Origin of the sequence: Actinomadura sp. NPDC048955 (assembly GCF_040649435.1) — a bacterium.
GTDB classification, from domain to species: domain Bacteria; phylum Actinomycetota; class Actinomycetes; order Streptosporangiales; family Streptosporangiaceae; genus Spirillospora; species Spirillospora luteofluorescens.
In genome coordinates this window covers 1-55,980 of record NZ_JBEZJI010000047.1, presented here as the reverse complement: position 1 = coordinate 55,980, position 55,980 = coordinate 1, and the positions used below count along the sequence as shown (strand labels likewise).

At 73.9% G+C, this 55,980-nt stretch carries 53 protein-coding genes (1 of these 53 only partly in view); 32 read left to right on the top strand and 21 right to left on the bottom strand.

The features are described from left to right. On the bottom strand, positions 1-546 hold the 5' portion of the coding sequence (locus tag AB0C84_RS33195) for a LysE family translocator (protein WP_361074173.1). It extends 102 nt beyond the left edge of the window; the window shows 546 of its 648 coding nt (coding positions 1-546); its start codon is at positions 544-546; its stop codon lies off the left edge, out of view. A gap of 1,048 nt (positions 547-1,594) precedes the next feature. Here AB0C84_RS33195 and AB0C84_RS33190 point away from each other — a divergent pair. The 6 genes from AB0C84_RS33190 to AB0C84_RS33165 all read left to right on the top strand — a co-directional run bounded on the left by AB0C84_RS33190 (position 1,595) and on the right by AB0C84_RS33165 (position 7,858). Further along, on the top strand, positions 1,595-2,611 hold the full coding sequence (locus tag AB0C84_RS33190; protein WP_361074171.1) for an AAA family ATPase: 1,017 nt from the start codon (positions 1,595-1,597) through the stop codon (positions 2,609-2,611). After that, on the top strand, positions 2,608-3,618 hold the full coding sequence (locus AB0C84_RS33185; protein WP_258939830.1) for a DUF58 domain-containing protein: 1,011 nt from the start codon (positions 2,608-2,610) through the stop codon (positions 3,616-3,618). Before AB0C84_RS33190 ends, AB0C84_RS33185 begins: the two co-directional genes overlap by 4 nt. Next, positions 3,615-4,562, top strand: coding sequence for a VWA domain-containing protein (locus AB0C84_RS33180; RefSeq protein ID WP_361074169.1), 948 nt, complete (start codon positions 3,615-3,617; stop codon positions 4,560-4,562). The genes AB0C84_RS33185 and AB0C84_RS33180 overlap by 4 nt, the downstream gene beginning before the upstream one ends. A 47-nt stretch (positions 4,563-4,609) precedes the next feature. Then, a complete protein-coding gene (locus AB0C84_RS33175; protein ID WP_361074167.1) occupies positions 4,610-5,224 on the top strand; it encodes a methyltransferase in 615 nt (204 codons plus the stop codon). After that, positions 5,221-5,772 carry a TrmH family RNA methyltransferase gene (locus tag AB0C84_RS33170; RefSeq protein ID WP_361074165.1) on the top strand — a complete coding sequence of 184 codons (552 nt, stop codon included), beginning with the start codon at positions 5,221-5,223 and terminating at the stop codon, positions 5,770-5,772. Before AB0C84_RS33175 ends, AB0C84_RS33170 begins: the two co-directional genes overlap by 4 nt. A gap of 256 nt (positions 5,773-6,028) precedes the next feature. After that, positions 6,029-7,858 carry an MFS transporter gene (locus AB0C84_RS33165; RefSeq protein ID WP_361074163.1) on the top strand — a complete coding sequence of 610 codons (1,830 nt, stop codon included), beginning with the start codon at positions 6,029-6,031 and terminating at the stop codon, positions 7,856-7,858. Between the two features lie 15 nt (positions 7,859-7,873). Here AB0C84_RS33165 and AB0C84_RS33160 read toward each other — a convergent pair whose 3' ends face one another. Continuing rightward, on the bottom strand, positions 7,874-8,092 hold the full coding sequence (locus tag AB0C84_RS33160; protein WP_179841667.1) for an EF-hand domain-containing protein: 219 nt from the start codon (positions 8,090-8,092) through the stop codon (positions 7,874-7,876). A gap of 114 nt (positions 8,093-8,206) precedes the next feature. On the opposite strand from AB0C84_RS33160, the gene AB0C84_RS33155 reads away from it, so the two are divergent. Continuing rightward, on the top strand, positions 8,207-9,022 hold the full coding sequence (locus AB0C84_RS33155; RefSeq protein WP_361074161.1) for a glycerophosphodiester phosphodiesterase: 816 nt from the start codon (positions 8,207-8,209) through the stop codon (positions 9,020-9,022). A gap of 36 nt (positions 9,023-9,058) precedes the next feature. On the opposite strand, the gene AB0C84_RS33150 is transcribed toward AB0C84_RS33155, so the two are convergent. Further along, a complete protein-coding gene (locus tag AB0C84_RS33150) occupies positions 9,059-9,349 on the bottom strand; it encodes a type II toxin-antitoxin system Phd/YefM family antitoxin (protein WP_338743394.1) in 291 nt (96 codons plus the stop codon). A gap of 188 nt (positions 9,350-9,537) precedes the next feature. Between AB0C84_RS33150 and AB0C84_RS33145 the strand changes: the two genes are divergently transcribed. From AB0C84_RS33145 to AB0C84_RS33135, 3 genes are all read left to right on the top strand, one after another. Continuing rightward, complete coding sequence (locus AB0C84_RS33145; RefSeq protein ID WP_179849069.1) at positions 9,538-10,101, top strand: ATP-dependent Clp protease proteolytic subunit; 564 nt, start codon at positions 9,538-9,540, stop codon at positions 10,099-10,101. Then, positions 10,098-10,703 carry an ATP-dependent Clp protease proteolytic subunit gene (locus AB0C84_RS33140; protein ID WP_361074159.1) on the top strand — a complete coding sequence of 202 codons (606 nt, stop codon included), beginning with the start codon at positions 10,098-10,100 and terminating at the stop codon, positions 10,701-10,703. Before AB0C84_RS33145 ends, AB0C84_RS33140 begins: the two co-directional genes overlap by 4 nt. A gap of 140 nt (positions 10,704-10,843) precedes the next feature. Further along, a complete protein-coding gene (locus AB0C84_RS33135) occupies positions 10,844-11,188 on the top strand; it encodes an RNA polymerase-binding protein RbpA (protein WP_258940048.1) in 345 nt (114 codons plus the stop codon). Between the two features lie 95 nt (positions 11,189-11,283). On the opposite strand, the gene AB0C84_RS33130 is transcribed toward AB0C84_RS33135, so the two are convergent. Both AB0C84_RS33130 and AB0C84_RS33125 read right to left on the bottom strand, forming a co-directional pair. Then, positions 11,284-11,949 carry a response regulator transcription factor gene (locus tag AB0C84_RS33130; RefSeq protein WP_361074157.1) on the bottom strand — a complete coding sequence of 222 codons (666 nt, stop codon included), beginning with the start codon at positions 11,947-11,949 and terminating at the stop codon, positions 11,284-11,286. Beyond that, positions 11,946-12,956 (bottom strand): sensor histidine kinase, encoded by a 1,011-nt coding sequence (locus AB0C84_RS33125; protein ID WP_361074155.1) that lies wholly within the window; start codon positions 12,954-12,956, stop codon positions 11,946-11,948. The genes AB0C84_RS33130 and AB0C84_RS33125 overlap by 4 nt, the downstream gene beginning before the upstream one ends. Positions 12,957-13,092: 136 nt before the next feature. On the opposite strand from AB0C84_RS33125, the gene AB0C84_RS33120 reads away from it, so the two are divergent. From AB0C84_RS33120 to AB0C84_RS33110, 3 genes are read left to right on the top strand one after another with little or no spacing between them, the layout of a single operon-like run. After that, on the top strand, positions 13,093-14,022 hold the full coding sequence (locus AB0C84_RS33120; RefSeq protein ID WP_361074153.1) for an ATP-binding cassette domain-containing protein: 930 nt from the start codon (positions 13,093-13,095) through the stop codon (positions 14,020-14,022). Then, positions 14,019-15,473 (top strand): ABC transporter permease subunit, encoded by a 1,455-nt coding sequence (locus tag AB0C84_RS33115; RefSeq protein WP_361074151.1) that lies wholly within the window; start codon positions 14,019-14,021, stop codon positions 15,471-15,473. Before AB0C84_RS33120 ends, AB0C84_RS33115 begins: the two co-directional genes overlap by 4 nt. Next, the gene (locus AB0C84_RS33110) at positions 15,470-16,279 is read left to right on the top strand and encodes an ABC transporter permease subunit (protein WP_361074149.1); all 810 of its coding nucleotides are present in this window, start codon (positions 15,470-15,472) and stop codon (positions 16,277-16,279) included. The genes AB0C84_RS33115 and AB0C84_RS33110 overlap by 4 nt, the downstream gene beginning before the upstream one ends. Before the next feature lie 3 nt (positions 16,280-16,282). Here AB0C84_RS33110 and AB0C84_RS33105 read toward each other — a convergent pair whose 3' ends face one another. From AB0C84_RS33105 to AB0C84_RS33080, 6 genes are all read right to left on the bottom strand, one after another. Next, positions 16,283-16,825, bottom strand: coding sequence for an FxsA family protein (locus AB0C84_RS33105; protein WP_179841675.1), 543 nt, complete (start codon positions 16,823-16,825; stop codon positions 16,283-16,285). Between the two features lie 99 nt (positions 16,826-16,924). After that, a complete protein-coding gene (locus AB0C84_RS33100; protein ID WP_258939841.1) occupies positions 16,925-17,671 on the bottom strand; it encodes a polyprenol monophosphomannose synthase in 747 nt (248 codons plus the stop codon). 5 nt (positions 17,672-17,676) lie between these two features. Beyond that, a complete protein-coding gene (gene lnt / locus AB0C84_RS33095) occupies positions 17,677-19,341 on the bottom strand; it encodes an apolipoprotein N-acyltransferase (RefSeq protein ID WP_361074146.1) in 1,665 nt (554 codons plus the stop codon). 580 nt (positions 19,342-19,921) lie between these two features. Beyond that, positions 19,922-20,317, bottom strand: coding sequence for a hotdog fold domain-containing protein (locus AB0C84_RS33090; protein WP_179841677.1), 396 nt, complete (start codon positions 20,315-20,317; stop codon positions 19,922-19,924). Next, positions 20,314-21,153, bottom strand: a complete 840-nt coding sequence (locus AB0C84_RS33085) for an OAM dimerization domain-containing protein (RefSeq protein WP_179841678.1) — start codon at positions 21,151-21,153, stop codon at positions 20,314-20,316. The genes AB0C84_RS33090 and AB0C84_RS33085 overlap by 4 nt, the downstream gene beginning before the upstream one ends. After that, entirely contained in the window at positions 21,150-22,769 is a 1,620-nt protein-coding gene (locus AB0C84_RS33080; protein ID WP_361074143.1) for a lysine 5,6-aminomutase subunit alpha, read from the bottom strand. Before AB0C84_RS33080 ends, AB0C84_RS33085 begins: the two co-directional genes overlap by 4 nt. 275 nt (positions 22,770-23,044) lie before the next feature. Between AB0C84_RS33080 and AB0C84_RS33075 the strand changes: the two genes are divergently transcribed. Both AB0C84_RS33075 and AB0C84_RS33070 read left to right on the top strand, forming a co-directional pair. After that, entirely contained in the window at positions 23,045-23,812 is a 768-nt protein-coding gene (locus AB0C84_RS33075; RefSeq protein WP_258939846.1) for a hypothetical protein, read from the top strand. Further along, positions 23,812-24,486 (top strand): hypothetical protein, encoded by a 675-nt coding sequence (locus AB0C84_RS33070; RefSeq protein ID WP_361074141.1) that lies wholly within the window; start codon positions 23,812-23,814, stop codon positions 24,484-24,486. Before AB0C84_RS33075 ends, AB0C84_RS33070 begins: the two co-directional genes overlap by 1 nt. 61 nt (positions 24,487-24,547) lie before the next feature. On the opposite strand, the gene AB0C84_RS33065 is transcribed toward AB0C84_RS33070, so the two are convergent. Beyond that, complete coding sequence (locus tag AB0C84_RS33065; protein WP_361074139.1) at positions 24,548-25,348, bottom strand: SAM-dependent methyltransferase; 801 nt, start codon at positions 25,346-25,348, stop codon at positions 24,548-24,550. Between the two features lie 98 nt (positions 25,349-25,446). Here AB0C84_RS33065 and AB0C84_RS33060 point away from each other — a divergent pair, with 98 nt between their 5' ends. Further along, the gene (locus AB0C84_RS33060; protein ID WP_361074137.1) at positions 25,447-27,042 is read left to right on the top strand and encodes a SpoIIE family protein phosphatase; all 1,596 of its coding nucleotides are present in this window, start codon (positions 25,447-25,449) and stop codon (positions 27,040-27,042) included. Between the two features lie 6 nt (positions 27,043-27,048). Here the strand turns inward: AB0C84_RS33060 and AB0C84_RS33055 are convergent, their stop codons facing one another. Both AB0C84_RS33055 and AB0C84_RS33050 read right to left on the bottom strand, forming a co-directional pair. Next, a complete protein-coding gene (locus tag AB0C84_RS33055; RefSeq protein ID WP_361074135.1) occupies positions 27,049-28,380 on the bottom strand; it encodes a DUF2252 domain-containing protein in 1,332 nt (443 codons plus the stop codon). Between the two features lie 52 nt (positions 28,381-28,432). Further along, positions 28,433-29,485 carry an L-erythro-3,5-diaminohexanoate dehydrogenase gene (locus AB0C84_RS33050; RefSeq protein ID WP_361074134.1) on the bottom strand — a complete coding sequence of 351 codons (1,053 nt, stop codon included), beginning with the start codon at positions 29,483-29,485 and terminating at the stop codon, positions 28,433-28,435. Between the two features lie 136 nt (positions 29,486-29,621). On the opposite strand from AB0C84_RS33050, the gene AB0C84_RS33045 reads away from it, so the two are divergent. From AB0C84_RS33045 to AB0C84_RS32990, 12 genes are all read left to right on the top strand, one after another. Then, on the top strand, positions 29,622-31,001 hold the full coding sequence (locus AB0C84_RS33045) for a lysine 2,3-aminomutase (RefSeq protein ID WP_361074132.1): 1,380 nt from the start codon (positions 29,622-29,624) through the stop codon (positions 30,999-31,001). A gap of 61 nt (positions 31,002-31,062) precedes the next feature. Further along, on the top strand, positions 31,063-32,241 hold the full coding sequence (locus tag AB0C84_RS33040) for a cytochrome P450 (protein ID WP_361074130.1): 1,179 nt from the start codon (positions 31,063-31,065) through the stop codon (positions 32,239-32,241). A gap of 62 nt (positions 32,242-32,303) precedes the next feature. Next, entirely contained in the window at positions 32,304-33,371 is a 1,068-nt protein-coding gene (locus AB0C84_RS33035) for a DUF3616 domain-containing protein (protein WP_361074128.1), read from the top strand. 83 nt (positions 33,372-33,454) lie between these two features. Continuing rightward, positions 33,455-34,678 carry an acyl-CoA dehydrogenase family protein gene (locus AB0C84_RS33030; RefSeq protein ID WP_361074126.1) on the top strand — a complete coding sequence of 408 codons (1,224 nt, stop codon included), beginning with the start codon at positions 33,455-33,457 and terminating at the stop codon, positions 34,676-34,678. Between the two features lie 154 nt (positions 34,679-34,832). After that, on the top strand, positions 34,833-35,372 hold the full coding sequence (locus AB0C84_RS33025) for a DUF1707 and FHA domain-containing protein (protein ID WP_179841690.1): 540 nt from the start codon (positions 34,833-34,835) through the stop codon (positions 35,370-35,372). 85 nt (positions 35,373-35,457) lie between these two features. Next, positions 35,458-36,675, top strand: a complete 1,218-nt coding sequence (locus AB0C84_RS33020) for an ROK family transcriptional regulator (RefSeq protein ID WP_361074124.1) — start codon at positions 35,458-35,460, stop codon at positions 36,673-36,675. A gap of 64 nt (positions 36,676-36,739) precedes the next feature. After that, complete coding sequence (locus AB0C84_RS33015; protein WP_361074122.1) at positions 36,740-38,065, top strand: ABC transporter substrate-binding protein; 1,326 nt, start codon at positions 36,740-36,742, stop codon at positions 38,063-38,065. A gap of 2 nt (positions 38,066-38,067) precedes the next feature. Further along, positions 38,068-39,045 carry a sugar ABC transporter permease gene (locus AB0C84_RS33010; RefSeq protein WP_361074120.1) on the top strand — a complete coding sequence of 326 codons (978 nt, stop codon included), beginning with the start codon at positions 38,068-38,070 and terminating at the stop codon, positions 39,043-39,045. Beyond that, positions 39,042-39,872 carry a carbohydrate ABC transporter permease gene (locus tag AB0C84_RS33005; RefSeq protein WP_361074118.1) on the top strand — a complete coding sequence of 277 codons (831 nt, stop codon included), beginning with the start codon at positions 39,042-39,044 and terminating at the stop codon, positions 39,870-39,872. Before AB0C84_RS33010 ends, AB0C84_RS33005 begins: the two co-directional genes overlap by 4 nt. Next, positions 39,869-41,125, top strand: coding sequence for a 6-phospho-beta-glucosidase (locus AB0C84_RS33000; protein WP_361074116.1), 1,257 nt, complete (start codon positions 39,869-39,871; stop codon positions 41,123-41,125). Before AB0C84_RS33005 ends, AB0C84_RS33000 begins: the two co-directional genes overlap by 4 nt. Then, positions 41,125-42,102: a BadF/BadG/BcrA/BcrD ATPase family protein gene (locus AB0C84_RS32995; RefSeq protein ID WP_361074114.1), complete on the top strand. Its 978-nt coding sequence runs from the start codon at positions 41,125-41,127 to the stop codon at positions 42,100-42,102. The genes AB0C84_RS33000 and AB0C84_RS32995 overlap by 1 nt, the downstream gene beginning before the upstream one ends. 113 nt (positions 42,103-42,215) lie before the next feature. Next, positions 42,216-43,151: a TIGR03619 family F420-dependent LLM class oxidoreductase gene (locus tag AB0C84_RS32990; RefSeq protein WP_312878880.1), complete on the top strand. Its 936-nt coding sequence runs from the start codon at positions 42,216-42,218 to the stop codon at positions 43,149-43,151. On the opposite strand, the gene AB0C84_RS32985 is transcribed toward AB0C84_RS32990, so the two are convergent. Further along, positions 43,152-43,592, bottom strand: coding sequence for an Lrp/AsnC family transcriptional regulator (locus AB0C84_RS32985; RefSeq protein ID WP_179841694.1), 441 nt, complete (start codon positions 43,590-43,592; stop codon positions 43,152-43,154). 119 nt (positions 43,593-43,711) lie between these two features. Then, on the bottom strand, positions 43,712-44,734 hold the full coding sequence (locus tag AB0C84_RS32980) for a LacI family DNA-binding transcriptional regulator (protein WP_361074111.1): 1,023 nt from the start codon (positions 44,732-44,734) through the stop codon (positions 43,712-43,714). A gap of 146 nt (positions 44,735-44,880) precedes the next feature. On the opposite strand from AB0C84_RS32980, the gene ugpC (AB0C84_RS32975) reads away from it, so the two are divergent. Beyond that, positions 44,881-46,125, top strand: coding sequence for a sn-glycerol-3-phosphate ABC transporter ATP-binding protein UgpC (ugpC, locus tag AB0C84_RS32975; RefSeq protein WP_179841696.1), 1,245 nt, complete (start codon positions 44,881-44,883; stop codon positions 46,123-46,125). 66 nt (positions 46,126-46,191) lie between these two features. On the opposite strand, the gene AB0C84_RS32970 is transcribed toward ugpC (AB0C84_RS32975), so the two are convergent. From AB0C84_RS32970 to AB0C84_RS32950, 5 genes are all read right to left on the bottom strand, one after another. Continuing rightward, positions 46,192-47,127: a carbohydrate ABC transporter permease gene (locus AB0C84_RS32970; protein ID WP_179841697.1), complete on the bottom strand. Its 936-nt coding sequence runs from the start codon at positions 47,125-47,127 to the stop codon at positions 46,192-46,194. Beyond that, the gene (locus AB0C84_RS32965; protein WP_361074108.1) at positions 47,124-48,509 is read right to left on the bottom strand and encodes an ABC transporter permease subunit; all 1,386 of its coding nucleotides are present in this window, start codon (positions 48,507-48,509) and stop codon (positions 47,124-47,126) included. Before AB0C84_RS32965 ends, AB0C84_RS32970 begins: the two co-directional genes overlap by 4 nt. Before the next feature lie 24 nt (positions 48,510-48,533). Next, positions 48,534-49,913, bottom strand: coding sequence for an ABC transporter substrate-binding protein (locus tag AB0C84_RS32960; protein ID WP_361074106.1), 1,380 nt, complete (start codon positions 49,911-49,913; stop codon positions 48,534-48,536). After that, positions 49,910-51,139, bottom strand: a complete 1,230-nt coding sequence (ugpC, locus tag AB0C84_RS32955) for a sn-glycerol-3-phosphate ABC transporter ATP-binding protein UgpC (protein ID WP_179841700.1) — start codon at positions 51,137-51,139, stop codon at positions 49,910-49,912. The genes AB0C84_RS32960 and ugpC (AB0C84_RS32955) overlap by 4 nt, the downstream gene beginning before the upstream one ends. 253 nt (positions 51,140-51,392) lie before the next feature. Next, positions 51,393-52,514, bottom strand: coding sequence for a Xaa-Pro peptidase family protein (locus AB0C84_RS32950; RefSeq protein ID WP_179841701.1), 1,122 nt, complete (start codon positions 52,512-52,514; stop codon positions 51,393-51,395). Between the two features lie 85 nt (positions 52,515-52,599). Here AB0C84_RS32950 and AB0C84_RS32945 point away from each other — a divergent pair, with 85 nt between their 5' ends. The 3 genes from AB0C84_RS32945 to AB0C84_RS32935 form a co-directional block, all read left to right on the top strand. Next, positions 52,600-53,520: a 5'-3' exonuclease gene (locus AB0C84_RS32945; protein WP_258939867.1), complete on the top strand. Its 921-nt coding sequence runs from the start codon at positions 52,600-52,602 to the stop codon at positions 53,518-53,520. Between the two features lie 204 nt (positions 53,521-53,724). Then, positions 53,725-54,450, top strand: a complete 726-nt coding sequence (locus AB0C84_RS32940) for a Crp/Fnr family transcriptional regulator (protein ID WP_361074103.1) — start codon at positions 53,725-53,727, stop codon at positions 54,448-54,450. 102 nt (positions 54,451-54,552) lie between these two features. Then, the coding region (locus tag AB0C84_RS32935; RefSeq protein WP_361074101.1) for an RNB domain-containing ribonuclease at positions 54,553-55,980 on the top strand (1,428 nt) is incomplete at its 3' end.

Sequence of the window (55,980 nt, the reverse complement as noted above, 5' to 3'; positions counted from 1 at the left end):
CGCCGACCCCACCAGCCACACCACCGCCGCGTACCAGACCAGGTCGATCAACGCCCACAGCACCGAGAACCCCACCAGCACCGCCGCCACCGGCCACCCCTGCGGCACGAACTGCGGCAGGAACGACACCGCGAACACCCCCGCCTTCGGATTGGCGAAATTCGTCACCAGCCCCAGCCGGTAACACCGCCACCCCGAACTCCCCGCCCCGTCCCGCTCCCCACCCAGATCCCCGCCCGCGCCCGCCTCGGCCGGGCCGCCGCGCCGCGCATGCCACAGCGCCCGCACCCCGAACCACACCAGCACCACCGCACCGGCGACCCGCAACCCCTCGAACGCCAGCCGCGACGCCGCCAGCAGCGCCGACAACCCCACCGCCGCCGCCATCCCCCACAGCAGCACACCCGTCTCGTTGCCCAGCACCGTCGCCAGCCCCGCGCGCCGCCCCGACCGCAGCGACTGACGCATGATCACCACCGTGCTCGGCCCCGGCGCCATCGCGATCAGCACCGCCGCGCCCGCGAACGCGAGCAGACTCTCCAGCATCCCCCCATGCTGTCCGCCCGCCACACCACCACGCAACGCCCATTTCCCCACACAGGCGCCCTATCGCGTACGGGTCAACACACCAGCGCACCACCCCTACAAAGGAGCGCCGTCCCCACCACCCGAACCCGACGACGGCGAAGGCGCAGGCGACGACGGACCCGGCGACCCCGGCGACGGCGACGGACTCGGCGTCGTCGGAACCGGAGACCGCTCCGGCACCCGAATCGACGGCGTCGGCTCCGGAGGCGGAGGCGGCGGCTCCTTCACCACCGGCTGACACGCGAACAACACACCCATCAACAACGCCAACACCAGCAGCACCGCGGCCAACCCCACCACGGCCGCCACCAGATTCCGCTCCGGCGCACGCTCCCCCACCGGAACCGGACCCCCGGCCCCACCCGGCACCGGCCGCGGCCCCTCCAACGCCGGCTCACCCGACCCCAGCCAATACGGCTGGAACTGCGGACCACGCCGGCCCCACCACCCGCGCCCCGACCCCTGGAACGCCACCGGCTCCAGGAACCGCTCCGCCCCCGCACGATCCGCCTCGTACAACGTCGCCACCCACGGCGCCGGCCCATCCGGCTGCGCCGCCACCACCGGCGCCCCACCACCCGAACCCGCCGCCCCCGCCGCACGCCCCGACCCCGGCACCGCCGCATTGATCGCCGCACGGAACCGGTCCCGCGCCGCCGCGTCACCCGCCGCACCCCGGTTCAGCACCGCCACACTCGCGCGCCGCCCCTCACCGTCCACCCCCAGGAACACGATCCCGGCAGCGGACTCCGACAAACGCGCCGACAGACGGAACGGCCCCAACTGAGCGGGATCACCCGGCGGCAACGGCCTCGACATGGCCGCAACACTAACAACCACGCCCTACGATCGGCCCCGAGAACACCCCCGACCGCACCCCCGAACCGATCACTCTCCGCACGCACGTATCCCCGGCGAACGGGTACAAGTGATCGCGTAGGGTCAGAAGGCACCCCATCCGACGCACGAGGACAGGGCACACGACGGACAAGTGAGGGACACCCACATGACCATCGCCGCCACCGACGTCGACGAGGCCGCAGTCCTCCTGCAGTACACCCTCGCCGAGGTCAAGAAGGTCATCGTCGGCCAGGAGCACATGGTCGAACGCATGATCGTCGCGCTCCTCGCCCGCGGCCACTGCCTCCTGGAAGGCGTCCCCGGCGTCGCCAAGACCCTCGCCGTCGGCACCCTCGCCCGCGTCGTCGGCGGCTCCTTCGCCCGCCTCCAGTTCACCCCCGACCTCGTCCCCTCCGACATCGTCGGCACCCGCATCTACCACCCCTCCACCGAACAGTTCGACGTCGAACTCGGCCCCGTCTTCGTCAACTTCGTCCTCGCCGACGAGATCAACCGCGCCCCCGCCAAGGTCCAGTCCGCCCTCCTGGAGGTCATGGCCGAACGCCAGGTCTCCCTCGGCGGCAACACCTACCCCCTCCCCCGCCCCTTCCTCGTCCTCGCCACCCAGAACCCCATCGAGTCCGAAGGCGTCTACCCCCTCCCCGAAGCCCAGCGCGACCGCTTCCTCATGAAGGTCGACGTCCACCACCCCGCCGCCCACGAGGAACTCCAGATCCTCCAGCGCATGAGCGTCGACCCCCCGGAAGCCGCCCAGATCCTCGACACCGACCGCCTCGCCGGCCTCCAGCGCGCCGCCGAAGAGGTCTCCGTCCACGAACTCATCGCCGACTACATCGTCCGCCTCGTCATGGCCACCCGCGAACCCGACCAGTACCGCCTCCCCGACCTGCGCGGCGTCATCGACATCGGCGCCAGCCCCCGCGCCACCCTCGGCCTCGCCTCCGCCGCCCGCGCCCTCGCCCTGCTCGCCGGACGCGACTACGTCCTGCCCGACGACGTCCGCGCCGTCGCCCGCGACGTCATGGCCCACCGCCTCGTCCTCACCTTCGACGCCCTCGCCGACGGCATCGACACCGGCGACGTCATCAACCAGATCCTCGCCGCCGTCCCCCCACCCCGCGTCGTCTGGAACCACGGCGCGGCGGCGGTGACCACCGCATGACCCCCCGGCGCCGGCGCAGCGGCAAACTCGCCCACCTCGCCCCCGAACGCACCCTGCGCCGCCTCGAACTCCAGGTCACCCGCCGCCTCGACGGCCTCCTCAACGGCGAGCACCTCGGCCTGCTCCCCGGCCCCGGCACCGAACTCGCCGAAGCCCGCCTCTACCAGCCCGGCGAGGACGACGTCCGCCACATGGACTGGGCCGTCACCGCCCGCACCACCACCCCCCACGTCCGCGACCTCATCGCCGACCACGAACTCGAAGCCTGGGCCCTCGTCGATCTCACCCCCAGCATGGACTTCGGCACCGGCACCATGATCAAACGCGACCTCGCCGTCGCCGCCCTCGCCACCGTCGGCTTCCTCACCGTCCGCCTGGGCGACCGCGTCGGCGCCTACCTCCTCCACGACGACGGCATGCGCCGCTGGCCCGCCCGCACCGGCAAGGCCGCCATGTACGCCCTCCTCCAGACCGTCCTCGACGCCCAGTCCGCCGACGACCGCGCCGGACCCCGCAACGGCACCACCGCACCGCCCCGCGACCTCGCCGCCGCCGTCGCCTCCCTCGACCGCGGTCAGACCCGCCGCGGCCTGCGCGTCGTCATCTCCGACTTCCTCACCCCCGACGGCACCGAACCCGACCACGGCCCCCACGGCCAACCCGCCTGGGAACGCCCCCTGCGCCGCCTCACCGCCCGCCACCAGGTCCTCGCCATCGAGATCATCGACCCCCGCGAACTCGACCTGCCCGACGTCGGCCTCGTCGAGATGACCGACCCCGAGACCGGCACCGTCCACGAGATCGTCCTCAGCCGCCGCGTCCGCGAACGCTACGCCGCCGCCGCCGCGCAGCAGCGCGAACACACCCGCGCCGCCCTGCGCCGCAGCGGCGCCCACCACCTCGTCCTGCGCACCGACCGCGACTGGATCGCCGACGTCGCCCGCTTCGCCCTCCGCCAGCGCCGCGCCGCAGGCCGGCCCGTCACCACCGCGGGAGTGCGCCCATGACCTTCCTGTCACCCGAGCGCCTGTGGCTCCTCGGCCTCCTGCCGCTCCTGGCCGCCGCCTACCTGCTCCTGCAACTGCGCCGCCGCCAGTACGCCGTCCGCTTCACCAACCTGGCGCTGCTGTCCCAGGTAGCCCCCCGCCGCCCCGGCTGGCGCCGGCACGTCTCCGCCGTCCTGTTCCTCATCATGATCGCCTTCATGATGTTCGGGTTCGCGCGGCCCGCCACCGCCGTCAAGGTCCCCCGCGACCGCGCCACCATCGTCGTCGCCGTCGACGTGTCGCTGTCCATGATGGCCAGAGATGTCTCCCCCAGCCGCCTCGACGCCGCCAAGGCCGCCGCCAAGCGGTTCATCGGCGACCTGCCCCGCCGCTTCAACGTCGGCGTCGTCGCCTTCGCCGGCAACGCCAACCTCATCGCCGCCCCGACCGCCGACCGCGACGCCGCCATCGCCTCCCTCGACCAGCTCGTCCTGGCCAAGCGCACCGCCATCGGCGAGGCCGTGTTCACCTCCCTGCAGGCCGTCCGGTCCTTCGACGCCCAGGCCCGCCAGGACCCGCCACCCGCCCACATCGTCCTGCTGTCGGACGGCGACAACACCACCGGGCGCTCGGTGCAGGAGGCCGTCGACGCCAGCCGCCTCGCCCACGTCCCGGTCTCCACCATCGCCTTCGGCACCCCCTACGGCACCGTCGACATCGAAGGCGAGACCACCAGCGTCTCCGTCAACAAGGAGACCCTGAAGAGCCTCGCGGAGAGCACCGAGGGCAAGGCCTACGAGGCCGCCGACGCCGGCCAGCTCCGCGAGGTCTACGCCAACATCGGCACCTCCCTCGGCTTCAGGACCGAGCACCGCGACGTCGCCGCCCGCTACGTGGGCATCGCGCTGCTGTTCGCCTTCGCCGCCGGAGGCGTGTCACTCGCCTGGTTCTCCCGCCTCCCCTGACCGCGCGCGGCGCGGGCGGGCCCCGAACGCTGATACGGTCGTCGGGCGTGGGGGAACACTACTTCGCGGAGCGGCCGGGCGCCGCCAGCCGCCGACGCACCGTCGACCTCGTCCTACCGGACCTGCACCTGCGGCTCGACACCGACAGCGGCATGTTCTCCCCCGACCGGATCGACCCCGGCACCCGCGTGCTGCTGGAGACCGTCCCCGAACCCCCGGCGACCGGCGACCTGCTCGATCTCGGCTGCGGGTACGGCCCGATCGCCATCACGATGGCCAAGCGTTCGCCCCAGGCGAGTGTTTGGGGAGTTGATGTCAATCAGCGAGCCATAACGCTCGCTGAGGGTAATGCCAAAGCCGCCGGCCTTGACAATGTAAGGTTCAGTCTGGCGGACGAGACCGACCCCGGGCTGCGGTTCGCGGCCATCTGGTCCAACCCCCCGATCCGCATCGGCAAGGCGGCGCTGCACGAGCTCCTCCTCACCTGGCTCCCCCGCCTGGCCCCCGGCGGCCTCGCCCACCTCGTCGTCCAGAAGCACCTCGGCTCCGACTCCCTCCAGAGGTGGCTCGCCGCCCAGGGCTTCCCCACCGAGCGGATCGCCTCCCGATCCGCCTACCGCGTCCTGCGCGTCGCGTCCCGCACGGAAGGCAACACCCGATGAGCACCCCCGACCCCGCGCAGGGACGCCGCCAGCTGCGGCCCACCGACGTCAAGCGCCTCAACCGCGACTGGCGCCGCCGCACCGGCGCCCGCCTCGACCTGCTCATCGAATCGGTCACCCAGCCGTTCAACATGGGCTCGATCATCCGCAGCGCCGCGGTGTTCGGCGTCGAGCACCTGTGGCTCGCCGGCAACGCCACTCCCCCCACCCACCGCAACGTCGCCAAGACCGCCCTCGGCACCGCCCGCCTCGTCTCCTGGGAGCACGCGGGCACCGCCGCCGAAGCCGCCGCCGCAGTCCGCAAGCAGGGCCTGCGCCTGGTCGCGGTGGAGTTGACCGCCGACGCCCTGCCCCTGCACGAGGCACCCCTCGACGGGGACGTCTGCCTCGCCATCGGCAGCGAGGACCACGGCTGCTCCCCCGCCCTCCTGACCGCCGCCGACGCCGTCACCTACATCCCCCAGATCGGACGCGTCGGCTCCCTCAACGTCGCCGTCGCCACCGCCATCGCCCTCGCCGAAGCCCGCCGCCGCGAATGGAGCGCCTGACCCGAGCACGTTCGAAGGCGCCCGCCGCACGGGCATGACGCAGCGTCGAAGCGTCCATTCATCACGTGATCGCGATGATTCGGCGCGCTCACTCCGCCGCCGATGCCGCGCGGGACGGAAACGGGATTTCGCGCCGACCGGGCGCGCGCTACGATCGGGCCGTGTTGTTCCTCATATACGGGTAGACGCCCGCGCCGCCGCCAATGCGGCGGCCTCCTTCGGCGCCCCCTCCCCCCTTTTCTGAGGAACCACTCCCGTGAAATCGTCCTACGCGGCCGTCCTGCGCACTCCCCACGCCTCCCGCACCTTCGGCTTCGCGCTCCTGGGACGCCTGTCCTACGGGACGGTCTATCTGTCGCTCACGCTGGCGCTCACGGCTTCCACGGGTTCCTACGCCCAGGCCGGCGGGCTGCTGGCCCTGTTCGGGCTCACCGTCTCCGTCCTGTCACCGGTCCGCGCCGCGCTCATCGACCGCCACGGGCCGCGCCGCACACTGCCGCCGATGGCCGCCTCCTACGCTCTCGTCCTCGCCGCCTTCGCCGTGCTGACCTCGCGACCGGGCGCACCCGTCCCGCTGCTCACCGTCCTGGCCGTCACCGCCGGCGTCACCGCGCCCCCGATCGGCGTGGTCATGCGGACGCTGTGGAGCGCCCTCCTGCCCGACGGCCCGCTCCTGCGGCGCGCCTACAGCCTCGACACCGTGTCGGAGGAACTGGTCTTCGTCACCGGGCCGCTCCTGGCGGGACTGCTCGCCGCGGTCGCCGCGCCGTCCCTCGGGGTCGCGCTCGGAGCCGTCCTCATCGCCGCCGGAACCGCCGGGATGGTCACCTCCCCGGCGGCGCCAAGGCCGCGGGCGCACCCCCGCACGGCCCGCGTGCGGGTGTTCCCGCTCGCACCGGTCGTCGCGGCCGTGGCCACCGGTGTCGTCCTCGGGTCGACCGGCCTGCTGGCCGTCGCCTTCACCCAGCGGCACCACCAGCCCGCCGCGGTCGCCTGGGTGGAGGCCGCGCTCGCCGTCGGCAGCACCCTCGGCGGCCTCGCCTACGGCGCGCTGAGCCGCTCGGCGCCGAGCCGGGCCCGGCTCGGCGTGCTCGCCTGCCCGCTCGGGCTCGGCCTCGCCGCCGCGGGACTCGCCCCGTCCGTCGCCGTCCTGGCCGCGATGGCGTGCGCCGCCGGGCTGTTCGTCGGCCCGACCCTCACCACCGCCTACCTCCTCGCCGACGCCGACGCGCCGCCCGGCGCCCGGACCCGCGCCGTGGCCTGGGTCAACACCGCCCTGAACCTCGGCGCCTCGGGCGGCACCGCCGCAACGGGCGCGGCCCTGGACGCCCTGCCGCTCCCGGCGTGCTACGCCGTCGCCGCGGCACCGGCCGTCCTGGTCCCACTCGTCCTGCTCGTGTTGCCGAAACGGCAACGCAGTTCGCGTCCAGGCGGGGGCGGCGCGCACGATCGGGGCATGGACGACACCACCCACCAGGAGTACTGGGACACCCGCTACTCCGAGCACCACCACATGTGGAGCGGCGAACCCAACGCCGTCCTCGTGCAGGAGGCCGCCGACCTGGCGCCCGGCACCGCCCTGGACCTCGGATGCGGCGAGGGCGCCGACGCCGTCTGGCTAGCGCACCGCGGCTGGCGCGTCACCGCCGTGGACATCTCCGGCGTGGCGCTCGAGCGCGCCGCCGGCCACGCCGAGGAGGCCGGCGTCGCCGACCGCGTCGACTGGCAGCGCCGCGACCTGGCCGCCTCGTTCCCCGAGGGTTCCTACGACCTGGTCTCGGCGCAGTTCCTGCACTCCCCCGCCGACATGCCCCGCGACGAGGTCCTGCGGGCCGCTGCCGCCGCCGTCGCGCCCGGCGGGATCCTGCTCGTCGTCGGGCACGCCGGGCCGCCGCCGTGGGATCCCGACGCCCATCCGGGAGTGCACCTGCCCACGCCCGGCGAGGTCTTCGCGTCCCTCTCCCTGCCGGAGGACGAGTGGGAGGTCCTGCGCAGCGGCGAGCACGAACGCGTCCAGACCGCACCCGACGGGCGCACCATGACCCGTACCGACAACGCGCTCAAGCTGCGGCGCCGGGCGCGGTGACCCGGGCGGCCGCCGTCACCGGGAGGTCCGCTCCATCAGCGCGGCGAACTCCTCCAGGGAGATCTTGCCGTCGTGGTTGGCGTCGGCGGCCACCACCACCTCCACGGCGCGGGTCTCGGTGATGTCCTGCCCGAGCCGGGTCATCAGGTTCTTCAGCTCCGCGGTCGAGATGTAGCCGTCGCCGTCCACGTCCACCAGCTCGAAGGTCGCCCTGTAGTCGTTCACGTCCGCCATGCTCGTGCTCCCTTGCCGATCGCTTGCGGCGCCGACGTTAGCAGTGGTGTCCCGACCCCCGCCCTTTACGCAGTAAGGTCAAATCGGGCGGCGCGGTCGGCCATAATCGGACGCGTGCGGCGCTCGTACGAATTCCTCGACCATCCCGGCCCGATCCCCTTCGCCCATCGCGGCGGCGCGTCCGGACGCCCGGAGAACTCGATGGCCGCGTTCCAGCGCGCCACCGACCTCGGCTACCGCTACCTGGAGACCGACGCCCACGCCACCGCCGACGGCGTCGTCGTCGCCTTCCACGACCGCACCCTCGACCGGGTCACCGACCGCGCCGGCGCCATCGCCCGGCTCCCCTGGGCCGAGGTCGCCAGGGCCCGCATCGGCGGCACCGAGCCCATCCCCCGGCTCGAGGACGTCCTCGGCTCCTTCCCCGAGGCGCGCGTCAACATCGACCTGAAGGACGCCCCCGTCATCGGCCCGCTCGCCGAGACGCTGCGCCGCACCCGCGCCTGGAACCGCGTGTGCATCACGTCGTTCTCCACCCGCCGGCTGGCGCAGATGCGCGCCCGGCTCCCCATGGTCACCGACCACGAGGTGTGCATGGCCCTCGGCCCGCGCGGCCTGATGGCGCTGCGCGCCAAGTCCATCGGGGGCCCCACCGCCAAGCTCGTCCGCCTCGCCGCCACCGGCGTCGCCTGCGCCCAGGTGCCCTACGGCCTCGGCCCCGTCCCCTTCGTCACCGAGGCGTTCGTCGACCACGCCCACCGGCTCGGGCTGCAGGTCCACGCCTGGACGGTCAACGACGCCGCCACCATGAAGCGCCTCCTGGACCTCGGCATCGACGGCATCATGACCGACGAGCTGGTCACCCTCCGCGACGTGATGGCCTCGCGCGGCCTGTGGCAGCACGACGCCCCGCCGCCCACTCCGTCCTGACCCCGGCGCGGTCCGCGCACCGCGCGCGAGACCGGGTCAGCGGCTGAAGCCGGGCGGGCGGTACTCGGCCGCGATGCGCATCGGCGGCTGCGGCTGCTGCTGGGGCCGTTCGGCGGGTCGCGAGGGCTGCCCCGGGGGGACGGTCCCGCCGACCTGCAGGTCGGCGCGCTGGGCGCGGACCGCCTCCAGGAGTTCCAGATCCTCTGGAGAGACCAGGGCGGCCATCACCCTGCCCCGCCGCGTGAGCTTGACGGGCTCGCCGGTGTAGGCGACCCGGTTCACCAGATCCGCGAACTGGGCGCGTGCTTCGGTCACCGGAACATCCACGTGATTCATCGTATAGCGAAACTCTCCGTTCACCCTGGCCCTCCCACGGGGACTGGAATAGTGTCCGTACGTAGTGTACGAAACGTACAGATGATCAAGGAGGCCTGATGAACGGCGGACCGTGGCGACAGGACGGCAGGCGGCCGGCGGAGACGTTCACCGGCAGGTCGCGGGCGCAAGTCGACGAGATGACGCGGCCGGCGGACGCGCAACTCTTCGAGCGGCTGCTGGCGCGGCGGATCGTGTTCCTCGGCAGCGAGATCGACGACGGGGTCGCCAACCGGATCGGCGCGCAGCTGCTGCTGCTCGCCGCGCAGGACGCCCGGCGCGACATCACGATCTACATCAACTCCCCCGGCGGCGTCGTGGACGCCGGGATGGCGATCTACGACATGATGCAGTTCGTCCCGAACGACATATCCACGGTCGCGATGGGCATGGCCGCCTCCATGGGACAGACGCTGCTGTGCGCGGGGACCCGGGGCAAGAGGTACGCCCTGCGGCACGCGCGCGTGATGATGCACCAGCCGCACGGCGGCATCGGCGGCACCGCGTCCGACATCAGGATCCAGGCGGAGCAGTCGCTGTACCTCAAGCGGACCCTGGCGGAGCGGACGGCGTTCCACACCGGGCAGCCGCTGGAGCGGATCGAGGCCGACGGGGACCGCGACGCGTGGTTCACGGCGGAGGCGGCCCGCGACTACGGTTTCGTCGACCACGTCATCGACAGCACCGAGCGGGTGGGCACATGACACGCGCGGAACGGCGCTCCCTCGTCCCGCAGTTCGAGGAGCGCACCGGCCAGGGCCGCAAGGAGACCGACCCCTACAGCAAGCTGTTCGAGGAGCGCATCGTGTTCCTCGGCGCGCCGGTGGACGACATCAGCGCGGGCGACGTCACGGCGCAGATGCTCGCGCTGGAGGGCATGGACGCCGACCGGCCCATCGCCCTGTACATCAACTCGCCGGGCGGGTCGATCACCGCGATGCTGGCGATCTGCGACACCATGCGCTACGTGCGGCCCGAGATCGAGACGACCTGCGTCGGGCAGGCCGGGTCGGCCGCGGCGGTCCTGCTGGCGGCGGGCTCGCCCGGACGCAGGCAGGCGCTGCCGGGCGCCCGGATCCTGCTGCACGAGCCGGAGATCGAAACGGCCAGCGGCCCCGCGACCGACCTGGCGATCCAGGCGCAGGAGGTGCTGCGGCTGCGCGGGCAGACCGAGGCGATCCTGGCCGAGGCCACCGGGCGCGACCCCGCGGACATCCGCCGGGACCTGGACCGCGACCGCTACTTCACCGCCGCCGAGGCCAAGGAGTACGGGCTCATCGACGCGGTGCTCACGTCCCGTAACTAGCGCGCCAGCCGCGTGTTCCCCGGCGGCGGCTGGGGACGGCCGCAAACAGCAGGGTTGGATCACCCCGGGCGGGGGAATCTTGTCACGGTGTTCAGCGTTGGTCTGAGCAAGACCGCAAGCCGTCTGGGAGGCACGTGACGATGGCCGAGCGCGCACTTCGCGGCACCCGACTCGGAGCGACGAGCTACGAGAACGATCGCAACACCGATCTGGCCCCTCGCCAAGAGGTGGATTACACCTGCACCAAGGGCCACCGGTTCACCGTGACGCTCGCAGCCGAGGCCGAGGTGCCGATCACCTGGGAATGCCGCAGCTGCGGCGCCACGGCGCTGCGGGTCGACGGCGAGCAGCCCCAAGCCAAGAAGGGGAAGCCGCCACGTACCCACTGGGACATGCTCATGGAGCGCAGGACCGTGGAGGACCTGGAGGAGGTCCTGGCCGAACGCCTGGAGATCTTGCGCGCGGGGCGCAAGAAGTCCGCGTGAACGGCTGACAGTTCTCGACGCGAAGGCCCGTACCGGCGGGGGTGCGGGCCTTCGCCATGCCCGCGGTCCCGGCCGTGCCGCGTTCGGACCGGAGGTCACCGGCCCGAGCGCGGCAGCACCAGGCCGCTCTCGTAGGCGGCGACGACCGCCTGGACGCGGTCGCGCAGCCCGAGCTTGCGCAGGATCCGGCTGACGTGGGTCTTGACCGTCTCCTCCCCGACGACCAGCCGGCCGGCGATCTCGGCGTTGGACAGGCCCGCGGCGACCAGGCGCAGCACGTCGGTCTCGCGCGGGGTCAGCGCGTCCAGGGCCGGCCCCTGCGACGGCGGGCGCGGCCGCAGCCGCGCGAACTCCCCGATGAGGCGGCGGGTGACGGCCGGGGCCAGCAGCGCCTCCCCCGCCGCGACGACCCGGACGGCGTCGAACAGCCGCTCCGCCGTGACGTCCTTGAGCAGGAAGCCGCTGGCGCCCGCGACCAGGGCGTCGTAGACGTGCTCGTCCAGGTCGAACGTGGTCAGCATCAGGACCCGCGGCGGGCGGGGTTCGGCGGTGACGCGGCGGGTGGCCTCGATGCCGTCCATGACCGGCATCCGCACGTCCATCAGCACGACGTCGGGACGGTGGTCGCGGCACACCCGGACCGCGGCCGCGCCGTCGGCCGCCGTCGCCACGACCTCCAGGTCCGGCTGGGTGCCCAGCAGGGCCCCGAACCCGGCGCGGACGACCTCCTGGTCGTCGGCCACCGCGACGCGGACGCTCACGGGCCCTCCTCCAGCGGCAGCGTCGCCTCCACCAGGAACCCGCCGGCGGGCCCCGGGCCGGTGCGCAGGTCGCCGCCGACGGCGGCGGCACGCTCGCGCATGCCGAGCAGCCCGTGCCCGGCCGGGCCGGCTCCGGAACCCGGGCCCGGACCCGGACCGTTGTCGCGGACGCTGACGCGCAGCGCGTCCGCGGCGTAGTCGAGCTCCACGTCGACGGCCGCGCCGGGGGCATGCCTGCGGGCGTTGGTCAGCGCCTCCTGGACGATCCGGTAGGCGGTCAGTTCCAGCCCGGGGTCCAGGGCCGCGACATGCCCGCCGACGATCAGGCGGACGCCCGCGGCGCCCGACTCGCGGGTCTGGTCGACCAGGTCGAGGAGCTGCTGCAGGCCCGGCTGGGGGCGGCGGGTCGGCTCGGCTCCGGCGTCCTCGCGCAGCACGCCGAGCAGCCGCCGCATCTCGGTGAGCGCGGTGCGGGCGGTGTCGCCGATGGCCAGCAGCCGGCGGGCCCCGTCCTCCGGCATGCCGGGGACGGCGAGCCGGGCGGTCTCGGCCTGCACGGAGATCATGGAGATGTGGTGGGCGACGACGTCGTGCAGCTCGCGGGCGATGCGGGCCCGCTCGCCGCGCGCGGTGTGCTCCAGCAGGGTGGTCTCGAACGCCCGCCGGGAGGCGTCGCGGGCGGCGGCCTCGGCGCGGCGGCGCAGGAACCGGCGGCGCGCCAGGACCGTCCAGACGGTGGCGAGGGCGGCGAGGGCCGCGACGGCGGCGCCGCCGTGCAGGACGCACGCCGCGGCCGCCGCCGCCGTGATCACGACCGCGGCGGGCGCGGCCCGGTCCCGGACGACCGCCAGCGGGAGCGTCGCGCACACGTCCACCACCAGGGCCAGCGCCAGGACGACCCCCGAGCCGTGGGTGCGGTAGAAGGCCTCGGCGGCGGCGGCCGCGGCGAGGCAGCCGCCGGCCGCCGGCCACCGCGCCCGCCCGGCGGTCCCGTCGCTGTCGCCCACGGACGCCATTGTGTCGTGGCCCGCGCCGCGGCGGCGTCCCTCCCGCGGGGGACGCCCGGTCCCCCGGCCCGCGGCCGCCGAGACTGCTCCCCGGCGTGATGACCCGGGGCCGCCGCGCTCCGTAACCTCCCGGTCCATGGAGGCAACCATCGAAGTGCGGGGCCTGCGCAAGCGGTACGGCCCCACCCTCGCCGTGGACGACCTGTCGTTCACGGTCGGCCCGGGTCAGGTCACCGGGTTCGTCGGCCCGAACGGCGCCGGCAAGTCCACCACCATGCGGATGATCATGGGTCTGGACCGGCCGGACGGCGGGACGGCGCTGGTCGGCGGCCGGCCGTACCGGTCGCTGCGGACACCGCTGTGCCGGCTCGGGGCGATGCTGGACGCGTCGGCGCTCCACCCGGCCCGCCGCGCCCGCGACCACCTGCTGTGGCTCGCGCACGCCAACGGGCTGCCGGCCCGGCGGGTGGACGAGGTGATCGGGCTGACCGGGCTGGCGAGCGCGGCCCGCCGCCGGGCGGGCGGGTTCTCCCTCGGCATGCGGCAGCGGCTCGGGATCGCCGCGGCGCTGCTCGGGGACCCGCCGGTGCTGATGTTCGACGAGCCCGTCAACGGCCTGGACCCCGAGGGCGTCGCCTGGATCCGGGGGCTGCTGCGGTCGCTGGCCTCCGAGGGGCGGGCGGTGCTGGTCTCCAGCCACCTGATGGGCGAACTGGAGGGCGGCGCCGACCACCTGGTGGTGATCGGGCGGGGCCGGCTGATCGCCGACACCGGGGTCGCGGACCTGCTGGAGGCCGCGTCCGGCGGCCGGGTCGAGGTCCGCACCGCCGAGCGCCGCGAGGCCATGACCGCCCTGGCCCGCGCGGGCGCCACGGTGGCGGCGTCCGGCCCGGACGCCGTCACCGCCACGGGCCTGGCCGCCGAGCGGGTCGTCGCGGTCCTCACCGAGGCCGGGGTGGGGTTCAGCGGCGTCGGCGAGCACCGCGCGTCGCTGGAGGAGGCCTACATGGAGCTCACCCGGGACGCGGTGGAGTTCCAGGCCGCGCAGGGGCGGGAGGCCCGGTGAGCGCCCCGCAGAAGGCCGCCGCGGCGCCCTACCGCAGCGCCGTCCAGGACGAGGCACGCGACGGGTTCGGGCGGCTGCTGGCCGCCGAGTGGACCAAGCTGCGCACCGTCCGCCGCTGGATGCTGGCCCTGCTGGCGTCGGTGCTGCTGACCGTCCTGGTCGCGCTGCTGGCGGCGGCCGGAAGCCAGTCCACCGGGTCGGGCCGCGGTCGGCCCGACCCGGCACTGCTGAAGATCACCGACATGGGCCACTACACCTACCGGCCGCTGGCGGGCGACGGCTCGGTCGTCGCCCGCGTCACCTCCCAGGAGGGCGGCGGCGGGTGGGCCAAGGCCGGCCTCATGGTCAGGGGGAGCACGCGGGCGGGCGCCCCGTACGCGGCGCTGGCGGTGACGCCGGCGCACGGCGTCCGCCTTCTGAGCGGCTACGAGGAGGGCGGCGCCGGCGGCGGGACGGGCGCGGTGCCGCGCTGGCTCAAGCTGGCCCGCGCCGGGACGACCGTCACCGGCTACGCCTCGGCCGACGGCCGCGACTGGCGCCGCGTCGGGTCCGTCCGGCTGGAGGGACTGCCGCGCACGGCTCTGGCGGGCGTGTTCGTGGCCGCCCCGGACGAGGTCGAGGTGCGGCGCATGTTCGGCGGGGAGAGCGTCTCAGGGCAGCCCTCCGCCACGCGGGCGACGTTCGACCAGGTGGCGGTGGCGCCGGCGCAGCCGGGCGCCTCCTGGCGGGACCGGGGCGCCCTGAGCGGTCCGGCGGCCGACCCGTCCCTGGACGGCCGCACCGGGTCCGGAGGGACGATCGCGTTGAAGGGCGTGGGGGACATCGGGCCCAACGCGTTCACCGACGACGTCACCAGGACCACCCTGTCCGGCACGCTGATCGGGCAGGTGGCGATCGTGACGCTGGCGGTGCTGTTCGTGACGGCCGAGTACCGGCGCGGGATGCTGCGCACGACGTTCGCGGCCGCACCACGGCGCGGCCGGGTGCTGGCGGCCAAGGCGGTCGTGGCGGGCCTGGCGTCCCTGGTGGCGGGGCTGGCGGCGGCGTTCGGGTCGGTGCTGCTCGCCGGGCCGGTGGAGCGCGCGCACGGGCTGGCGGTGCCGCCCCTGAGCGACGGCGCGGTGCTGCGCGCCGCCGCCGGCACGGGGGCGCTGTTCGCCGCGATCGCCGTGCTCTCGCTGGCGGTCGCGGTGATCGTGCGGCGCGGCGCGCCCGCGATCACGATCGTGCTGCTGCTCCTGCTCGTCCCGCAGATCGTGGCGACCGGGCTGCCGCTGTCGGCGGCGCGGTGGCTGGAGCGCCTCACCCCGGCGGCCGGGTTCGCGATCCAGCGGACCGTCGACCGCTACGACCAGTCGATCGGTCCGTGGGCGGGCCTCGGGGTGCTGTGCCTGTACGCGGCGGTCGCCCTGGCGGCGGCCGCGCGGCTGGTCGCGAGGCGCGACGCGTGACCGGCCGGGCGTGGACGGGCCTGCACGCGCTGCACGCGGAGTGGACGAAGCTGCGCACCGTGCCGAGCACGGCGTGGCTCGCCCCGGCGCTGGCGGTGCTGGTCGCCGCGGTCGGCGCGGCGGTGACCGGGACGGTGGACACCTCGCACTGCACGACGCCCGCCGGATGTGTGGAGGACACGCCGAAGCTGGCGCTGTCGGGCGTGCAGGTGGGGCAGGTGGCCGCGGTGGTCCTCGGGGTGCTGGCGGTCGGGGGCGAGTACGCCGCGGGGACGATCGCCGCGACCCTGGCGGCGGTGCCGGGACGGATCACCGTGCTGGCCGCCAAGGCCGCCGTGGTGGCGGGACTCGTCGCGGCGGGCGGGACGGCCGGGGTGCTGGCGTCGCTGGCGGCGGGGCGGGGCGTCCTGCCCGGCAACGGCTTCACGGCCGCGAACGGCTACCCGCCGCTGTCCCTCGCCGACGGCCCCACCGCCCGCGCGGCCGCCGGGACCGTCCTCTACCTGGTGCTGGTGGCGCTGCTGGCCCTGGGCGTCGGGACGGTCCTGCGCGAGCCGGCGGCGGCGATCAGCGCGGTGCTGGCGCTGCTGTGGATCGTGCCGGTCGTCACCCGGCTCGTCGGGGACGAGGCGTGGCGAGAGCGGCTGGAGAGGGCCGCGCCGATGACGGCGGGACTGGCCGTCCAGGTGACGCGGGGCGTGGACCGGCTACCGATCGGGCCGTGGGAGGGCCTGGGCGTGCTGGCCGCCTACGCGGCCGCGGCGCTGCTGGCGGGCGGCGCCGTGCTCACCGCCCGCGACGCCTGAGGCTCAGGCGCGCGACGTCTTGTCGCCGCTCTCCTCGGAGGCCCTGTCGTCGTGGATGACCTCGCCTCGGACCACCGGTCCGGGCGGGGTCTCGACGCGTTCGGGTCCGCGGCCCCGGGCGAACGGGTCGAAACCGGCGGCACCGGGCGGGAACACGGTCGCGGCGCGTTCCTCGGCGGCCCGCATCCGCCGCGCCGCGAACGCCGACAGTGCGCGGCGGACGAGCGGGCGGGTGAACGGCAGCACGAGCGCGAGGCCGACGACGTCGGTGACGAAGCCGGGGACCAGCAGCAGCACGCCGCCGGCCATGACCAGCGCCGCGTCCGCGACCTCCCGGTCGGGCAGGACCCCGCGCCGCGCCGTCTCCTGCAGGGCCCGCCACGCGCGGCGGCCCTCCCGGCGGACGATCCACGCGCCGAGGGCGGTCTCGGCGATCAGCAGGCCGACCGTGGGCCAGGCGCCGATCACCTCGCCGACCTGGATCAGCACGAAGATCTCCAGGACCGGCACCAGCAGGAACGCCAGGACGATCAGCAGCGGCAGCATGGCTCCATCTTCGGGTCGTCGAAAGCCTCTCCCTGGTGTAACGCCAGGACGGCCCCGTTCGTTTCCCCGAGCGTCCCAGAGCGCCCCCGGGGCGCGCCTTCAGTTCGGGTCGCGGAGCTTGCCGATGCGGTCGCTCATCCCCCACTGGGTGATGCGCAGCGCCGCCTCGGCCATCACGTCCCGGCTCATCTTGCTGGTCCCGTGGACGCGCTCGACGAACGTGATCGGCACCTCGACCACGCGCAGCCCCTGCCGCAGGGCCCGCAGCGCCAGGTCGATCTGGAAGCAGTAGCCGCGCGAGTCGACCCCCTCCAGCCCGATCTTCTCCAGGGTCGCGGCGCGGAAGGCGCGGTAGCCGCCGGTGGCGTCGTGCAGCGGGATGCCGAGCATCACCCGGGCGTAGGTGTTGGCGCCGCGCGACAGCGCCTCGCGCCGCTTCGGCCAGTTGCGGACCCGGCCGCCGGGCACCCAGCGGGCACCGATGACCAGGTCGGCGTCCTCCAGCGCCGACAGCAGCCGCGGCAGCTCCTCGGGCTGGTGGGAGCCGTCGGCGTCCATCTCGACCATGACGTCGTAGCCGTGCTCGGCGGCCCACCGGAACCCGGCGATGTAGGCGGGGCCGAGGCCCTCCTTGCCCTGCCGGTGCAGCACCCTGATCTGCTCGTCGGCGGCCGCCATCGCGTCGGCGGCCTCGCCGGTGCCGTCGGGGCTCGCGTCGTCCACGACCAGGACGTCCACCGACGGGACGGCCTCGCGCACCCGCCCGGCGATGCGCTCGATGTTGTCCCGCTCGTTGTACGTCGGGATGATCACGAGCACCCGGCCGAGCCCGGCTGGGATCTCCATCGGCGTCAATTCCCCTCGTTCTTCCTGGCTGTCCATGCCGCCGCGCAGACCGCGCCGAGCCCGAGCAGCGCCAGCGCCCACTCCGGCGCCTCCCCCAGCCGGTCCGACGCCGTCCGGGCCGTGCGCGCCGGGACGGCCGCGACCTGGACGGCGGGCACGAACTCCCGGGACCGGTCGACCATCCGGCCGTCGGGCGCGACGATGGCGCTGATCCCGCTCGTCGCGGCTACCAAGATCGTACGGCCATGTTCGACCGCGCGCAGCCGCGACATGGCGATCTGCTGGGGCGGCAGGCTGGTCCTGCCGTAGGTGGCGTTGTTGGTCTGCACGACCAGCAGGTTCCCGCGCGCGACGTCGCGGACCTCCTTGTCGTAGGCGACCTCGAAGCAGATCACGTCGCCGATGTCCACCGGCCCGAGCCCCATCACGCCGGAGCGGTCGCCCTTGGCGAAGTCGCGGGGGATCCGCTCGAACCGGGTGATCAGCTTGGTCAGGATGTCGCGGAACGGCAGGTACTCGCCGAACGGGACGGGGTGCCGCTTGACGTAGTAGTCGCCCGGGCCGGTCCAGGGGTCCCAGACGATGCCGCGGTTCTCGACCTTCTCCCCGTCGGGGGTGTCGGTGAGGGCGCCGACGAGGACGGGGACACCGATGTCCTTCACCGCGCCGTCGATGGCGGTGTAGGCGTCGGGCTCGCTGTAGGGATCCAGGTCGCTGGCGTTCTCCGGCCACACGACCAGCTCCGGCTTGGCGAGCCGCCCGGCGCGCACCCGCTCGGCCAGCTCGTGGGTGGCCTTGACGTGGTTGTCCAGCACGGCCTTGCGCTGGCCGAGGAAGTCCAGGCCGAGGCGCGGAACGTTGCCCTGGACGACCGCGACGGTGACCGGGCGGCCTTCGGTGGGGGTGGGGATCAGCAGCCCGCCGCCGACGACGGCGCCGACCGCGGCCAGGCAGACCACTGCGGGGACCAGGGCCCGGCGCGTCCCGGGCGTCTCCGCCGCGTCCTCTTCCGGGGGCCTGGCGCGGCGGGACCGGGCGCGGTGGACGGCCACGGCGGCACAGGCCAGGAGCCCGCCGATCAGGGCCGTCAGGAACGTGACCAGGGGCGCGCCGCCGAGCGACGCGTACGGGGTGAGGGGTGTGGCGGTCTGGCTGAACGCCAGCCGGGCCCAGGGGAAGCCCCCGAAGGGGACCCGGCCGCGGATCAGCTCCTCGCCGACCCACAGCGCGGCCGTCCACACCGGCCAGCCGGGCAGCCGGGCGACCACCGCGATCCCGGCGCCGAGCGGCAGGAAGTAGGCGGCCTGGACGAGGCTGAGGATGATCCAGCCGTCCGGGCCGATGCGGGAGATGCCCTCCAGCACCGGGACGAAGAACGCGGCGCCGGCGAGGAAGGCGAGCCAGGCTCCAGTGCGGGCGGACCGGCCGAGCACCGCGAGGGTCAGCAGCGCGACGCCCACCGGCGCGAGGGGAGTGAGGTCGATCGGCGGGAACGCCGGCCACATCACCAGCCCGGCCGCCACGGCCAGCAGCGTGCGGGGCCAGCCCGCGCGGCCGCCGGAGCGCAGGCCGCGGCGCAGCCGGCCGAACCGCCCGCGCGGCGCCCCGGCGCCGGGCGCGGCGCCCGGCTCCGTCGCCGGCGACCGGTCCGGGAGGGTCTCCTGGGCCACGTCCCACCTCGTTCACTCGGGTCTAGCCGGAACGCTACCGGCCCCGGGCGCCCGCGGCGACCATGGGCCCAGGTCGCGGCGGAAGCGGACGGTTCACCGGCGCGGGGCGAGGTCCGGACGAGGAGGCCGGGCCTGGGAGTCGAGCACCCGGCCGGGCACGGAGGAGGGCCCGTGACATCCGTCGGGCCGGAGACGTCCCACAGGCGGTGAGAACGAGGCTCCGTTTTCTACTGGATGTCCGGGCCCTTCCCGGGTCCAACCCCCCGCGCGATCGGACGGCTCCGCCCGGACACGGCCCCGAACACCGCGCTGGCTCGGGCGGGCACGATGGCGACCACTCGCGTGATCCCCGTCCCCGTCTCGGCGCGGCGCCCGGCGGCCCCTCGGGCGGCCGATCGGTGAGTCCCGTGCTGGACTGCAGCAAAACTACCGGCTTCCGCCACCTTGTCAACCGCCGCATGTTCTGCGGCTACTCCATGTTATCCCAGCTCAACACCATGATCAGGGCGTTCGGCGATTTCGCCGGACGCCCTTTCCGATCACGATTTCGATCGCGGCCTCGATCGCGGGGGGGGGGCGGTCAGCCTCCCGGGGCCGAGACCACGACGGTCCCGGTCGCGGTGACCGCGACGATCGGCTCGGGCAGCGCCTCGGCCGCCGACTCGCCCTTGTCGGGGCGGCCCCGGCACACCACGCGGGCCTGGAAGTCCATCACGCGGCTGCGGGTGCCTGCGCGGGCCAGCACGGCGGTGGTCTCCAGGACGTCGCCCGCCCGGACGGGCGCGCGGAACTGCACGTCGGAGTAGGAGGCGAACAGGCCCTCGTCGCCGTCGGTGCGGATGCACAGCTCCGTGGCCACGTCCCCGAACAGGCCCAGCACGTAGGCGCCGTCGACCAGGTCGCCGGCGTAGTGGGCGTGCGAGTAGGGGATGTAGCGGCGGTGGGTGACGGTCAGTCCCTCGCGGGGGTCGCTCACTCTTCCTCCATCGTCGTGGGCCGGTGCTCGCCGGGCAGCAGGGCGTGCACGAGGTAGCTGGCGACCTCGGCGGGGGTGGTGCCCTTGCCGAAGATGCGGTCGACGCCGAGGTCGCCCTCGGTGACGGTGTCGAAGCGGGGGCCGCCGACGACCAGCAGGGGCCGTCCCATGCCGCCGGCCACCGCGGTCGGGTACTCGGCGTGGAACGCCGCGGCCATCTGCTTGGTGTTGTGCAGGTGGGCGTTGCGCTGGGTGACGACCTGGGACACCAGGACCGCGTCGGCGTTCTCGGCCTTGGCGCGCTCCACCAGCTCCTCGACCGTGACCTGGGCGCCCATGTTGACGACCTGGATCTCCCGGTAGTACTCCAGGCCCTTCTCCCCCGCGTACCCCTTGACGTTGAGGATCGCGTCGATCCCGACGGTGTGCGCGTCGGTGCCGATGCAGGCCCCGACGACCACCAGCCGCCGGTTCAGCGTCTCGCGGATCGCCAGGTTCACCTCCTGGGAGGTCAGCAGCGGGTAGGCGCGCTCCTCCGGGACGGGGATCGAGGCGTAGTCGATGAGGTGCCGCACCTTGCCGTACACGATGAAGAAGGTGAAGTGGGGGCCCATCGGCTTGGCGTGGACGACGCTGGCCGGGTCGAGGCCCATCTTCCCGGCCAGTTGCAGGGCGGCCGCCTCCGCGCGCTTCCCGGCGGGGACGGGCAGGGTGAACGACATCTGCACCATGCCGTCGCCGGTGGTGTCGCCGTAGGGGCGGATCACCTGCCGGGTGTCGGCGGGCTCGGCGGGGGCCTGGGTCCCGGTACCGGTTCCGGGGCTCTCGACCGTCATGCGGGCACCTCCTGGTCGGCGGTGGAGCGGGCGGCGTGGGGGTCCTCGGTGTCGAGGATCTCGATGGCGGGGTTGAAGTACCCGTCGGCGCGCGCGACGACGCCGTCCAGGCCCTTGCCCCCGTCGGGCGGGCGGCGGGTGATGCCGAACGTGCCCTCGGCGATGGCCTCGAGCAGCCCGTCGTCGGCGATGCGCTCCAGCAGCTCCACCGACTCCGACAGCACCTGCTTGGCGCGCTGGACGAGCATCCCGTCCGGGCGGGGCATGAAGTCCTCGGCGAGGTTCCCGCAGGCGTCGCGGACGTAGCGGACGTTCTCCAGCGCCAGGTCGCGGTCCGACAGCCAGGGGGTGTGGATGCCCTCGGTCATCATCCCGATCAGGATGATCGACTGCCCGGTCATCACGCCGGCGAGGTTGAAGAACGCGTCCAGCAGGTAGCCGGCGAAGATGTTGCCGGTCATGTGCTTGGTCGGCGGCATGTACTTCAGCGGCGCGCCGGGGAAGAGCTCCCGGACGAGCTGGGCGTGCGCCAGCTCCATCCGGAACGACTCGGGGATCGCCGGGTTGATCTCGAAGGCGTGGCCGAGGCCGAGCTGGTCGTCGGCGAGGCCGGCCTCGTGCCCGAACCGCTCGTTCAGCAGCTGGCTGACGACCACGGTGTGCGCGGCGTCGACGGCGTCGGCGGTGGTGAGGTAGTTGTCCTCGCCGGTGTTGATGACGATGCCGGCGCGGGCGTGGATCTGCCGGGAGAACCGCTGGTCGATGAACGTGCGGCGCGGGTTGATGTCGCGGAAGATGATGCCGTACATGCAGTCGTTCAGCATCATGTCCAGGCGCTCCAGCCCGGCGAGCGTCGCGATCTCCGGCATGCACAGCCCGGAGGCGTAGTTCGTCAGCCGCACGTACCGGCCGAGCTCGCGTGACACGTCGTCCAGGGCCGCGCGCATCAGCCGGAAGTTCTCCCGGGTGGCGTAGGTGCCGGCGTAGCCCTCCCGGGTGGCGCCCTCGGGCACGAAGTCCAGCAGCGACTGCCCGGTGGAGCGGATCACCGCGACGACGTCGGCGCCCTCGCGGGCGGCGGCCTGCGCCTGCGGGATGTCCTCGTAGATGTCGCCGGTCGCCACGATCAGGTAGACCAGCGGCCTGGCCGGGTCGGCCCGGTCGGGGGTGGGCAGCTCGGCCAGCAGCCGGTCGCGCTCGGCGCGGCGCCGGTCGATGCGCGCCATGCCGCCGCGGGCCGCCTCGCCCGCGGCCTTGCGGGCGTGCTCGGCGTCGGTGCCGGACGGCAGCCGGAACGACACCCTCCCCCGGGCGGCGGCCCGGGCCAGGTCGTGCAGGGAGCCGTGCGAGCCGGTCAGCAGCGCGTCCCAGACCGGCAGGGCGAGCCCGTGCTCCAGGCCCACCTGGCCGCGGACGGCGTCGGCGAGGTGGTTGGCCCAGGGGCGCCCCTCATCGTCGGCGCCGGTCAGGCCCGCCAGCCGCAGCAGCGCGCGCTCGACCGAGACGGTGGTGTGGGAGCGGGCCATGTCGATGATGGGTTCGGCTGCCCGGGCGGCCAGGCGCCGGGCGGTGCGCACCGCCTCCGGGTCGAGGTCCAGCTTTCCCTGCGGCGCCATTGCCGTCTCCCCTCACGCAGCCGCCCCTCTCAGGCCGGTCCGAACAATCATCCGTCATACCGAGTTCTCTACGGGAGATCTTCCGGTACGAACACCGTATTCCACAAGAACTAGCACCAGATCTCCCACTACCTTCCGCAGGCGGGCAGCCCCATCTTCCCCCTGCGAGCGGTCATCTCACCCCCAGGTGACGGTCCGCGGCAACCCATGTCGTGACGACTCTGGGTAAAGCTATGCTCACCCCTGGTCATGGACGGACCGATACCGGGAGGGGCATGATCCTTTACTTCGCGGCCGCGGCCTGCGCCGTCGGCGTGGTCATCGTGGCGGGCCGGCTGGTACGGCGAGCGCGCGGAACCGTGGACGACGCCGCCCCCGACGGCCCCACCTCCTCCCACACCGGGGCGATGCTCTCCGCGCTGTTCCTGCTGGCGTTCGCCATCGCCATCGTCGTGCCGTGGACGACGGCCGACTCCGCCCGCTCCAACACCTACACCGAGAGCCAGGCGATCGCCGAGGCGTACTGGGCCGCCCAGCGCCTCCCCGCGGCCGACGCGCGGCGCGTCCAGGACGGGCTCATCGCCTACGTCGAACTCGTCCGCGGCCCCGAGTGGCGGCTGATGAAGAAGGGCCGCCTCACCGACCGCGGCTGGGCCGACCTCGACGGGCTGCGACGCGAGGCCATCGCCGTCCAGGCCGGCACCGACGAGGCCAAGGACGCGCGCAGCGCCGTCCTGGACCACCTCGGCGAGATCTCCGCGGCGCGGCGCCAGCGCGCCATGGACGCCCGGACGACGCCGCCCGCCGGCCTGCTCGCCGTCACCCTCGTCACCGGCGTCGTGGTGCTGCTGCTGCCGTTCCTCGCGGGCGCCCGCCCGCGCGGCATGGCGCTGGTGCCGCTGTCGCTGATGGCGGCCCTGCTCGCCGCCGGGGCCTACCTCACCGTCGACATCTCCCACGTGTTCACCGGCGCCCTCGCCGTCGGACCCGAGGCGTTCACCGGGCTGCACGCCGACCTGCAGCGCATCGCGGGGGGCGGCTGATGCGCCCGCGCCCCGTCCCGCGCGCCGCCGCCACGGCCAGGGCGCGGCCGACGCGCACCCTCCCGGTGCGCGCTCTGCCAGTACGCGCTCTGCCAGTACGTGCTCTGCCGGCTCTGACCCTGCCCGCTCTGACCCTGCCCGCCGTCATGCTCGGATTCCCCGCCGCCGCACAGGCCGGCCCGGTGCCGACGCCCAGGATCAGCGTGTGCATCGACATCGAGATCGGCGGCGGCCCCGCCGACGACTGCGAACCGCCGGCCACCTCCCCGCCCCCGCCCCCGCCCCCGCAGGAGCCGCCCCCCGACACCCCCGAACCCCCGCCGCCTCCCCAGACTCCGCCGGAGCCGCCGCCCGAACCGCCGACTCCGCCGCCCCCACCTCCCCCGGGACCCGAGCCGCCCGCCCCGGCGCCGCCCCCGCCGGCGGCCGCGCCGCGGCCCCGTCCCGCGGCCCTCGCGCCGGGCCCGCCCCCGCGGACGCGGCCCGAACCGGCGGCGCCCGCGCCGCCAAGGAAGCCCACGAAGGCCAAGAAGCCCCCACCGGTGCGGGCGTACACGGCGCCCCGCCCGAAGAAGGAGCCGCCGCGGCGCCGCGACCCGCTGCGCTCCTCGCTCGTGCTGGTCGTCATCGCCGTCGTCATCAGCGCCGGCACCGCCATCGCCTTCGCGCACTGAGCCCGGCGCGCGACCGGACCGCCGCCCACGCCCGCCGCGGAGGCGGGCGTGGGCGGCGCGGTCAGGCGCGGCGGCCGACTCCACCGAAGACGAGGAAGCGCTCCGGGTCGGTCACGGCCTCGCCCTCGTCCGGGCGCCACAGCGGCACGTACACCAGGCCGGGGCCGAGCAGGTCCCAGCCGTCGAAGAACCGCAGGATCTCCGCGTGGGACCGGGACACCGCCGGAGACGTGGCCCGGTCGTAGAGCTTGCCGATCGCCGCGGTCTTGGTCGGCCGCGCCTCGTGCGTGAGATGCGAGACCACCAGGAAGCTGCCCGGCGCGGCCGCCTCCCGCAGCGCCGCCACGATGCCCGCCGGGTCCTCCGCGGGCTTGATCAGGTGCAGTGCCGCCACGAGCAGGAACGCCACCGGCTCGGAGAGGTCGACCAGCCCCTTCAACTCCGGCGCCGCGAGGACGCCCGCCGGATCGCGCATGTCGGCCTGGATCACCGCGACGCGGTCATCACCCGCCAGCAGGGCGCGGCTGTGCGCCACCGCGACGTCGTCGTTGTCGACGTACACCACGCGCGCGTGAGGATCGACTTCCCGCGCGACCTCGTGCACGTTGCCCTGCGTCGGAATGCCCGAGCCGATGTCGACGAACTGGGCGACGCCGTCCTCGGCGAGCGCGCGCACGGCCCGGCGCAGGAACGCCCGGTTCGCGCGCGCCAGTTCCCGCGCCTGCGGCTCCACCCGCAGCAGCCCCGTCGCCAGATCACGATCCGACGCGAAATTGTGGGCTCCCCCGAGCAGATAGTCGTACACCCGTGCGACGCTGGGTCTGCGGCTGTCGACCTCGGGTGGAATCCACTCGGAGTCCATGCAACGCCTCCCTTTGACCCGAAGGGGGTGCCGTCCGCGGGCACCTCAGCGTAACGCCGGCCGCGGCGGAAGGCCCCCGCACACGGACTGTGAGGACCATGGCCGAAGACCCCGCACGGCCGGCCCGGGCGACCGTCCTGCTCACCCCTGACGGGGTGGTCACCGGCTGGAGCGACGGCGCCGCGCGCCTGTTCGGCCCCGGCGCGGCCGCCGCGGCCGGAGCCGCGCTCACCGACCTGCTGGGCCGGCCCGGCGCGGCCGAGCAGTTGCTGGTCGCGTTGAAGGAGGCAGGGGCGGGCCGCCCCTGGAGCGGTGTGCTGCCGCTGTCGGACGAGGGCCTGGCGGTGACCTGCGACCCGATGACGGGCGCGGACGGCCGCGTCCAGGTGCTGCTGGCGGTGTCCGCGCCGTGCACCGGCGGCCTGGAACTGCTGGACGAGGCCGCCCGCCGTGTCGGCTCCACCCTCGACCCGCACCGGACCGCCCGCGAGATCGTCGCCGTCACCGTCCCGCGGTTCGCCGACGCCGGCGCCATCTACGTGCTGGAACGGCTGCTCGCCGACGACGACCAGCCCGGCGCCGAGACCGGCGGATCCGCGGTCGTGCGGCGCCTGGCCGTCGCGCTCGCCGACGACGACCCGAAGGAGTGGTCCCGCGAGTTCCCCGTCGACGAGGTCATCGTCTACCCGCCGGACACCCCCTTGGCCCGGTGCCTCGCCACCGGCGGCACGGTGGAGTTCGGCGGCGACGCCGCCCGGGACACCGTGGTCGGCCGCACGGGCCGCGTCCTGGACGGCATCGCCGACCACGTGTCGCTGCTGGCGGTGCCCCTCGTCGCGCGGGGCCGCACGCTCGGGTTCGCGGTGTTCAGCCGCAAGCGCGGCCGGCCGCCCTTCGGCCCGGACGACCGCGCCCTGGCCTCCGAGCTCGCGAGGCGCGCCGCGACCTGCGTCGACAACGCCTGCGCGTACCGGCGCGAGCACCGCACCGCGACGGCGCTGAAGGCAGCGCTGCTGCCCGCCGCCGTCACCGCCCCGCCCGGCCTGCGGATCGCGCACCGCTACCTGCCCGCCGGCAGCGGCGTCGGCGGCGACTGGTACGAGGTGGTGCCGCTGCCCGGCGGCCGGATCGCGGTGGTGATCGGCGACTCGCTCGGGCACGGCGTCACCGCCGCCGCCGCGATGGGCCAGCTGCGGGTCGCCGCGCACACGCTGGTCAGGTGCGGGTTCCCGCCCGGTGAGGTGCTCGCCCGGCTCGACGCCATCGCCCGGGAACTGGACGCCGCGCAGTTCGCGACCTGCCTGTGCCTGGTCTGCGACCCGGCGACGCTGCGGTGCGAGATGGCCGGCGCCGGGCATCCCCCGCCGCTGCTGGCCCTGCCCGGCGGCGCCGTGCGGCACTTCGCCGTCCCCCAGGGGCTGCCGCTCGGGGTGTCCGACCACGAGCACCCGGCCGAGTACCCGCAGGCGTCGGCGACGATCCCGCCGGGCGCGACCCTCGCCTTCTACACCGACGGCCTGGTGGAGAGCCGGATGCGCACCCTCGACGACGGCATCGCCCGGCTCGCCTCGGCCCTGGTCGCCTCCCAGGACGGGACGCTGGAGGAGACCGCCGACGGCGTCGTGGCCCTGCTGTCCGACCAGCGGGGCCACGACGACATCGCGCTGCTCCTGATCCGCCCCGACGGCCCCTGACCCGCCCTACAGGCCGGGGATCTCGTGGTTGCGGAACGCGTCCACGAAGTAGGTGTGGTCCTCCCGGACGATCTCGGCGTACTCGGTGCCGAACGCCACCATGGCCTCCACGAACGCCGACTCGTCCGGGCCGATCACCGCGTCGATGGCGTCCTCGACCTGGAACCCGACCAGGGTGTGGTCGGAGTCGGTGTCGGACACGCAGTGCACCTTGGCGGTGGCGCGGCCCAGGTCGTCCAGCACCGACAGCATGTCCTCGGGCTCGGTGAGGCCGCCCCAGTCCAGGTCCTCCTCGTAGGGCGACAGCTCCTGCACGACGTAGCCGACGCCGTCGATCCGGGTGTGGCCGAGCCACGGGTCGCTGTTGGCCTGCAGCGCGCGCCGCGACACGGCGGTGCGGTGCCCGTGGTGCTGGAAGTACTCGCGGATGCGGGGGTCGTCGACCACCCGGCTGGCCGCGGCGACGTTGCCCTGCTTCATCGACAGGACGACGTCGTTCTCCAGCGCCTGGGTGTTGCCCTCCACGAGGATGTTGTAGGCCGACAGCCCGGCCGAGCCGATGCCGAACCCGGACGCGCCGACGATGTCCTTGATCTCGTAGGTGAGGCTGCCGAAGCGCTTCTCGTTCGGGATGGTCGTCAGGTACTCCGCGTAGGCGGCCTCGACCTCGGCGCGCTCGGCGTCGTCCAGGCGGCGGACGCCGGGGCGGTCGCGGAACCGGCGCTCGGCCCCCGACACCACGGTCATGCCCTCCAGCAGCCCGGTCCGGGTGCCGCCCATCGCGGCGACCAGCACGTCGCGGACGTAGCCGTCGGTGGTGTCGAGCGTCAGCGCGAACTTCTCGTCGCCCTCGTGCGCGGCGAACTTGCGGACCTGGTCGACGTAGGCGCGCACGTAGGTCTCGATGAGCCGGCGGATGTCGGCGTCGGAGATCGCCTTCTGCCACGCCAGCAGCGCCAGGCTGGCCACCAGGCGCTTGACGTCCCAGGTGAAGTGGCCGACGTAGGCCTCGTCGTAGTCGTTGACGTCGAAGACGAAGACGCCGTCGTCGTTCATGTAGGTGCCGAAGTTCTGCGCGTGCAGGTCGCCCTGGATCCACACGCGGGACGTGCGCTCGTCGGCCCACGGGTCGTCGTCGTCCGAGATGTCGGCGTAGAACAGGCAGGCGCTGCCCCGGTAGAACGCGAACGGGTCGGACGCCATCTTGCGGAAGCGGCGGCGGAACTCGGCGGGGCTGCGCTCCATCAGGTCCGAGAACGCGTCGACCAGGACGTCGACGATCTGCGCCTGGCGCTCCTTCGGGTCCCGCCCGCGCAGTTCCTCGGTGATGCTCGCCATGCTCTCTCCCTCGATGATCGGACGGTCCCCGCCACGGCCGGGATGTTCCCGGTCATTGTGCCGAATCCGGACCGGTCCGGGAGGTGAACAGCGCACGCACGGCGGGTTCCGACCGCACCAGTTCCAGGGCGGTCTCCGCGTGCCCGGGGACGTAGCCGTTCCCGATGAGCATCGTGACGTCGGCGGCCAGGCCCTCCGCGCCGAGCGCGGCGGCCGGGAACGAGGTCGCCATCGAGAAGAACACGACGGTGCCGCCGGGCGCGGTGGCGAGGATCGCGCCGTGCTCGCAGCCCGGCACGTCCACGCACACGACGGTGACGTCGGCCGGCTCGCCGACGGCCGCCGCGACCGCCACCGGGTCGCGGGCGTCGGCGCGGACGACGGTGTCGGCCAGGCCCGAGGCGGCCAGCCGCTCCTCCTCCGCGGCGGTGGGGACCAGCCCGATCACCCGGGACGCGCCGGCGCGCCGGGCGGCGGCCAGCGACAGGCTGCCGCTCTTGCCGGCCGCGCCCAGCACCAGCACCACGGGGCCGCCCTCGCGCGCCGACACGACGCGGTGGGTGAGGGCCGGCGCGCCGCACACGTCCATGACGGCGAGCGCCAGCGGCACCGGCATGTCGTCGGGCAGGACGGCGGCGATGGAGCGGGCGAACAGGATCGCGTGGCCCCGCGCCGGCACCTGCTCGGACCGCCCGTCCCAGTCCGCGAGGCCGTCGGTGACCGCGAGCGGGGTGAGGGTGAGGGACACCAGGGTGGCGACGCGGTCCCCGGGCTTCAGGCCGAGCGGCGAGTCGGGCCCGGCCTCCTCGACCACGCCGACGAGCATGCCGCCCGACCCGGTCACCGGGTTGTGCATCTTGCCGCGCTCCCCGATGATCCGCAGCACCTCGGCGCGGATCGCGTCCGGGTCGCCGCCGTGCGCGGTGTGCAGCTGGCGGTAGGAGGCGGCGTCCAGGTTGAGGCGCTCGACCGCGATCCGCACCTCGTCCGGCCGGATCCGCGGATCGGGGTCCAGCCGCAGCGCGGCCTGCGGCAGGACGCCCGCGGGCTCCAGCACCCGGTGCAGCCCGACCGCCGTCCCCGTCCCGCCTCCGGTCGTCGCCATGCCGTCCTTCTCCTAACATCGGGTGGTGTTACGCAAGATATCCAGGGCACCACTGGTTTCATCGAAAGTCTTCCCGTAACGTCGGCGGTACACAAGACTTTTATGCGATCAATGTGAGGCTAGGAGGCGGTCGACGATGACCACTGCCCTGCACCCGGACGCCCTGCAGTCCGAGGAGGCCGCGCGCCAGCCGTACGCCTACCGGCGCCGGCCCCTGGTGGAGCCCGACTGGCGGCGCCTTCCGGGATGGCGGGACGTCACGGAGGCCGAGTGGGAGTCGGCGCAGTGGCAGCGCGCCCACTGCGTGAAGAACGTCCGCCAGCTGCGCCGCGTCATGGGCGACCTGCTCGACGAGCGCTTCTACGCCGACCTGGAACGTGACCAGGCCGAGCGCGCCACCATGTCGATGCTGCTGCCCCCGCAGATGCTGAACACGATGGACGCCTCCTCCACCGAGGCCTTCTACGCCGACCCCGTGCGCCGCTACATGCTCCCGGTGTTCAGCGACCGGCGCACCGACTGGCCGTCCCACCCGCACGCCTCCCGCGACTCGCTGCACGAGGCCGAGATGTGGGCCGTCGAGGGCCTCACCCACCGCTACCCCACCAAGGTCCTGGCCGAGCTCCTGCCGACCTGCCCGCAGTACTGCGGGCACTGCACCCGCATGGACCTGGTCGGCAACTCCACGCCGAACGTCGACAAGCACAAGTTCACCATCAAGCCGCCGGACCGGCTCGGCGCCATGCTGGACTACCTGCGCCGCTCCCCCGGCGTCCGCGACGTGGTCGTCTCCGGCGGCGACGTCGCCAACATGCCGTGGGCGCGGCTGGAGTCGTTCGTCGACTCGCTGCTGGACATCGACAACATCCGCGACGTCCGGCTGGCCAGCAAGGCGCTCATGGGGCTGCCGCAGCACTGGCTGCAGGACGACGTCCGCGCCGGGATGGAGCGCCTGGCGACCAAGGCGAACGCGCGCGGCGTGCAGATCGCGATCCACACCCACGTCAACGCCGCCCAGTCGGTGACGCCGCTGGTCGCCAAGGCGGCCCGCGCGATGCTCGACACCGGCATCCGCGACGTGCGCAACCAGGGCGTGCTGCTGCGCGGCGTGAACGACACGCCCGAGGCGCTGCTCGACCTGTCGTTCGCGCTCCTCGACGAGGCCGGGATCCTGCCGTACTACCTGTACATGTGCGACATGATCCCGAGCAGCGAGCACTGGCGGCTCGCGGTCTGGGAGGCGCAGGAGCTGCAGCACGCGATCATGGGCTACCTGCCCGGCTTCGCCACCCCGCGGATCGTCTGCGACGTCCCCTACGTCGGCAAGCGGTGGGTGCACCAGCTCGCCGACTACGACCGCGAGCGCGGCATCTCCTACTGGACGAAGAACTACCGCACCGGCCTGGAGCTGTCCGACCCCGACGCGCTGACCCGGCGCTACGAGTACCACGACCCGATCTACACCCTGCCGGACAAGGGCCAGGAGTGGTGGCGGCAGCGGTCGGGGACGGCCTGAGCCGTCACGGCCGACGCCTTTACGTTGTAGATCTGAAATAGGGCGGAATAGGCTGGGTCGGGTGACCTTCGACCTGACCTCCCGTTTCCCGCTCGGCGCGTCGGTGACGGCCGCCGCCCTGGAGGACGACCCGCACCCGCACCTGGCCCGGCTCCGCGAGCGCGAGCCCGTCTCCTGGCTGCCCGCGCTGGGCGGCTGGCTGGTGACCGCCCGCGGCCCGGCGCTGGAGGTCATGCGCGACGCGGCCGCCTACACCGTGGACGACCCGCGCTTCTCCACCGCGCAGGTCGTCGGGCCGAGCATGCTGTCGCTGGACGGCCCCGTCCACACCCGGCACCGCGACCCGTTCGCCCGGCCGTTCCGCCCGGCGCGGACGCGGGAGCGGTTCACCGCGTTCGTCGAGGCCGAGACCGACCGGCTGGTCGGCGCCCTGGCGCCGGCGGGCCGCGCCGAGCTGCGCGGCCGGCTGGCCGGGCCGCTCGCCGTCGCGGTCGTCACCGAGGCCCTCGGGCTGCACGGGGTGGACGCCGCGACCGTCCGCTCCTGGTACGGCGCGTTCGTCGAGGCCGTGTCGGCCATCACCGCCGGCGGCGCCGCGCCCGCGCGCACGGACGAGGCGTACCGGCTGCTGAGCGCGGCGGTGGAGGAGGCGATCTGCGCGGCGCGCCCCGGGTCGCTGCTGGCCGAGGCCGCCCGCGGCGACCTGCGCACCGCCGAGGTCGTCGCCAACGCCGCGATCCTGATGTTCGGCGGCATCGACACCACCGAGGGGATGATCGCCAACGCCGCGCTGCACCTGCTCGGGCACCCGGACCAGCTCCGCCTCGTCCTGGACGACCCGGAGCTGCTGCCCGCCGCGATCGAGGAGTCGCTGCGGCTGGAGCCCGCGGCCTCGGTCGTCGACCGGTACGCCGCCCGCGACACCGAGCTCGGCGGAGCGCCGGTCCGGGCGGGCGACCTCGTGCGGGTGTCGATCGCCGGCGCCAACCGGGACCCCTCGGTGTTCCCCGCGCCCGACCGCTTCGACGTGCGGCGCCGCAACGCCGCCGAGCACCTGGCGTTCGCGCACGGGCCCCACTTCTGCTTCGGCGCGCACCTGGCCCGGCTGGAGGCCCGCACCGCGCTCACCGCGCTGCTGGACCGCCTGCCCGGGCTGAGGCTCGACCCCTCCCGGCCCGCCCGGCCCCGCGGGCTGGTGTTCCGCAAGCCCGAGCGGCTGGACGTCCTCTGGGACGTCTGAGGACCGGTTCTGGACCGTTCCCCGCGTCGCCTCGGACGGCGCCGCTGTGGGAGCATTCGCCAATGATCGTGGAACGCCGTGTCGAGCTGCGCTTTTGCCCGGAGAGCCGCGAGGCTCAGACGCACGTCAACCTGTCCGCCGTGCGCCAGGACGGGCGCTGCCTGTGGGTGGCGGGCGACGAGACGGCCACCATCGAGCGCCTGACCGCCGTCACCGGCGAGGACGGGCGCGTCACCGGCTACGACGGGCAGGCCACCATCGCGCTCGCCGACCTCGTCCCGCTGCCGGCCGGGGCCGACGAGGAGGCCGACATCGAGGGCCTGGCCCGCGCCGACGGGTGGCTGTGGGCGATCGGCTCGCACAGCCTCAAGCGCAAGAAGATCAAACTCGGGAACGGCGACGCCAAGGCGCGCAAGCGCCTCGCCACCATCGTCCGGGAGGACAATCGCTACATCCTCGCCCGCATCCCCCTGGTCACCGGTGAGGACGGGCTGCCCACCGCCGTGGCGGAGGACGGCGACCGCACCGCGGCCGTCCTCGGCCTAGACAAGGACTCCATCGCCGACCTGCTCGCCGACGACCCGCACCTCGCGCCGTTCCTGTCCATCCCGAGCAAGGACAACGGCCTGGACGTCGAGGGCGTCGCCGTGCACGGCGACCGCCTCTACATCGGGCTGCGCGGGCCGGTGCTGCGCGGCTGGGCGGTGCTGGTGGAGATCCGCCCCGCCCCGCACCCGAGGGACCCGCGGCGCCTGCGGGCGCTGCCCGTCGGCGACGACGGCGAGCTCTACCGCACCCACTTCCTGGACCTCGGCGGCCTCGGCGTCCGCGACCTGTGCCCGCACGGCGACGACCTGCTCGTGCTCACCGGCCCGAGCATGGACCTCGACGGCCCGGTGCGGCTCGTGCGGTGGCCGGGCGCGGCCCGCGCCGACGCCGGCGAGATCGTCACGGCCGACGAGCTGGAGGTGCTGGGCGAGCTCCCCCACGGCGACGGCGACGACCACGCCGAGGGCATCGCCGTGCTGGACGAGCCCGGCACCCGCCTGCTGGTCGTCTACGACAGCCCCGCCCCCGACCGGCTCACGGCGGACGGCGGCGTCCTCGCCGACGTGCTGCATCTCGGCTGACGGGCCCCGAATAAGCGCTCGCTTTCGAGCTCTGCTTGGATGGCCCCGGTACCCGGCGGGAGTCGAGAGGGCGGGAGCAGAGCATGATCGAATGGTCCGAGGAAGACCTGATGATCCGGGACGCGGTGCGCGGCTGGATCGACGCGGAGGTCCGCCCGAACCTGGACGCGCTGGAGTCGGGCGAGCTGCCGCCCTACGACCTGCTCCGCAACCTCTACAAGACGTTCGGGATGGACGAGATGGCCCGCTCGTCCTTCCGGTCCCGGCAGGCCCGGGAACGCGAGGACGACGCGGGTGCGGCCGGCGCCGACGGATCCGGCGACGACCGGCCCGGCGGCGGCAACGCGGCGATGTCGATGCTGCCGGTCATCGAGCTGTGCAAGGTCGCGCCCGGCCTGGTCTCGGCGATGGGCGTCGGGCTCGGCCTCGCCGCCGGGACGATCATGAAACGCGGCACGCCCGAGCAGAAGGAGCGCTGGGCGCTCCCGCTGCTCACCATGGAGAAGGTCGGCGCCTGGGCGATCACCGAGCCGAACTCCGGGTCGGACGCGTTCGGCGGGATGCAGGCCACCGCCCGCAAGGACGGCGACGAGTACGTCCTCAACGGCGGCAAGACCTTCATCACCAACGGCCCCTACGCCGACACGATCGTCTTCTACTGCAAGCTCGACGACGGGGCCGCTCCGCGGGACCGGGAGATCCTCACCTTCGTCCTCGACCGGGGCATGCCCGGCCTGGAGCAGAGCCGGCCGCTGCGCAAGATGGGCCTGCACTCCTCCCCCACCGGCGAGCTGTTCCTGAACGACGTGCGCGCCGGCGCCGACCGGCTCCTGGCCTCCGGCTCCCAGGGCGGCAAGGAGTCGGCCCGCCAGAACTTCGTCACCGAGCGCGCCGGCGTCGCCGCGATGGCCCTCGGCGTCATCGAGGAGTGCCTGAAGCTGTCGGTCGAGTACGCCAAGACCCGCGAGCTGTGGGGGCAGCGCATCGGCGACTTCCAGCTCATCCAGCTCAAGCTGGCGAAGATGGAGGTCGCGCGCCTCAACGTGCAGAACCTGGTGTTCCGGCACATCGAGATGCAGCGCGCCGGGCGCTCCCCGACCCTGGCCGAGGCGTCGGCGATGAAGCTGTACGCCGCGCAGGCCGCCAGCGAGGTCGCGCAGGAGGCCGTGCAGCTGTTCGGCGGCAACGGCTACATGAGCGAGTACCGCGTGGAGCAGCTCGCCCGCGACGCCAAGTCCTTCCAGATCTACGCCGGCACCGACGAGATCCAGATCACCCACATCGCCCGCGACCTGCTGTCGCGCTGAGCGCCCCGGCGGCGTCCGCGGCCGCCGCCCCGTCCGCGAACTTCCGGGGACGGGGCGGCGTCGAAAAGGTGGAGGGCGGGTGAGGGCGATCGCCCGCCCTCGGCCCGACGGGCCTTTCTGGACAGCCGACGACGGGGACTGGATACTCACAGCTATGGACGGTCAGCCCTCATTCCCGGTGAGAGCGTCCGACACGGAACGGGACCGGGTGCTGCGCGTCCTCAGCGACCGCGTGGCCGAGGGCCGGATGTCGAACGAGACGTTCGAGCGCCGTGTCGACCAGGTGCTGCAGGCGCGCAGCAAGGCCGAGCTGGCCGACATCGTGCACGACCTGCCGGCCTCCAACCGGGTCGTGAACCGGCTGACCGGCATCATCTCCTCGGTCTCGCAGGCCACCGCGCGGATCGAGGCGGCCTGGCGGGCGCCGCGGCTGCCCCGGTTCATGCTCCCGCCGCGCGAGCTCGGCCGCATCGTCGTCGGCCGCGCCCCCGCCTGCCAGTTCATCCTCACCGACCTCACCGTCTCCCGGTTCCACGCCGAGATCCACCGCGCGGACGAGGGCTGGATGATCTCCGATCTCGGTTCGATGAACGGCACCCGGGTGAACGGGTACCGGCTGACCGGCCCGGCCCGCGTCCGGCCCGGCGACGAGGTCGGCTTCGGCAACTCCGCCTTCATCGTCACCGCCCCCTGACCCGTCCCGGGGTCTTGACGGAACCGGAAGCAGTCTTTACCTTCACCTCCAAGTTAGGAAACCTTCTTAACTCGGAGGAGCCGCCGTGCCCGTGCCCGTCCCCGGAACCCCCAGCCTGCTGCGGGCGATCAACGACCGCGCCGCGCTGGAGGCGCTGCTGGCGCGGGGGCCGCTGACCCGGCCGCAGATCTCCGACCTCACCGGACTGTCCAAGCCGACCGCCTCCCAGCTGCTGGCGCGGCTGGAGCAGGCCGGGCTCGTCGTCCGCGACGGCGTCCGCGAGGGCCTGCCCGGCCGCACCGCCGAGCTGTACCGGATCAACGGCGCCGCCGCCCACGTCGCGGGCGCCGACGTCACCCCCGCGCGGATCCGCGTCAGCGTCGCCGACCTCGCCGGGACGGTGGTCGCCGAGCACACGCTGCCGACCCCCGGCCGCACCGGCGTGGACGTCGTGGCGCGGATGGCCGCCGCGCTCGACGGGGCCGCCGCCGCGGCCGGTCTCACCCGGGACCGCATCGGCCGGGCCGTCGTCGGCATCCAGGGCGCCGTCGACCCCGCCACCGGGCGCCTCGGGTACGCCTCGCACATCCCCGGCTGGCACATCCCCGACCTGGTCGACACCCTGAGCGACGGGCTCGGCGTGCGCGTCGCGATCGAGAACGACGTCAACCTCGCCGCGCTCGCCGAGCGGGCCGGCGGGCGGGCCGAGGGCGCCGCGGACTTCGTCCTGCTGTGGGTCGCCGACGGCGTCGGCATGGCCGTCGTGCTGAACGGCACGCTGCACCGGGGCGCGACCGGCGGCGCCGGGGAGATCGGCTACATGCCCGCGGTGGGCGCCCCGCTCATGCGGGACGTGCGCCGCACCCACACCGGCGGCGTGCACAGCGTCACCGGCGGCGCGGCCGTGCTGAAGCTGATGCGCGAGCACGGCTTCCGCGGCCGGGACGCCGCCACCGCGCTCGCCCGCGCCGCCGCCGACGTGGAGACCGCCGGCCGGCGCACCGCCACGGACGCGGGCGCCCGCGCGGAACGCGCCCTCACCGAGCTCGCCACCAGGCTCGGCGCCACCCTCGCCACGGTCGTGGCCGTCATCGACCCCGCGCTCGTCGTCCTCACCGGCGACGTCCTGCGCGCCGGGGGCGAACCGCTCCGCGCACGCGTCGAACAGCACCTGCACAGCCTCACGATCCCGCGCCCCGCGGTGCGGCTCAGCACCGTCCAGGGCAACCCCGTCCTGGCCGGGGCCCTCCAGCAGGCGCTCCGGGAGACCCGCGACGAGGTCTTCACCACCACCGTCCCCTGACCCGCCGTCCGCCAGGACGCCGGCCCCTCACCACGCCGTTCCCCACCCCCTAAGGAGAACCGGAGTGCCCACCACCACAACGCGCCGGCTCGCGGCGGTCACGGCCGCCGCCGGGCTCGCCCTCGCGGCCGGGTGCACGGCCGGCGGCGACCGGTCCGGCCACGGCCCGGCGTCCGGTGAGAAGCAGACCATCGAGGTCTGGCACGGCTGGAGCGCCCCCCACGAGGTGAAGGCCTTCCAGGACGCCGTCACCGGATTCAACAAGGCCCACCCCAACATCACCGTCAAGCTCGTCAACGGCCAGACCGACGACCGCATCACCAACGCCATCCGCGGCGGGAACCCGCCGGACGTGGTGTCGTCCTTCACCACCGACAGCGTCGGGCAGTGGTGCCAGAGCGGCGCCTGGCAGAACCTCTCGCCCTTCATCGCCAAGTCCGGGCTGGACCTGAACCAGTTCCCGCGGGCGGTGCGGAGCTACACCGAGTACAAGGGCACCCGCTGCGCGATGCCGCTGCTGGCCGACGCCTACGGCCTCTACTACAACAAGAAGCTGATGAAGGGCGAGCGGCCGCCGAAGACGATGGGCGAGCTGACCGCGCTGGCCAAGAAGCTCACCGTCCGCGCCCCTGACGGGACCATCAAGGTCGCCGGGTTCATGCCCTCCGTCCAGTACTACGAGCACCAGGTCCAGCACCTGGCCCCGCAGTTCGGCGTGACGTGGCTGACCGCCGGCGGCAGGGCCAACTTCTCCGGCGACCCCGCCTTCCAGGCCTACCTGAAGTGGAACAAGAGCCTCCTCGACTGGTACGGCTACGACGACGTCAAGAAGTTCCTGCGCTCGATGGGCCAGGAGTTCGAGTCGTCCAACCCCTTCCAGAAGGGCAGGACGGCGATGGCCGTGGACGGCGAGTGGCGCACCAAGTTCATCCAGGAGGAGGCGCCCGGGCTCGACTACGGCACCGCGCCCGTCCCCGTCTCCGACGACCGGGCGAGCGCCTACGGCGGCGGGTTCATCACCGGCACCGTCATCGGGATCCCGCGCGGCGCCAGGCACGCCCCGGCGGCCTGGGAGTTCGTCCGGTACCTCACCACCGACACCGGCGCGCTGGTCACCTTCGCCAACGCGCTCGGCAACGTGCCCTCCACGATCCCGGCGCTGTCGTCGCCGAAGCTGACGCTGCCGCCCCAGTTCCGGACGTTCCTCGACGTCTTCAAGAATCCCAGCAGTTCCTCGACGCCGCCGACGCCGAACGGCAACGACTACGTCGTCCGGTTCGAGAAGTTCACCCAGGAGGAGTGGGAGCCCGGCAAGGTGGGCGACCTCGGCCGGGCGCTGAAGAAGCTCGACGGCGAGGTCGACGACTCCCTCAAGCTCGCCGGAGGCTGACCGTGGCATCCGGCTCACTGCGCCTCCCGCTCCCCGGGACGCGGGGCGGGACGGCGTCGGCGCGGGCCCGCCGGCGCCGCCGGCTCCGGACCCTGGCGTTCCTGTCGCCCTGGCTCGCCGGTTTCGGCCTGTTCTTCGTCTACCCCCTCGCCGCCACCGTCTACTTCTCCTTCACCCGCTACAACCTGTTCACGCTGGAGTACGTCGGTCTCGACAACTACACCTACCTGCTGCACGACCGCGACGCCTGGACGGCGATGCGCAACACGCTGTGGCTGGTCGCCGTGCTCGTCCCGCTGCGGGTCCTGTTCGGCCTCGGCGTCGCCCAGCTGCTCACCCGGATCAAGCGGGGCGCGGGCGTGCTGCGCTCGATCCTCTACCTGCCGTACCTGGTCCCGCCCGTCTCGGCCACGGTCGCGTTCGTGTTCCTGCTGAACCCCGGCACCGGCCCCTTCCAGACCGTCGCCGCCCGGCTGGGGATCCCGCTGCCCGACTTCTTCAACGACGCCGCCTGGGCCAAGCCCGGCCTGACCCTGCTCGGCCTGTGGGCGGTCGGCGACGTCATGATCATCATGCTGGCGGCGCTGCTGAACGTGCCCGCCTCGCTGTACGAGGCGGCCGCGATCGACGGCGCCGGCGCCTGGGCCCGGTTCCGGCACATCACGCTGCCGACCGTGTCGCCCGTCCTGGCGTTCTCCGCCGTCACCGGCGTCATCGAGACGCTGCAGTACTTCACGCAGCCGATGGTGGCGGGCAAGGTCGCGTCCGGGCGCGCGGACCTGCCCGGCGTCCAGTACTCCCCCGGCTACCCCGACGGCTCCACGCTGACCTTCCCGCAGTGGCTGTACGACCAGGGGTTCCGGCAGTTCAACATGGGCTACGCGTGCGTGCTGGCGCTCGTCATGTTCGCCACCGCGATGGCGTTCACCGTGTTCCTGCTCCGCCGGTTCCGCGCGTTCGCCGGAGAGGAGGCGCAGTGATCCCCGGAGGGCGCGCCCGCCGGGCGCTGCTGTGGCTCGCCGTGCACGCCACGGCCGTCGCTGTCGGTCTGATGTTCCTTGCGCCCCTGGCGTTCATGCTGCTGACCGCCGTGATGACCGACCGGCAGGCGCTCAGCGGCGAGCTGTGGCCGCGCGGCTGGCACTTCGCCAACTTCACCGAGGTGTTCAGCGGCGACATGGTCCGCTGGACCGTCAACAGCACCGTGTACGCGGGCCTGTCCACGCTGTTCATGCTGGTCTCCAGCGTCCCGGTGGCGTACGCGCTGGCCCGGTTCCGGTTCCGGGGCCGCAACCTGGCGCTCGTCGCGGTGATCTCGGCGATGATGCTGCCGCCGCAGGTCACCATGGTGCCGCTGTACATCGTGTGGGCCCGGTTCGAGCTGACCGGCACGCTGTGGCCGCTGATCATCCCGCAGCTGTTCGGGGACGCGTTCTCCATCTTCCTGCTGCGCCAGTTCCTGGTGACGATCCCCCGCGAGTACGCCGACGCCGCCCGCGTGGACGGCTGCGGGGAACTGCGCACGATGCTGCGGGTCGTCCTGCCGATGGCGAGGCCCGCCCTGGCGGCGGTGGCGCTGTTCCAGTTCTTCTACTGCTGGAACGACTACTTCCGGCCGCTGGTGTACGCCGACCCCGACCACTGGACGCTGGCCATCGGCGTCGCGACGTTCCGCGCCGCCCACCACGTCGAGTGGAACCTGACCATGGCCGCGACGCTGCTGACGATCCTGCCGGTGCTGGTGGTGTTCTTCCTCGCCCAGCGCGTCTTCATCCAGGGCGTGACCTTGACGGGAGTGAAAGGTTGAAGCTGACGGTCATCGGGGGCGGGTCCACCTACACCCCGGAACTGGTCGACGGGCTCGCGCGGGCGCACGCGGCGCTGCCGGTGTCGGAGCTGGTGCTCGCCGACCCCGACGCCCGGCGGCTGGAGCTCGTCGGCGGGCTCGCCGCGCGGATGCTCGCCCGCGCGGGCCACCCCGCCCGCGTCGTCACCACCGGCGACCTGGACGCGGCGGTCGCGGACGCGGCGATCGTCCTGATCCAGCTGCGCGTCGGCGGGCAGGCGGCCCGGCACGTCGACGAGACGCTGCCGGCGGCGTGCGGCTGCGTCGGGCAGGAGACGACCGGCGCCGGCGGCCTCGCCAAGGCGCTGCGCACCGTCCCGGTCGTGCTCGACATCGCCGGGCGCGTCGCCGCCCGCGCCCCGCACGCCTGGATCATCGACTTCACCAACCCGGTCGGCATCGTCACCCGCGCCCTGCTGGACGCCGGGCACCGCGCGGTCGGCCTGTGCAACGTCGCGATCGGGTTCCAGCGGCGCGCCGCGGCGCTGCTGGACGTCCCGCCCGACCGGGTCGGCCTCGGCCACGCCGGGCTCAACCACCTCACCTGGGTGCGGTCGGTCCTGCTCGACGGGCACGACGTCCTGCCGGACCTGCTGGAGCGGCACCCCGGCGACCTCGCCGCGATCTGCGGCCTTCCCGCCCCGTTCCTGCGGGCGCTCGGCGCCGTCCCGTCCTACTACCTGCGCTACTTCTACGCGCACGACCGCGTCGTCGAGGAGCAGCGCGGCGCGCCGTCGCGGGCCGAGGAGGTCGCGGCGCTCGAACGCGACCTGCTGGAGGCCTACGCCGACCCCGCCCTGGACACCAAGCCCGCCCGGCTCGCCGAGCGCGGCGGCGCGTTCTACTCCGAGGCCGCCGTGCAGCTGGCCGCGTCCCTGCTCGGCGGCCGCGGCGACGTGCAGGTCGTCAACGTGCGCAACCACCGCACGCTGCCGTTCCTGGACGACCGCGCGGTCATCGAGGTGCCGGCGCGGATCACCGGTTCCGGGGCGGTGCCGCTGCCCGTCCCGCCCCTGGAACCGCTGATCGCCGGGCTGGTCGCGCACGTGGCGGCCTACGAGGAGCTCGCCCTGGACGCGGCGCTGCGCGGCGGCGTGGACCGGGTCGCCGCCGCGCTGCTCGCGCATCCGCTCGTGGGCCAGCTGGACGTGGCCGAGCGCCTCGCCCGCGACCTGGTCGCCGCCAACCGCGCCCACCTGCCGTGGGCCGCCTGATGGCCGCGGGCGCCCTGGTCGCCGTCGACGGCGGCAACAGCAAGACCGACGCGGCCGTCGCCACCACCGCCGGCGAGCTGCTCGCCACCGTGCGCGGCGACGGGTTCCGCCCGCAGGCCGCCGGGCTCGACGGCGCGCTCGACGCGCTCACCGCGGTCATCGCCAGGGCGCTGCGGGAGGCCGGCGTCCGGCCCGGCGACGTCGTCCACCTGTCCGCCTACATGGCGAACGTCGACCTGCCGGGCGAGGAGGAGCGGCTGGAGAAGCTCCTGCTCGCCCGGGGCGCCGCGCCGAGCGTAACGGTCGGCAACGACACGTTCGCGCTACTGCGCAGCGCCGTCACCGAGGGCTGGGGCGTCGCGGTGGTCTGCGGGGCCGGCATCAACTGTGCGGGCGTCGCCCCCGACGGGCGCACCGCCCGGTTCCCCTCCCTCGGCTCCCACACCGGCGACTGGGGCGGCGGCGGGGAGCTGGGCCGCTCGGCGCTGTGGCACGCCATCCGGGGCGAGGACGGCCGCGGACCGGAGACGGCGCTCACCGCCGCGGTCGCCGCCCACTTCGGCGTGGCCCGCGCCATCGAGGTGGGCCTCGCCGTCCACTTCGGCGAGATCGGCCAGGACCGCCTCACCGGTCTCGCGCCCGTCCTGCTCGACACCGCCGAGGCCGGCGACGAGGTGGCGCGCGGCGTGGTGCTCCGGCTCGCCGAGGAGGTGGCGATCCTCGGCTCGGTCGCACTGCGCCGCCTGGGCCTGCTCGGCACCGCCGCCGACGTGGTCCTCGGCGGCGGAGTCCTGGCGGCCCGCCGGCCACTGCTCATGGACGCGGTCGCCGACCGCTACGCCGCCCTCGCCCCGCGCGCCCGCCTCCTCGTCCCCGAGGAACCCCCGCTCCTCGGAGCCGCGCTCCTCGCCCTCGACCACGTCGCCGCCCCGCCGTCCGCCCACGCGGCCCTGCGCATCGCGTTCCGCCGCCGCTGACCCGCGGTCGGGCCGCCGGTGCCCGGGTACCTACCATGGCGATGGAAGGGCGGCCCCGGGAGGACGGGAACCACGGCCCCGGGCACCGCCCTTGACGTTGTAAGGTTCGGCCGGTGCGGGAGGGGGACGCCGTGGAGATCGGGTTCGCGGTGCCGGGGTCGGGAGCGTGGGCGACCCCGCGCAACCAGGTGACGGTGGCGCGGCGGGCCGAGGAGCTCGGCTACCGCTCGCTGTGGACGCTCCAGCGCGTCCTCAACCCCGCCGGGTCGACGGACCTCACCTACCGCGGCGTCCCCGACCCTCTGATCACCCTGGCCTACCTCGCCGCCCACACCACCCGGGCGCGGCTCGGCGTCGCGGTCGTGAACCTGCCGTTCTACGCGCCGCCGATCCTCGCCAAGCAGGCCGCCACCCTCGACCACGTCAGCGGCGGGCGGCTGGACCTCGGGCTCGGGATCGGCTGGATGCGCGAGGAGTTCGCCGCGGTCGGCGCCCCGATGGCCCGGCGCGGGGCCCGCGCCGAGGAGTTCATCGCCGCCCTGCGCGCTCTGTGGGCCGGCGGGCCCGGGGACGCCGCGCGCTTCCACGGCGAGTTCTACGACATCCCGCCCGTGGTCATGGATCCGCGTCCGCTCCAGCCGTCCGGGCCGCCGATCCTGCTGGGCGGCGGGGCCGAGCCGGCGCTGCGGCGCGCGGGACGGCTGGCGGAGGGCTGGGTCAGCTCCAGCCGCGCCGACCTCGCCGCGATCGGCCGGTCCGTCGCGATCGTGCGGGAGGCGGCGCGGGAGGCCGGACGGGACGCGTCCGCGCTGCGGTTCGTGTGCCGGGGCGCGGTCCGCGTCCGCCCGGCGGGGCGGGAGGAGCGGCGCCCGCTCACCGGCTCCTTCGAGGAGATCCGCGGCGACTTCGGGGCGCTGGCCGGGCAGGGCGTCACCGAGTTGTTCCTCGACCTGAACTTCGACCCCGCGATCACCGGGCCGGACGCCGATCCGGACGCGTCGCTCGACCGCGCCCTGGAGGCCCTGGAGGCGTTCGCGCCCGGGGCCTGACTACAGCGGCGGCCGCCGCGCCTCCCAGGGGGTGCTGAGCACGACCGTGGTGCGCGTCGCGACGTTCGCGGCGGCGCGGATCTTCTGCAGCAGGTCCTCCAGCTCGTTCGGCGAGGCGACCCGCACTTTGAGGATGTAGCTCTCCTCCCCCGCCACCGAGTGGCACGCCTCGATCGCCTGCAGGTGCGCCAGCCGGTCGGGGGCGTCGTCGGGGGCGGCCGGGTCGATCGGCTTGATCGACACGAAGGCGGTCAGCGGCAGGCCGATCTGCCGGTTGTCGAGCTGGGCGGTGAAGCCCTTGATGACGCCGCGCTTCTGCAGCCGCCGGACGCGCTGGTGCACCGCCGACACCGACAGCCCCGTCTCCTTGGCCAGATCGGTGAAACTCATCCGGCCGTCGTCGGCCAGCAGGGCCATGATCTGACGATCGATCTCCTCCACGCGGGAAATCTAGCGCGCTATGGCCCGTGCATGGGCCCCCGTTCCATCACGGATCGGCTTTCCCGCGGGCTCGGCGGTCGGCCGTACCGACTAGCACCACCGGCGCGCGGAGCGCAGCACTACCGGCGCGCGGAGCGCAGCGGCCCGCAGCTGCCGCGCACCACCAGCTCCGTCGGCAGCAGAACGGGGCCTCCCCTGCCGCGCCGCGCTGGCTCGCGCAGCAGCAGTTCGCAGGCGCGGTAGCCGATGTCGTGGCCGGGCCTGGCCACGGCGGTCAGCGGCGGGTCGCACAGCTCCGCCCACGCGACGTCGTCCATCATCGCGATGGACACGTCGGCCGGCACCCGCAGGTCGAGCTCGCGGGCGACCAGGACGGCGGCCTCGCCGAGCAGATGGCCGGCGGCCAGCACGGCGGTGACGTCCGCCCGGCGCTGCAGCAGCCCGGCGGCGGCCGCGTAGGCGGCGTCGCGGGCGGGGCGGGCGGCCACGACCAGGTCCTCCTCCACGGGCACGCCCAGCTGCGCCAGGGTGTCGCGGAACGCGCGCTCGCGCACGCCCCGGGGGCGGCCCGGCGCGCCGCCGAGGAACCCGATGCGGCGGTGCCCGAGCCCTGCGAGGTACTCGGTGAGGGACCGCACGCCGCCCGCGTCGTCGGCCAGGACGGACGGGACGTCGGCCAGCCCGGGCAGGACGCGGTCGGCGAAGACGACGCTGGAGCACACCCGGGCCGCCGCGCGCCAGTCGGCCTCCTCCCCGGCGGGCAGCGCGATGATCCCGTCGACCCGCTGCTCGACGAGCCGGTCGACGATCTCGGCCTCGCGGGACGGGTCGCCGTGCGCGGCGTCCACGATGACGTGCCCGCCGAGGGTGCGGGCGCAGGCCAGCACGCCCGCGACCACCTCCGCGCAGAACGGGTCGGTGACGTCGGGGACGACCAGGCCGATGCCTCCGCTGCGGCGCAGCTTCAGGCCCCGGCCGAGCGCGGACGGCCGGTAGTCCAGCTCGCGGGCCGCGGTCAGCACCCGCTCGCGGGTCGCGGCGCTCGCCGAGCCCGTCCCGGAGAACACGCGCGACACCGTGGCGATGCCGACGCCCGCCGCCGCGGCCACGTCCTTGATCGTCGCCGATCGCCGCTCCGCCATCCGACCGCCGCCCCTTTCCGCCCGTTTCGATCATCTTCTCACGGTCACGTCTCCCCTGGAAACGATTCCATGATGTTTACTCCAGCCAATACGACATATCCCCTGTTCGGCAGGGGACGGCGGAAACGTTTCCATAAGGGGTTCGGATGGCCAAGATCGTGCTGGACGGGGTCGACAAGGTGTACGGCGGCGGGGTCAAGGCCGTCGACGGGCTCGACCTGGAGATCCGCGACGGCGAGTTCATGGTGCTGGTCGGGCCGTCCGGCTGCGGCAAGTCCACCGCGCTGCGGATGATCGCCGGGCTGGAGGAGATCTCCGGCGGGAAGATCTCCATCGGCGAGCAGGTCGTCAACGACCTCGCGCCGAAGGACCGCGACATCGCGATGGTCTTCCAGAACTACGCCCTCTACCCGCACATGACGGTCGAGCAGAACCTCGCGTTCGGCCTCAAGCTGCGCGGCACCCCCAAGGCGGAGATCAAGCAGAAGGTCCGCGACGCCGCCAAGATGCTCGGGCTGGAGCAGTACCTGTCCCGCAAGCCGGCCGCGCTGTCGGGCGGCCAGCGGCAGCGCGTCGCGATGGGCCGCGCGATCGTCCGCCAGCCGCAGGCGTTCCTGATGGACGAGCCGCTGTCCAACCTCGACGCCAAGCTCCGCGTGTCCATGCGCGCCTCCCTCAGCCAGCTGCACGAGCGGCTCGGCGTCACCACCGTGTACGTCACCCACGACCAGGTCGAGGCGATGACGCTCGGGTCGCGGGTGTGCGTGCTGCGCGAGGGCAAGCTGCAGCAGGTCGACACCCCGCAGCGGCTGTTCGACAACCCCGTCAACCTGTTCGTGGCCGGGTTCATCGGCTCGCCGGCGATGAACTTCGTGCTCGCCGACCTCGAGACCGGCGACGGCGGGGCGCGGGTCTCCTTCGCCGGCTACACGCTGCCGGTCCCGGCCTCGGTCGTGGACGGCAAGCCGGGCCTGAGCGGCTACTTCGGCCAGAAGGTCATCCTCGGCATCCGCCCGTCGGACTTCGAGGACGCCGCGCACGCCCAGACCGGCTGGGCGCCGATGGCGGTGCGCAGCAGCGTCACCGAGGAGCTCGGCAGCGAGATCAACGTGATCTTCACGATCGACGCGCCGCCGGTCGAGCACAAGGACACCGCCGACCTGGCCGAGGACGCCGCCGAGGGCGAGACCGAGGCGATCCCGCTGATCGACAACAAGGCGCTGTGGACGGCCCGCGTCAACTCCCGCTCGCACGTGCGCCCGGGGCAGGACGTGGACCTCGCCGTCGACACGCGCCGCCTGCACTTCTTCGACCCCTCCAGCGGCCTGGCCATCGGCCACCCCGACGCCGCCGAGCGGCACGGCGCCGCGGACCTGCGCAAGTCCGGCTGAGCACCGAGGAAAAGGGAGGTGCCCACGGCCCGTGCGGCCGTGGGCACCTCCCTTTTTCCAGGTCCGTCACTTCACCGAGCCGGCGAGGACCCCCTGGACGAAGTAGCGCTGGAAGGCGAAGAACACGACCAGCGGGACGACCAGGGACAGGAACGCGCCGGGCGCGAGGATGTCGATGTTGCCGGTGAACTGCCGCATCTGCGACTGCAGCCACTTGGTCATCGGCTGCGACCCGGTGTCGGCGAACACCAGCGCGACCAGCAGGTCGTTCCACACCCACAGGAACTGGAAGATGCCGAGCGAGGCGATCGCCGGGCCGCCCAGCGGGAAGATCACCCGGCGGAAGATCGTCCACTCCGAGCCGCCGTCCATCCGCGCCGCCTCCAGCAGGTCCCGGGGGATCGCCGCGAAGAAGTTGCGGAGCAGGAAGATGGCGAACGGCAGCCCGAACGCGACGTGGAACAGCACCACGCCGGTGACCGAGCCGAACATGTGGAAGCTTCCGAACTCGATGTAGCCGTAGAGCTTGGCGACCGGGATCAGCGCCACCTGGACCGGCACCACCAGCAGCGCCACCACGCCGAGGAACAGCCAGTCCCGGCCGGGGAACTCCATCCAGGCGAACGCGTAGGCCGCCAGCGAGGCGATCGCGACCACCAGCAGCGTCGCCGGGACGGTGATCAGCACCGTGTTCCAGAACGAGTCGACGAAGTCGCCCTTGTCCAGAAGCGCGCTGTAGGACTCCCCGGTCAGCTGCGCCGGCTTGGCGAACACGTTCCACCAGCCGTCGGCGTTGTTGTCCTCGTTCGAGCGCAGCGAGGCGACCAGCAGGCCGAGGGTCGGCACCAGCCAGAACAGCGCGATCAGGACCAGCAGCGCCTGCGCGGCGCCGCCGCCCGCCCGGCCGACGACCCGCGCGGCCAGCCCGCGGCGCGGCGCCCCCGCCGCGCCGCCGCCCTCCGCCCCGGAGGGCGCCTGCGCGGCCTTCTCCGCGGTGCTCATTTGCGCTCCTGCCGCATTCGCCGGATGTTGAACAGCATGGCGGGCAGCACGAGCACGAACAGCAGCACGGCGATGGCGCTGCCGGAGCCCTGGTCGTTGCCGCCGCCGAACGACTCGGTCCACATCTGCAGCGCCAGCACGCTGGCGTTCGGATCGCCGCCGCCGATGATGTAGACGAGGTCGAAGACCTTCAGGACGTTGATGACCAGCGTCACCAGCACCACCATCAGGACGGGCGCGAGCAGCGGGATCGTCACCCGCCGGAACACCTGCCACTCGGTGGCGCCGTCCACGCGGGCCGCCTCGAGGGCGTCGCGCGGGATGGCGGCGAGCCCGGCGGCGATCAGCACCATCGCGAAGCCCGACCACACCCACAGGTACGACCCGATGATCGCCGGAGTGATCAGGGTGTCGCCGAGCCACTCGGCGCCCTGGTAGGCCGTGGTGAAGTTGTCCTTGGGCAGCCGGATCGCGTACGTCCCGGCGGGCACCTTCCGCAGGGTGAAGGTCCCGTCGGCCTCCGTGGTCGCCTTGGCGACGACCTTGCCGCCCTGGACCGCCTCCACCCGGATGCCCGGCAGGCCCGACTCGCCGGAGTTCGGGGCGTTCTGCTGCCCGCCGCCGCCCCGGGTGAAGTCGAACCAGACCGTGCCGGTCAGCTCCCCCTGCTTGGCGGCCGGGGGCTGAGCGGCCGGCCTGGCGTCCTTCGGCAGGTACTCGGGCTTGATCTTCAGCAGCGGGACGAGCGCGCTCTGCCCCGCCGAGTACTGCCGCACCGAGACCACGGCGCCGCCGTCCTGCCGGACCGGCGCGTTCCCGCCGTTGCGCGGCCCGGCGCCCGGGTAGGTGGTGTCCTGCCGGAACATGTCGTGGACCGCGACCATCGCCGCGTTCGCCACGCCCTTGTCCGGGTCCTGCTGGTACACCAGCCGGAAGATCACGCCGGAGGCGAGGAACGAGATCGCCATGGGCATGAACACCACGAGCTTGAACACCGTCGCCCACCGGATCCGCTCGGTGAGCACGGCGAACACCAGGCCGATGATGGTCACCACGGTCGGCGCCACGACGACCCAGATGGCGGTGTTGCGCACCGCCACGAGGTTGTCGTGCCCCTGGAAGACCCCGGTGTAGTTGTCGACGCCGACGAACGAGTCGCCCGAGGCGTCGAAGAAACTGCGGATCACCGAGTAGACGATCGGGTACACGACGAGGAAGCCGAGCAGCAGCAGCGCCGGCAGCAGGAACGTCAGGGCCAGCCACGACGGCGGGGTCAGCCGCTCGCGCGCGCCCCGCGGGCCCGGACGGGCGGGCGGCGCGTCGATGGCGGCGGCGCCGCCGGCCGTCGCGGCCGGCGGCACCTCCTCATTCGGAGCCTTCATTCAGGGTTTCCCTACTTGTAGGCCCTACTTGTACGCCTTGGCCGCCTCGGCCTCCAGCTTGGCCTGCGTGCCCTTGACGTCGGTCGGGTTCTGCACGAACTGGCGCAGCGCCTCCCACTCGCCCTTGCCGGGCGTCGCGCCGAACGCGGCGGGCGCCAGGTCGGACATGTCGTAGCGGGCGGCGTCGCCGGCCTGCTGGAGCTGGGTGATCAGCTGCTTGGCGATCGGGTCGGAGTAGGCGTCCGGCTTGACGTTCTTGTTCGGCGTCAGGTAGCCGCCGAGCCCGGCCCACACCGTGCCCGCCTCGGGCGAGGCGAGGTACTTCATCAGCTCCTGCGCGCCCTTGCCGTCCTTCAGCGCGACCGCGACGTCGCCGCCGAGGATCGCCGGGGCGGTGTCGCCGGCCTTCGGGAACGCGAACACCTTGGCGTCCGTGCCGACCTTGGCCTTGGTGGTGCCGATGTTGGCGGCGGCGAAGTCACCGCCGTAGACCATGGCGGCCTTCTGCTGGCCGAACACCTGGGTGACCGACTCGTCGAACTTGGTCTTGGTCGCGGTCGCGACGCCGCCGTTCAGGTAGTCGGGCTTGCCCCAGACCTCGGCGAGCGTCTGCAGCGCCTTGCCGACGCTCGGGTCCGTCCACTTGATCTCGTGCTTGGCGAGCTTGTCGTAGTTGTCCGGGCCGGCCTGCGACAGGTAGACGTTCTCGAACCAGTCGGTCAGCGTCCAGGAGTCCTGCGGTCCCGCGGCGAGCGTGAACGGGGTGGTGCCCGCGTCCTGCAGCGTGCCCGCCGCCTTGGTCAGGTCGGCCCACGCCGCGGGCGGCTGGACGCCGGCCTCGTCGAGCGCCTGCGGCCGGTACCACAGGATCGACTTGTAGGCGGCCTTGACGATCACGCCGTAGGTCTTGCCGTCGGAGGAGCCGAGCTCCTTCCAGTACGGCGCGAAGTTCTGGCCGACCTGCGAGACCACGTCGTCGCCCAGGGGCTTGAGCGCCCCCTTGCCGGCGTACTGCTGCATCAGGCCCGGCTGCGGCAGGATCGCCACGTCCGGCGGGTTCTTGGCCTCGATGCGCGGGCCGAGGTAGGCGTCGGTGTTCTCACCGGTGGAGGCGTAGTTGACCTTCGCCCCGGTCTTCTTCTCGAACGCCTGCAGGACCTTGCGGAAGTTCGCCTCCTCAGGACCGGTCCACTTGGCCGCGACCTCGATGGTGGTGCCCTTCAGCTCACCCCCGCCGGAGGGCGACGACCCGTCGCTGTCCTTGTCGTCGCCGCCGCACGCGGCGGCCGCGGACAGGAGCAGTCCCGCCGCGACGGCGGCTCCCGTCACGCGCCTGCCGAAGCCCGCGGAGCGGTGTCGGGGGGTGCGGGGGGAGGTCCCCCCGCCGGCAAAGCTGACCGTCATTCCTCATCCTCCCTGGCCGGAGCGGCGTCGCCTGGTCCCCAGATCGACGCGCCGGACTCGATATCGAAGAAGTGCAGGCGGCCGGTGTCGACGCGGATCGTCACCGGGTCCCCCACCTTCACGCGGGTGCGCGGGCTGAACCGCGCGACCAGGTCCGTGCGGGGGCTCTCCAGATTCCCCAGCACGTCGGTCCCCGCGTCGCGCGCGAGCTCCCTGGTGTCCTCGGTGACGACCTGGGACGCCTCGATCGCGAAGTGCACCAGCACGTCCGAGCCCATCGCCTCCACGAGGTCGGCGGTGGAGGCCAGCCCGGACCCCTCGGGCGTCTCCACGAGCTCGGAGTCCTCCATGTCCTCGGGGCGGATGCCGACGACGACCTCGCCCCCGAGGCGGGACGCCAGGGCGGGGCGCTCGGTCAGCACCTCGGCCGGGAGCGTCAGGGTCTGGCCGCCGATCTCCAGCCGCGGGTTCTCCGCGTCGCCGGACAGCGTGCCCTGGATCAGGTTCATGGCCGGTGAGCCGATGAATCCGGCGACGAACAGGTTCGCCGGCCGGTCGTAGAGCTCCTGCGGCGCCGCGACCTGCTGCAGGCGCCCCTTCTTCATCACCGCGACCCGGTCGCCGAGCGTCATCGCCTCGGTCTGGTCGTGGGTGACGTAGACGGTGGTGACGCCGAGGTCGCGCTGGATGCGGGCGATCTCGGCGCGCATCTGGACGCGCAGCTTGGCGTCGAGGTTGGACAGCGGCTCGTCCATCAGGAACGCCTGCGGCTCCCGGACGATCGCGCGGCCCATCGCGACGCGCTGACGCTGCCCGCCCGACAGGTTGCGGGGCTTCTTGTCCAGGTAGTCGGTCAGGCCCAGGGTCTGCGCGGCCCGGTCGACCTTCTCGCGGATCTCGGCCTTGGGCAGCTTGCGCAGCGACAGCCCGAAACCGATGTTGTCGCGCACCGACAGGTGCGGGTAGAGGGCGTAGCTCTGGAACACCATCGCGACGTCGCGGTCCCGGGACGGCACCCGGTTGACGACCCGCCCGCCGATCGTGACCTCGCCCTCGGAGATGTCCTCCAACCCGGCGACCATCCGCAGCGCGGTGGTCTTGCCGCAGCCCGACGGGCCCACCAGGACGAGGAACTCCCCGTCGGCGATGTGGAGGTTCAGGTCGGTCACGGCCCGGGTGCCGTCGGGATAGACCTTCCCGACGCTGGTCAGGTCGACCTCTGCCACGGCGTCTCCTCTTCGTCACGGCCCGTCGATACGGAAGAACTCGACTTACTCCCGCGTAACAGTGCAACAAGGAGGTACAGGGCCGGACACCCGGATCGCAACCGGCGGGGGCACGGTCCGGCGCATTTGATACAGAGATCGTTACCGAGCCGTTTCCGTCTCAATTTGCGCTGCCCGAAAACGGCACGTGGGCATGAACGCAAATCCGTTCATGCCCACGGTCGTCCGGGCGCGGCGGCGCCCCGGACCGGCGTCAGTCCACGATCACCAGCCCGCGCTCGGTGACGTTCATGGGGGTGTGACCGTCCTCGGTGCACACGACGATGTCCTCGATGCGCGCGCCGTGCGGGCCGGGGTAGATGCCGGGCTCGATCGAGAACGCCATCCCGGGCTCCAGCGGCTCGCGGTTGCCGGCGACGATGTAGGGCTCCTCGTGCGACTCCAGCCCGATGCCGTGGCCGGTGCGGTGGAAGAAGTGCTCGCCGTGCCCGGCGGCGGCGATGATGTCGCGGCCCGCCGCGTCCACCGCCTCTGGTGTGACCCCCGGCCGCACGGCCTCGCAGGACGCCCGCTGCGCCTCCTCCAGCACCGCGAAGTACGCGCGGTAGTCGGCGGGCGGCTCGCCCACGCAGTAGTTGCGCGTCGAGTCCGAGCAGTAGCCGCTCGGCATCGTCCCGCCGATGTCGACCACCACGGGCTCGCCGGGGCGGATGACCCGGTCCGACAGCTCGGCGTGCGGGTTGGCGCCGTTCGGGCCCGAGCCGACGATGACGAAGTCGACCTGCGCGTGCCCCTCGGCGATGATCGCGTCGGCGATGTCGCGGCCGACCTCGCGTTCGGTGCGCCCGGCCTTCAGCAGGCCCGGGACCCGGCGGTGCACCCGGTCGATCGCCTCCCCCGCCTCGCGCAGCGCCGCCACCTCCGCGGCGCTCTTGCGCATCCGCAGCTCGCGCAGCACGCCCCCGGCCGCGACCTGCTCGGCTCCGGGCATCGCGCCGCGGAACCGCAGCGCCATCACCGCCCACATCCGGTCGGCCACGCCGACGGTTCCCACATCCCGCGGCAGGCGGCGGGCCACCAGCGCGTACGGGTCGTCGGTCTCGTCCCACGGCACCAGCTCGACGCCGAGGGACCCCGCCGGCGACTCCTGCGCGGCGGGCAGCTCCAGCCTGGGGACGACCAGGAACGGCTCGCCGCCGGCCGGGACGACCAGGCAGGTGAGCCGCTCCAGCTGCTTGGCGTCATACCCGGTGACGTACCGCAGATCGGGACCGGGCGTCAGCAGCACCGCCCCGAGGCCCGCCTTCGCCGTCGCCTCGCGCACCAGGCCTACGCGCTCACGCGGATACAACTCCGTTGTCACATCCGTCTCCATTTCTCCGATCCTCTCCATGACCGGTACCAGGATCCCAGGAGCGTCCGGACGCCGCCGACCCGGCCCGCGTGGCAGCATGTGCCCCATGAGCGGGCTGATGCTGCTGGACACGCCGTCGTTGTACTTCCGCGCCTTCTTCGGGGTCCCCGAGTCGGTGACGGCCCCCGACGGGACACCGGTGAACGCGGTGCGCGGGCTCGTCGACATGATCGCCCGCCTCGTCCAGGACCGGCGGCCGGAGCGGCTCGTGTGCTGCATGGACGCCGACTGGCGGCCGGCGTTCCGGGTGGAGGCGCTGCCCTCCTACAAGGCGCACCGGGTGGCCGAGGACGGCGGCGACCAGACGCCCGACGCGCTGGAGGCCCAGCTCCCGGTCATCGAGCAGGTCCTGGACGCCTTCGGGCTGGCCCGCGCCGGCGTCCCGGGCTACGAGGCCGACGACGTCATCGGGACGCTCGCGGTGCGGGGCGCGGCGGACGGGCCGGTCGACATCGTGACCGGCGACCGCGACCTGTTCCAGCTCGTCGACGACCGCGCCCCCGTCTGCGTCCTGTACACCGCGCGGGGGATCAGGAACCTGCAGGTGATGGGAGAGAAGGAGGTCGCGGCCAAGTACGGCATCCCGGGCCGCGGCTACGGCGACTACGCCACGCTGCGCGGCGACCCGAGCGACGGGCTGCCCGGCGTGCCCGGGGTCGGCGACAAGACCGCCGCCGCGCTCGTCACCCGGTTCGGGTCGGTCGAGGCGATCCTCGCGGCGCTGGACGCCGGCACCGACGAGGGCTTCCCGGCGGGCGCGCGCCGCCGGATGGAGGGGGCCCGGGAGTACCTGGCCGCCGCCGAGACGGTGGTGCGGGTCGTCACCGACATCGACGCCCCCGAACTGGCGGACCTCGACGACCGGCTGCCCGCCGGGGCGCGCGACGCCGAGGCCCTCGTCCGGCTCGCCGACACCTGGAACCTTTCCGGTCCGGTCAACCGCCTCCTGAACGCGCTCTCCCGCTGACCGCGTTCTCGCTGCAATTTGCGCCGAGAGTGTCAGATGACACAGACAGCGCGGTCTCCGGCGAGCAGCATGCGAAGCGGTGAGAGGTTCTCATTGGCACATGAAGGCGACCGGTACCCGCGGCACTCGGGCCTCAACGCCCCACTCCCCCCGATTGCCGTGGGTACCGGTTCACCCGCGCCCCGGACCCGAGGCGGACGTGCCGTGAGCGAGCGGACCAGATCCCGCGGCGCCCGCGCCGCGAGCCCCGGCGGCGGTTTCTGGGCCGCGCTGGACGGACCGGAGCGCGCGGCGCTGCGGGCCGCCGGGCGGGCGCGGAGCTACCAGCCGAGGACTCCCCTGTGCTACCAGGGCGACGACTCCGACCACATCATCGTCATCGAGTCGGGCTGGGCGAAGGTCACCTCCACCGGCGAGGACGGGCGGGCGGTCGTGCTCGCCGTGCGGGGCCCCGGCGACCTGGTCTGCGAGAGCGCGGTGCTCGGCGGCCGGGAGCGGTCGGCGACCGTGCAGGCGCTCGACCACGTCCGGGCGCTGATCGTCCCGGCGGCCCGGTTCACCGCCTTCCTGGACGCCCACCCGCGGGTGTGGCGGCTGGTCAGCGGCACGTTCGTGCGGCGGCTCGACGACGCCGACCGCAGGCTGCGGGCGCACGTGTCGGCGCAGGGCGCCCGGCGGCTGGCGATCCTGCTGGCGGGCCTGGCCGACCTGTCGGCCCGGCACGCCCCGCCCGCCGCCGGCGGGGCGATCGCGATCGGGCCGCCGCTGTCCCAGGAGGAGCTCGGCAGCTGGATGGACGCCTCCCGGGAGACCGTCGCGCGGGCGCTGTCCACGCTGCGGCGCGAGGGGCTGGTCAGCACCGGCTGGCGCAGGATCACCGTGGAGGACCCGCCGGGGCTGCGTGCGTTCGCCGGCTCCCCGGACGAGTGAGTCCGTCCCCGGCCCGCGGGCCCGCTCCGGCCGCCGGACCCGGCGCCTTTACATTGTAGATTCCTAGAGAGATCGACGGATTCGTCCCGTACGCTCGGTTGTGTGCCGCGCCGACCGCTGCGACTGCGTACCGCCGAGGCCGACGCCGAGGTCCGGGCGGGGCTCGACCGGATCCGCGCCGAGTTCTCGGTGCCCGGCGCGTTCCCGCCCGCCGCCCTCGCCGAGGCCGCCGCGTCCGCGCCGCCCTCCAACGGCCGCGTCGACCTGCGCGACGTCCCGTTCTTCACCCTGGACCCGCCCGGCTCGCTCGACCTCGACCAGGCGATGCACCTGGAGCGGCGCGGGTCCGGACACCGCGTGCGGTACGCGATCGCCGACGTGGCCGGGTTCGTGCGCCCGGGCGGCGCGCTCGACACCGAGGCGCGCGCCCGCGGCGTGACGCTCTACCTGCCGGACGCCAGCGCGCCGCTGCATCCGCGCCCCCTGTCGGAGGGGAGCGCGAGCCTGCTGCCCGGCCGGGAGCGTCCCGCCGTGGCGTGGACGATCGACATCGACGACGCCGGACGGATCACCGGTGTGGACGTGCGGCGCGCCCTCGTGCGCAGCCGCGACCGGCTCGACTACGCCACCGCGCGCCGCGGCGACGGCGACCCGCGGATCGCGCTGCTCGGCGAGATCGGCGAGCGGCTCATCGCGGCGGAGGCCGCGCGCGGCGGCGTGAGCCTGCCGCTGCCCGAGCAGGAGGTCGTGCACGCGGGCGGCGGCTGGGCGCTGAAGCTGCGCGGCGATCTCGCGACCGAGGCGTGGAACGCGCAGATCTCGCTGCTGACCGGGCGCGCCGCGGCCCGGCTGATGCTGGACGGCGGCGTCGGGCTGCTGCGCACCATGCCGCCCGCGCCCGCCGAGGCGGTCGAGCGGCTGCGGCTGGCCGCCCGGGCGCTCAAGGTCTCCTGGCCGGGGAACGCCTCCTACGGGGACATCGTCCGCGCCCTCGACCCGGCGCTGCCCCGGCACGCGGCGTTCCTGCACGACGCGGCGGGGCTGATGCGCGGCGCCGGCTACACGGCCTTCGACGGGGCGCCGCCCGGGCAGGCCGCGCACGCCGCCGTCGCCGCCCCGTACGCGCACGTCACCGCGCCGATCCGGCGGCTGGCCGACCGGTACGCCACGGAGGTGTGCCTGGCGCTGGCGGCGGACCGCCCCGTCCCGGGATGGGCGCGGGAGGCGCTGCCGCTCCTGCCCGAGGCGATGCAGCGGGCCCTGCGCCGCGGCGCGGACATCGACCACGCATGCGTGGACCTCGTGGAGGCGCTGCTCCTGCGCGACCACGTCGGGGACGTCTTCGACGCGGTGGTGGTCGACGTGAACGGCGACCGCACCGGCGGGCGCGTCCAGCTGGTGGCGCCGCCGGTGTTCGGCCGCTGCGACGGGGAGGGGCTGCCGCTCGGCGAGCAGGTCAGGGTGCGGCTGGAGGAGGCGGACCCGGCGCGCCGCCGGGTGCGCGTCTCCCCTGCGCCGGGAGCCCCGCCC

What these genes read in the sequence shown, in the direction of transcription:
- AB0C84_RS33070 (WP_361074141.1), top strand. Translation starts at nt 23,812, where the DNA reads ATGCGCCCGCGCCCCGTCCCGCGCGCCGCCGCCACGGCCAGGGCGCGG.
- AB0C84_RS32960 (WP_361074106.1), bottom strand. Translation starts at nt 49,913, where the DNA reads ATGACGGTCAGCTTTGCCGGCGGGGGGACCTCCCCCCGCACCCCCCGA.
- ugpC (WP_179841696.1), top strand. Translation starts at nt 44,881, where the DNA reads ATGGCCAAGATCGTGCTGGACGGGGTCGACAAGGTGTACGGCGGCGGG.
- AB0C84_RS32945 (WP_258939867.1), top strand. Translation starts at nt 52,600, where the DNA reads ATGAGCGGGCTGATGCTGCTGGACACGCCGTCGTTGTACTTCCGCGCC.
- AB0C84_RS32950 (WP_179841701.1), bottom strand. Translation starts at nt 52,514, where the DNA reads ATGGAGACGGATGTGACAACGGAGTTGTATCCGCGTGAGCGCGTAGGC.
- AB0C84_RS33170 (WP_361074165.1), top strand. Translation starts at nt 5,221, where the DNA reads ATGAGCACCCCCGACCCCGCGCAGGGACGCCGCCAGCTGCGGCCCACC.
- AB0C84_RS33030 (WP_361074126.1), top strand. Translation starts at nt 33,455, where the DNA reads ATGATCGAATGGTCCGAGGAAGACCTGATGATCCGGGACGCGGTGCGC.
- AB0C84_RS32980 (WP_361074111.1), bottom strand. Translation starts at nt 44,734, where the DNA reads ATGGCGGAGCGGCGATCGGCGACGATCAAGGACGTGGCCGCGGCGGCG.
- AB0C84_RS33025 (WP_179841690.1), top strand. Translation starts at nt 34,833, where the DNA reads ATGGACGGTCAGCCCTCATTCCCGGTGAGAGCGTCCGACACGGAACGG.
- AB0C84_RS33055 (WP_361074135.1), bottom strand. Translation starts at nt 28,380, where the DNA reads ATGGCGAGCATCACCGAGGAACTGCGCGGGCGGGACCCGAAGGAGCGC.
- AB0C84_RS33135 (WP_258940048.1), top strand. Translation starts at nt 10,844, where the DNA reads ATGGCCGAGCGCGCACTTCGCGGCACCCGACTCGGAGCGACGAGCTAC.
- AB0C84_RS33075 (WP_258939846.1), top strand. Translation starts at nt 23,045, where the DNA reads ATGATCCTTTACTTCGCGGCCGCGGCCTGCGCCGTCGGCGTGGTCATC.
- AB0C84_RS33140 (WP_361074159.1), top strand. Translation starts at nt 10,098, where the DNA reads ATGACACGCGCGGAACGGCGCTCCCTCGTCCCGCAGTTCGAGGAGCGC.
- AB0C84_RS33035 (WP_361074128.1), top strand. Translation starts at nt 32,304, where the DNA reads ATGATCGTGGAACGCCGTGTCGAGCTGCGCTTTTGCCCGGAGAGCCGC.
- AB0C84_RS33065 (WP_361074139.1), bottom strand. Translation starts at nt 25,348, where the DNA reads ATGGACTCCGAGTGGATTCCACCCGAGGTCGACAGCCGCAGACCCAGC.
- AB0C84_RS33145 (WP_179849069.1), top strand. Translation starts at nt 9,538, where the DNA reads ATGACGCGGCCGGCGGACGCGCAACTCTTCGAGCGGCTGCTGGCGCGG.
- AB0C84_RS33180 (WP_361074169.1), top strand. Translation starts at nt 3,615, where the DNA reads ATGACCTTCCTGTCACCCGAGCGCCTGTGGCTCCTCGGCCTCCTGCCG.
- AB0C84_RS33105 (WP_179841675.1), bottom strand. Translation starts at nt 16,825, where the DNA reads ATGCTGCCGCTGCTGATCGTCCTGGCGTTCCTGCTGGTGCCGGTCCTG.
- AB0C84_RS33190 (WP_361074171.1), top strand. Translation starts at nt 1,595, where the DNA reads ATGACCATCGCCGCCACCGACGTCGACGAGGCCGCAGTCCTCCTGCAG.
- AB0C84_RS33160 (WP_179841667.1), bottom strand. Translation starts at nt 8,092, where the DNA reads ATGGCGGACGTGAACGACTACAGGGCGACCTTCGAGCTGGTGGACGTG.
- AB0C84_RS33060 (WP_361074137.1), top strand. Translation starts at nt 25,447, where the DNA reads ATGGCCGAAGACCCCGCACGGCCGGCCCGGGCGACCGTCCTGCTCACC.
- AB0C84_RS32965 (WP_361074108.1), bottom strand. Translation starts at nt 48,509, where the DNA reads ATGAAGGCTCCGAATGAGGAGGTGCCGCCGGCCGCGACGGCCGGCGGC.
- AB0C84_RS33080 (WP_361074143.1), bottom strand. Translation starts at nt 22,769, where the DNA reads ATGGCGCCGCAGGGAAAGCTGGACCTCGACCCGGAGGCGGTGCGCACC.
- AB0C84_RS32995 (WP_361074114.1), top strand. Translation starts at nt 41,125, where the DNA reads ATGGCCGCGGGCGCCCTGGTCGCCGTCGACGGCGGCAACAGCAAGACC.
- AB0C84_RS33045 (WP_361074132.1), top strand. Translation starts at nt 29,622, where the DNA reads ATGACCACTGCCCTGCACCCGGACGCCCTGCAGTCCGAGGAGGCCGCG.
- AB0C84_RS32970 (WP_179841697.1), bottom strand. Translation starts at nt 47,127, where the DNA reads ATGAGCACCGCGGAGAAGGCCGCGCAGGCGCCCTCCGGGGCGGAGGGC.
- AB0C84_RS33050 (WP_361074134.1), bottom strand. Translation starts at nt 29,485, where the DNA reads ATGGCGACGACCGGAGGCGGGACGGGGACGGCGGTCGGGCTGCACCGG.
- AB0C84_RS33085 (WP_179841678.1), bottom strand. Translation starts at nt 21,153, where the DNA reads ATGACGGTCGAGAGCCCCGGAACCGGTACCGGGACCCAGGCCCCCGCC.
- AB0C84_RS33185 (WP_258939830.1), top strand. Translation starts at nt 2,608, where the DNA reads ATGACCCCCCGGCGCCGGCGCAGCGGCAAACTCGCCCACCTCGCCCCC.
- AB0C84_RS33120 (WP_361074153.1), top strand. Translation starts at nt 13,093, where the DNA reads ATGGAGGCAACCATCGAAGTGCGGGGCCTGCGCAAGCGGTACGGCCCC.
- AB0C84_RS33100 (WP_258939841.1), bottom strand. Translation starts at nt 17,671, where the DNA reads ATGGAGATCCCAGCCGGGCTCGGCCGGGTGCTCGTGATCATCCCGACG.